The organism is Sphingopyxis sp. sgz302558, from assembly GCF_057220455.1.
The window spans coordinates 1-55410 of the sequence record NZ_JBXPUZ010000001.1 but is presented as its reverse complement, the minus strand read 5'-3'; the positions used below and the strand labels follow the sequence as shown (position 1 = coordinate 55410).

Below are 55410 nucleotides of genomic sequence, written 5' to 3'. Positions count from 1 at the left end.
CCGCCATTTGTTCGCCCGTTGCGCTGTTGGTGATCAGGCCGGCGCAGGCCCCGGCGCGTAACGTGCCGATTATAACCGCGACCTGCGCGGTGCTGTTCAGTCCGGCGATGGCGACGCGCGTCCCGATCGTGACGCCGTCGCGCTGGAGCCGCGCCGCGATGCGGTCGGCCAGCGCGTCGAGTTCGCCCCAAACAAGCCGACCCGCCGCATCGGCAACCGCGGCGGCAGCCTCTCGCTCGTTGGCATGGGCGCGAACGAGATCGGGCAGAGTGGCAAAGTCGCTGGCGAGCAAGGTGGCGGCATCGGTCATGCAGCGGGCATAACCAGCAAGCCGCGGCGTGGCAAATCGCCCGCACTTTCGCTGACGAAACGGTGCAGCATGGCGGTGCGCCCTGCCGCGCGATAGGTTGGCCTGTTGTCGTTGTCCTAGCCGCAGAAGGAAGCTTATGTCCGACCCATGTGTGACGTTTCAGTACATGTCCGGCAAAGCTCAGCTGGCCATTTTTCACCCTTCCGCCGGCGAGCGCGACGCTTTGCTCGCGGCGGTGGAACGGCATGGCTGGCGGGCAGGCGTGCTGCCTGCGCCGGTCACCGGCATGCGGGCGTGGCTTGACGAACCCTATGACGCGCTGCTGATCGCCCCCTTTGGCGGCTGGGAAGAGCCGGTGCATCTGGTGGCGCTGGCGCGGGCCGTGGCGGGGGTGCGTCCGTTGATCGCGCTGACCCAGGGCAATTCGCTTGAACAGCGACTGGCGGCCTTGCAATCGGGGGCCGATGACGCGCTGGCATGGAACGGCGACGCCCGCGAATTGTTGGCGCGTGTTGGCGGCTTGCTGCGGCGGCAACGGCTGACATCGGGGCGGCTGGAATGTGCCGAGCTGCGCATCGACCTGATCGACCGGCGGGTAACGCGGCTTGGTCAGCCCATCGCGCTACCGCTGCGCGAATTTGACCTGCTGACGCGGTTGGCGCGGATGCCCGACCGCATCATTTCCCGCGACGCGCTGTGGCGCGCGGTGTGGAAGATTGATTTTGATCCCGGCACGAACCGCATCGAGGTGCATATGTCGCGGCTGCGCGCCAAAGTGGACCGCGGCTTTGGCTGGCCCATGCTGATGACGGTGCGTGGCCATGGCTATGGCCTGCGCTCCCGCCGCGACGGCGCAGAGCGGTCGGGGCGCGCTTGACGATGAGTTTCCGTCCGCTACTCATTTGCCCCAAGCACAAAAAAGGGCGGAGAGAGACGAATCATGCACCCCAGCGTTCACGCGCGCGCGCACCCGGACAAGGCGGCGATCATCGTTGCCGAAACGGGCGAAACTATCAGCTATTCTGCCATGGACGCGGCGTCGAACCGCGCCGCCCACCTGCTCCGCGCGCACGGCCTGGGCCATGAGGATGTCGTTGCCTTCATGCTCGACAACACGCCGCATTATTACGGGCTGGTGTGGGGCGCGCAGCGTGCGGGGCTGCGCTATGTGTGCATCTCCTCGCGGCTGACGCAGGACGAGACCGACTATATTCTGGAAAATAGCGGCGCAAAGATGCTGGTGGTTTCGGCCAGCCTGGGCAACGCCGCGCTGGCGCTGACCGCAAAGGTCGAACGCTTTTCGCTCGGCGGCGAGATTGCAGGGTTTGTCAGCTGGGAAGATGCGGTTGCGGATATGCCGGCGACTCCCATTGCTGACGAGCGTGCGGGAACGGACATGCTCTATTCGTCAGGTACCACGGGGCGGCCCAAAGGGGTCCGCGTGCCGTTGCCCGCCGAGCCGGCGATCGACGCGCCCAATGCATTGGTTGCGCTCGCCTCGATGGTATTCGGGATCAACAGTGAGAGCATCTACCTATCGCCTGCGCCGCTGTATCATGCTGCGCCGCTGCGCTGGTCGATGACTATCCACCGGCTGGGCGGCACGGTGGTGTTGATGAAGAAGTTTGATCCCGAAGGTGCGCTGGCGGCCATCGAGCGGTATAAATGCAACAGCAGCCAGTTTGTGCCGACACATTTTGTGCGGATGCTGAAGCTGCCCGATGATGTGCGCGCGCGTTATGATGTGTCGTCAATGAAATCGGCGATCCATGCCGCCGCGCCCTGCCCGGTGCCGGTAAAAGCGGCGATGATCGACTGGTGGGGGCCGGTGCTGCTGGAATATTATGCCGGATCCGAGGGCAACGGCATGACCTATGTGAACAGCCATGACTGGCTGACGCATCAGGGCACAGTGGGGCGGCCAATTCTGGGCACGGTCCATATCATGGGTGAGGACAATGAAACCGAAGTGCCGGTCGGGCAGGAAGGTACGGTATTCTTCGAAAGCGACCAGAGCTTCGAATATCATGGTGACCCGGAGAAGACCAAATCGAGCCGCAACTCCAAGGGCTGGTCAACGCTGGGCGATGTCGGGCGGGTCGATGATGAAGGCTTCCTCTATCTGACCGACCGCAAGAGCTTCATGATCATTTCGGGCGGAGTGAATATCTATCCGCAGGAAATCGAGAACCACCTTGTCACACACCCCAAGGTGACGGACGTCGCCGTGGTCGGCGGCCCGCACGAGGAAATGGGCGAGGAAGTAATTGCCGTGATCCAGCCCGCTGACATGGCTGATGCGACCGATGATTTCCGCGCCGAGCTGATCGCTTTTGCCCGCGAAAAGCTGTCGGGCGTGAAAATCCCGCGTCGTATCGATTTTCTGGAAGCGCTGCCGCGGCACGACACCGGCAAACTGTATAAACGGCTGCTGCGCGATCAATATTGGGCGAAGGATCAGGTGGCCGGCTGAGGAGCCGGGAGGGGAGAGGCAGATGACCGAAGCATTGCTGGCCGAGCGGATCGTTTCCGATCCTTTCGACATGACCGATCCGGCGCTTTATGCCGAAGATCGCTGGCAGGAGCCGTTCCGCCGTCACCGTGCCGAGGCGCCGATCCACTTTGTCGCCGACAGCTATTTCGGGCCGCATTGGTCGGTTGCGACCTATAAGCCGATTGTCCAGATTGAGGCGCTGCCCAAGATATTCTCATCAAGCTGGGAATATGGCGGCATATCGGTGGCCTTTGACCCCGATAAGCTGATCGAAGGCGAAATGCGCCTGCCGATGTTCATCGCGCAAGACCCGCCGATCCACACCGGGCAGCGCCGCACGGTCGCACCGGCATTCGGGCCAAGCGAGGTTGCAGCGATGAAGGCCGAGGTCGAGGAACGCACGGCGGCATTGCTCGACACGCTGCCGATTGGCGAGGCGTTTGACTGGGTCGAGCGCGTGTCGATCGAGTTGACGACAGGTATGCTGGCCAAGCTATTCGACTTCCCCTGGGAGGAGCGTCATAAGCTGACTGAATGGTCGGATATCGGCGGCGATGTCGAACTGATCCGGCGCCCCGGCGGCATCCAGATTCGCAACCAGGCGATGACCGAAATGGGCGGCGCCTTTGCCCAATTGTGGCAGCAGCGGTTGCAGGCGCCCGGCAAAGATCTGATCTCGATCATGCTGCAGTCCGATGCAATGAAGGAAATGGACGAGCGCGAGTTCATTGGCAATCTCATCCTTTTGATCGTTGGCGGCAATGACACCACGCGCAACACCATGTCGGGCTTTGCCTATGGCCTGTCGCAATTTCCCGAAGAGCGCGCGAAGCTGGAGGCAGACCCCTCGCTCATTCCCAATGCGGTGAGCGAGATTATCCGCTGGCAAACCCCGCTGGCGCATATGCGCCGCACACTGACCGAGGATGCCGAAGTCGATGGCGCGCGCATGAAGAAAGGACAGAAGGTCGTGCTGTGGTACATCTCGGCCAACCGTGACGAGAGCCTGTTCGACGATGCCGACCGTATTATCGTCGATCGCGACAATGCGCGGCGGCACCTGTCGTTCGGCTATGGCATCCACCGCTGTGTCGGCGCGCGCGTCGCCGAGGTGCAGTTGGTGGTGTTGCTTGAGCAGCTGGCGAAGCGCCGGCTGCGCGTGCAGGCGGTGGGCGAACCCGAACGGGTGCCGGCGTGCTTCGTGCATGGGTACAAATATTTGCCGGTCCAGCTGGAGCGTTATTGATGATTGATCTTTATTACTGGCCTACCCCCAACGGCTGGAAGATCAGCATCGCGCTGGAGGAAATGGGCCTCGCCTATCGCGTCGTTCCGGTGAACATTGGCGCAGGCGACCAGTTCAAGCCTGAATTTCTGGCGATCAGCCCCAACAACCGCATGCCCGCGATTGTCGATGACGATCCGCCCGAGCGCTTTGGGGGCGGCGGTGCGCCGATCAGCGTGTTCGAAACTGGCGCAATCCTACTCTATCTCTCTGACAAGACAGGTAAGTTTATGCCGAGTGACCTGCGCGGCCGGGTGCGCGTGACCGAATGGCTGATGTGGCAGATGGGCGGGCTGGGGCCGATGTTCGGGCAGGACGGCCATTTCAAACTCTATGCGCCCGAGAAGATTGCCTATGCGATCGACCGCTATGACAAGGAATGCAAACGGCTGCTGGGCGTGCTCGACCGTCAGCTGGCCAAGACCGGCGACTGCGTCGCAGGCGAATACAGCATCGCCGATATGGCAATCTTTCCGTGGGTCGCAACGACCAAAGCACGTGACATCGATCGCAGCGAATTTGGCTATGTCGATGCCTGGTTTGAAAAATTGCGCCAGCGCCCCGCCGTGCTGACGGGCATGGAGCTGCACAAGGAGTGGCGCAACCGTGCGCCCGAAGACGAGGCCAAGGCTCGCGAGATTCTGTTCGGGATCAAAAGCTGATGCCAATCCCGCGCATCGAATTTTTCTATGACCTATCGAGTCCCTGGACGTGCCTTGCCTTTCACAATCTGGAGGGGGTGCGGGAGCGGACCGGTTCTGACGCAGTGCTGCGCCCGATTTTGGTGGGCGGCGTGTTCAATGCGGTCAATCCGGCTGTCTATGCCGCGCGCGAGCAAAGCGACAACCGGCGGCTGCAGCACAGCTGGAAGGTGCTAAAGGATTGGGCCGCACTGGCGGGCGTGCCGATGAACTTCCCTTCTATTTATCATCCAGCGAAAAGCGTGGCGGCGATGCGCTTTTGCTGCGCGCTGGAGGAGGATCAGGCGGCGCTGGCGGCCTTCACGCGCGAGGCCTTTGCCGGCTATTTCGACCGGCAGGAAAATCTCGACGACCCCGCGATGCTGGTAGCGGCGGCCAATGCTGTGGGCCTCGACGGCGCGGCGCTGCTGCTGGCCAGCGCCAGCGACCCGGTTAAGGCGCGGCTGCGCGTCAACACCGACGAGCTGATCGCGCGCGGCGGCTATGGTTCGCCGACCATCTTTGTGGGTGGCAATGACATGTATTTTGGGAACGACCAATTGCCGCTGGTCGAGGCGGCACTGATGAGGGGCACAGCATGAGCGAGCGAGTTACCATCACCATGCTGGACGGCGGCATAGCCGATGTGCGCTTCAACCGTCCCGACAAAATGAATGCGCTCGATGCAGCGCAATGGGAGGCGATTGCGGGGGCAGTCGACCAGTTGAAGGCCATGGCCGGGCTGCGCGTGGTTGTGCTGTCCGGTGAAGGCCGCGCCTTTTGCGCGGGGCTTGACCTTGCCAGCATGGCGGGCGATCGCGACCCTGGCACCAGCAGCACCGGGCACAGCCTGGCGGACCGCAGCCGCGGCATCGCCAATCATGCGCAATATGTCGCCTGGGGCTGGCGCGACCTGCCAGTGCCGGTGATCGCGGCGGTGCATGGCGTGGCGTTTGGCGCGGGCAGCCAGATCATGGCGGCCGCCGACATCCGCATCGTCCACCCAGACACGCGCATTGCGATCATGGAAATGAAATGGGGACTGGTGCCCGATGTCGCGGGTATGGCGCTGTGGCGCACGCAGGTCGCCGACGATGTCCTGCGCGAGATGATCTATACCAACCGCGAATTTTCAGGGGCCGAGGCCAAGGCGCTGGGTTTTGCCACGCATGTGTCGGACGATCCGCTGGCCCATGCGATGGAGCTGGCGCGGTTGATCGCCAACAAGAATCCGCACGCGGTGCGCGGTGCCAAGCGGCTGTGCAACATGCTGGCCGATGCAAGCGACGCTGAACTGTTACAGGCCGAAAGCGACGAACAGATCAAGGTCATCCGCAAGCCCAACCAGATCGAAGCGGTGTTGGCGGAAATGCAGAAACGCCCGCCGGTGTTTGTGGATTAGAGCAGGCTCAGAAATTGCGCTGCATTCAGCCAGTCGCGCTCATGCGCGGCGCGCTGCAGGGCAGCCTGGGTGTCATGGCCCCAGCGGCGCTCCTGATAAAGTTGGTCGAGGCAAACCACTGGCCACAGCCCGGCAGCATCGCGCTCGCCGGCTTCGACAGCGAGCGCGGCGACTAGGCTGCCGCCGATTGTCACGAGCGGGGACAGCGCGGCGAGGCGGAAGGGCGGGAGTGCGGTGACAGCAGATTGCATCCGGGCAATTGTCGCAGAAGGCTGGGCGACATGGATAATGCCCTGTGCCAGCATGAATTCAACACCCCAGCGCGCTTCGGCCCATGCCAACAACGGATTCCACGCCGCCGCCTGCTCGGCTGCCAAAACCGCGTCGCGGTCGTCTCGGTAGCATAGCAGATCGGTTTCGGCATAGGGCAGCAGGGTTGCGGCAAAAGCCGCGGGGTCCGGGGCGGCATGGTCGATGGCGGCATTGGCCAGGCCAGTGAGCGGCATGGCGCGCGGGTCCACCGCTTCGCCCTGCGCTGCCCATTCGGCGGCAATGGCTTCGGCCAGCGGCCGTGCGGGCACCACCAGCGGCGCGCGCGCGGGCGTGCGCACGGCGCGGCCATCGAGCTGAACGGCAAAGCCCGCATCGTCAGCGGCGACGCCCGCTTCCTTCCAGAACCGCTTCACCGGTCGTTTTCGCGCTTCCAGTTGCGCGCCAAGAGCATGGGCGCAACGGCAAAGTCAAACGCGCCCACCAGCACGAAAACAATACCGATGTACCGGTCCACATCTGCGCCGGCCAATTCCCATCGGCCCATGATGAGCACAAAGCCGGCCATAATCATCAGCGCACCGAACAGCCGCAGCGCTGCGAGCACAAAATAGCGGCTGCGGGCCTGGGCTTCGCGTTCGTCGGGGGTCATGGCCGGTAATCCTTGAGCGGGGTCAGATGCTGCATCAGTTGCGCCAAGGCACCATGGCCGCGCGCGGCGAGCGCCGTCTGGACGCGGCTTGCCATGTCAGGCGCCTTATTCTGTGACAATTTGAGCGTTGTGCGCCACGCGGTCACGTCAATTTCAAAGCCGATGATCGCGTCGACCATGCGGCTGAACTGCGCCGGGTCCATCTTGGCGCGCGTCCATGGTGGGTCGGCGGCGATGCGGCCCTCGTGCGCCGCTGAAACATCATCAAGCAGGGTGATGAGCGCATCGCGGCTCGTCTGGCGCGCCCGACCTTCCAGCTCGACGGTAACATAATTCCATGTCGGCACTTGGGCATCGTCGCCATAGTCAGCCGGACTGACATAGGCGTCGGGCCCCTGCACCACTGCGAGCGCCGTCGCACCATCCAGATGCTTCGTCAGCGCATTGCCGCGCGCGAGGTGGAAGCGCAACGTCCGGTCGTCGGCAGCGAGCAACACCGGCACATGCGCGACGCGCGGGCCGTCGGGCGTGGTCAGGAATATCGCGGCAAAGCCAATCTCGCGCACCAGCAATGCGGCGATGTCTTCGTCCTTGGGGCGGAAAGCGGGGTTGGGATGCATGTCAGGGCTTCTTGGGTGGTTTCTTCGGTGCCGGCTTGCGCGGCTTGCCGGGGCGGGAAGCCTTCACCTCGGCGCGACCGCGCCGTTCGCCGCGCCGTGCTTTGCGCAGCTGTTTGGCGTGCGCTTTGGCTTTCACCTTGGCGATAGCGCGCGGGGCAACCGCAGCGGCGATCTCGCCGGGGTCGGGAGTGTCACCGAGCACCGGGTCGAAACCAAGCGACGCCATGCTGGCGGCGAAATGGTCAGGCAGCTCGGCAGCAATGTCGAGCTTGCCGCCATCGGGATGGTCGATTCGCAGGCGGCGGGCGTGAAGATGCAATTTGCGGCTGATCGTTCCCGTCAGAAACGCTGCCTTGCCGCCATATTTGCCGTCGCCAACAATGGGATGGCCAATGGCAGCCATATGGACGCGCAGCTGATGGGTGCGCCCGGTGAGCGGATGCAGCTCAACCCACGCCGCTTCATTACCCGCGCGGTCTAGCACGCGGTAGCGGGTGAGTGCGGGCTGCCCCGCCGCCTCGCTCACATGCATCTTCTCGCCGCCGGTACCGGGCTGTTTGGCGAGGGGCAGGTTGATTTCGCCCGCTTCGACCGCTGGCACGCCGACCACAATGGCCCAATAGGTTTTGCGCGCGCTGCGGTTGGAAAAGGCTTTGGAGAAAAAGGCCGCTGCGCGCGGAGTGCGCGCAACCAGCAGCGCGCCCGACGTATCTTTGTCGAGCCGGTGAACCAGTTTGGGCCTTACCGGAGCATCCCCCTTCAAGGCATCGAGCAGACCATCGACATGCTCACTGGTCTTGGTCCCGCCTTGCGTCGCAAGACCCGGCGGCTTGTCGAGCACCAGCGCGCTGGCGTCGCGGTGGATGACCAGCGTTTCGGCAAAGGCGATGTCGGCATCGCTGAGCGGTGCACGCGACGCGCGCGGACGCGGAGCTGCGGGGGCCGGCGGCTGCGGCGCAACCAGCACTTGGCCGGCGGCAATGCGGTCCGACACATCGGCCTTTTTGCCATCGAGGGTGAGCAGCCCCGAACGTGCCCAGCGCGCGAGCAGCGCGTGCGGGGTGCCCTCGCGGTGGCGCTTGAACCAGCGGTCGAGGCGGATGCCGTCGTCTTCGTCGGCAATGATAATCGGGTCCGTCGCGCTCATGTAAGGGCTCTTACCAGCATTAGGCCGAGCGCAAAGGCGGCGAGCGCGCCGATCACAGAAGCGGCGACATAGGCCAGCGCCGCGCCGGTCGCACCGCGTTCCATCAGCATCCACCAATCGAGGCTGAAGGCGGAAAAGGTTGTGAAGCCGCCGAGCATGCCGACGCCGACAAACAGTCGCAGCGCCTCACCCGCTGCGCTACGGGCTAGCCAAGCGGCGAGCATTCCCATGATAAAGCAACCGACAATGTTCACCGCCAGCGTGGCGACAGGAAAGCTGTAGGCAAATCGGGTCGCGACCCATTGGGCAAGCCCGAATCGCGCCCCGGCCCCCACGGCACCGCCAACCATGACGAGAAAGATTTGCTGCATGTCCCGCGCCCTAGCGGGAAAGCGCGGTGCTGGCAAAATTCAATCCGCTTTGCGCGCCTTCAGCAGCGACTGCAGGTGTGCGGCCACCGAGGGGTGCAGCGGCTGAGTGAATTCACAGCCGTGATTATTGCCTTGGGTCCGGCGCACCACCGCTTCCAATGATTGTAGCCCAGGCAGCGTCACCCAAATGCGGGTGCCCGTGCGCGGGCGCGTGTAGCTGATCATGCGAAAGCCGGTGGCCGACAGATCGTCGATTTCCACCTCATAAGGATTGGCCCCGACCTCGCGAAATCGCGCGCGCGCGGTGATCCGCACCCGCTTTGAGCGGCGCGTATCGGATGCGATTGCGGTCTTGTACTTTTGGTCAGGCACGCATGGCTCCCGGTTGACCCGTGCTAATATAGTGCGCCAGCAATGGTTTCCTCCGGGTAAAGATCAAGCGTTAACGGCATAGACGCTCTGGCGTGTCGGCGACCTGCATGAGCTGCGACGGGAAGGGAACGGCCAGCGCCTGTACTTTATTCCATTCGCCGGTTAACCAGTCGTCATAATCCTCAGCATGCAAAATCAACGGCATGGCCTTGGGGTGATAGGCCCCGACGAGTCGGTTGGGCTCGCACGTTAGGAAGGCAAAGCAGGGCCAGTCGTCGGTATGGCGAAAAATCCCAGCAAACGCGAAAATCGGTTGCGAGGGAAGGCCGAACCAGTGCTGGCGCTTTGCCCCTTTCTCACCGGACCATTCCTGAAAGGCGGTGACCGGCACCAGACAGCGCAACTCGGCGTGGCGCAGCGTGCCGATCCAGAACGGGCTGGTGAGGTTGCGGACATTGGTGACCGGGGCGCGGCCCTGCGGCGGGGGCGGAAAACCCCAGAGCATGGGGACCAGTCGCCGCACACCACCGGGTTGGCCATTGCTTACAACAACAGGACCGGGACGTTTTGGTGAGACGTAGCCGCCCGCCCATGGGTCATCGCCCGCTTCCGCACCGAAGTGCGCGGCAATCTGGTTGGCCGGGGCGTCGAGGCGATAAAGGTTGCACATGGACGGCGCAGCATTGCTGGCGCGCGGACGGAGTCAAGCGGCGCGCGGGCCTACTTGTCCCACGGACCTTTTTGGTCGTTCTCGGCTTCGATTTTTTCCGCGCGGTCGATGGCGCGGTCGGCGGCGACGATGGCGCCGGCCCCGAGCATCGAGCAACCGACAAAGCTTAGGATCGACAGGCAGCCGAGACCCATCAGGATGGAACGGAACAAATCGGTCACTGCGGCCCTCCGCGACAAGAAGTATTTCGCGGCCCGCCCTATTCTATTCTGGTTAACAAGGCTTTGCCGCCGACCAAGAATCAGTCGTGCTGAACCCGGCCCCTGCCCGCCTTGATCTGGCTACGCGCCTTTTTGCTTTCGACCCGTTTGGCTTTGGCAGCCTTGCTCGGGCGGGTCTTGATGCGGCGTTCGGGGCGCACATGGGCGGCATCGAGCAGCGCGGCGAGGCGCGTCCGCGCGTCAGCACGGTTCGCCTCTTGTGTGCGGAACCGGCGCGCAGTGATCAGCAACTCGCCGCCTGCGGTCAGCTTGCCCCCAGCCAAGCTCTTGAGCCGCCGAAACACCTCTGGGTCCAACCCCAGCGCATAAACATCGATGCGCAGCTGACAGGCGGTCGCAACCTTGTTGACATTCTGGCCGCCCGGCCCTGACCCCGCCAAGAAGCGCTCGGATATCAGATGTTCGGGGAGCTCAGCCATGGGCTGGCTCGGGCGCGGTAAAGCCAAGCGCGGCGAAATCAGCGGGAAAGGGGGCCGCCGCCACCACCGAAGGCTTCGCTTCGCGGGTCAATTCGATGCGTTCGGCGTGCAGCAGGGTGCGCGCCGCACCCAGCCCATTGCCATAAACGGGGTCGCCGACAATAGCATGGCCCAGCGCCTCAAGCGCATGGACGCGCAGCTGATGCGTGCGGCCGGTTTCGGGGCGAAAACGTACCAGCGCCTGGCCGTCATGCTGCGCGAGCAATTCCCAGTGCGAGATGGCGGACTTTGCGCCGCGCGTGCCATTTCCAGCGCCGACCATTCGCCAGCCCTGCTCGGCGCTGGAAATCTTGCGCAGGGCCAAGTCGATCGTGCCGCCGGTCGCTGTGGGGATGCCAGACAGGATCGCCAAATAGGATTTGGCAACGCCCCGCTCTTCAAAAGCGCGGGTGAAGCGTCCCGCGACCTTGGGATTTCGCGCGAGCAGCAAGCAGCCCGATGTGTCGCGGTCAAGCCGGTGCACAGCCACCGGCCAGCGCTTGAAGCCAAAGGTCAACGACTGCAGATGGTTCTCCAGGCTGATGGAACCATCGCGCGGCGCATCCACTGGCAAGCCGGCGGGTTTGTCGAGCACGATAGCTTCGCCATCGATGAACAATATGCGGTCGGTGAGCATGGGGACGCGCTATAGGCCGCTCACTGTGCTTTGACCAATATTCGTCTCTGTCCCGAAAAAAATGTGTATCGCAAACGCTTTACTTGGCATGAGGCGACGCTAGGTTTGCCATTGCGTTCATGTCCCGACCGCGTTGCGGGCAATGTGACGTAGGGCAAACAGGGGGCACTTGGTGGAGCTCTCGACCGAATGGGTCGCACTGGTCCTGCAATTGGTCCAGCACGAAATCGTGCTGCTGGCCGCCGTTGGCATATTGTTGCTGGGCCTCGAAGATCTGTTGTTCGATCTGTTATGGCTTAGTCGCGACCGGCGCAACCGACGCGCAGCTTCGGCGCCCCCTCTGAAGGGGGTCATTGCCATATTCATTCCAGCCTGGCGCGAATGGGCGGTGCTGCCCGGCACGCTCGACGCCATGCTTGGCGCCTGGTCGGGGCAGGATGTACGCATCTATGTCGGCTGTTATCCGAACGATGCCGAAACAATTTTTGCGGTGAGTGCGCGGGTGGCGAACCACGCTTCGTTGCGGTTGGTGATTGGCGATCAGCCGGGGCCGACCAGCAAGGCCGACAATCTGAACCGTATATGGCGCGCGATGGAGGCCGACGAGCAGGCGGAAGGGTGGCGATTCGCAGCGGTCGTGTTGCACGATGCCGAAGATCGGGTGCACGCCGAGGAAATCGAATTATTCCGGCGCGAATTGCCGGGTGCGGCGATGGTGCAGATCCCCGTTCAGCCGCTGCTTTGGCCCGGTCAAGGGCCGGTGGCTGCGCATTATGCCGATGAATTTGCCGAGGCCCATGGCAAGGAATTGCCGCTGCGCAGCGCGGCCGCTGCGGGCCTGCCGGCGGCAGGTGTCGGCTGTGCCTTTGCGAGGCAGGCGCTGGCGCTGCTGGCGCTTGAGCGAGGGGATGGGCCATTTCATGCCGATAGCTTGACCGAAGATTATGAGCTGGGGTTGATCCTGGCTGCGCGAGGCGAAACCTGTCGCTTTGTTGAGGCGCGCGGCCATGACGGGTCGCGGATTGCCGTGCGCAGCGAATTTCCCGCGACCCTGGAGGCATGCGTCCGGCAAAAGGGCCGCTGGATTGCCGGAATTGCGCTGGCTGGATGGGACCGGTTGGACTGGACGGGCAGTGCCGGCAGGTCGCGCGGGCAAGTCGCGCCGGTAAATGGTCCGCGCTGGATGACGCGCTGGATGCTGTGGCGTGACCGGCGCGCGCCGCTGGTGGCAATCATTATCCTTGCCGGCTATCTGAGCCTGATTTTGGCGGGGATAGTCCGCAGCGGCGAGCTGATGGGCTGGTGGGACAGCAAGCCATTGTCGCCAACGCTTATGACGCTGTTGGGCGGGAATATATTTCTGATGCTGTGGCGGCTGGCGATGCGGCTGATGTTCACCACCGCCGTCTATGGGTGGCAGCAGGGATTGCTGGCCATGCCGCGCGCCTTTTTGGCCAATGTTATCCACATGTTGGCCGCGCGCCGGGCCCTGATTCTGTATCTGCGCCAATTGCGGACGCACGAGTTGGTGTGGGACAAAACTGAGCATCGCGCGGTCATTCACAGCGACCAATGGCAGAAAATCCGATGATGCCGGTGCTGACCTTGCCGTTATGGCGGGCGCGGGGGCCGCGCTTTTTGCTGTTGCTGCTGCTGCTGTGGGTACTGATACGGCTGGCGAGCCAATTCCCCGGCGCCATTGGCCCGGCACCCCAGGTCTCGCCATTCGCGCGTTCGCCGGACTTTGTCCGTCAAGAAGTCATGCCGCTGCCCGAGCAGCCACTTGCTGCGACAACAATGCCACGAGCTCCGCTGCCGGCCACGACCGAGCCGGCGCCGTTCGTGCTCGTCGCGCGGATGGCGGCTCCTCAGACGAGTTTAGCGTCGGGCTTTATGGGGGAGGAGCGCCATGCCTGGCGCTTGGCGCTGTTGCAGCGCTTTGGGACAAGGCCAGCGGCAGCAGTCAGCGCGCTGTCGTTGCCGCCGCGCCGCAGCGATTTTGCGCCCGGGCTCGCGCTGCTGGCACCGCTGCCGCGCTGGCCTGCCGCGACAGCGGACCAGCGCTGGTCGCTGGCGGTGACAAGCTATTGGCGGGGCAATGATGGCACGCCGGCGGTGGGGCCGGATAGCGCGACGCGACTAGGCGGTAGCCAGTCGACAGCGCGATTGACCTATTTGGTTGATCGGTCGCTTCTGCTGCGGGCCTATGTCCGCGCGGCCCATGCGCCGGGGCGGCGCGATGTGCTGGATGTGGCCGTTGGAGTCGCGGTGCGACCGTTCAACAGCCTCCCGCTGGACATTCATGCCGAGCGGCGAACGGTCGTGACCGGGCCGGGCCGTGATACCACGCTGATCTATGCCGCTGGCGGAGTCGACAATCGGGCCCTGCCGCTGGATTTCCGCTTGTCTGCCTATGCTCAGGCCGGGGCGGCCGACTATGGCACGGTCGCGGGATTTGCGGATGGCGCGGTGACGGTGCAGCGCGAGGTGGCGGCGCGCCGGGGCATGCGGCTGTCGCTGGGCACGATGCTGGGCGGGGCAGTTCAGCCCGACGCGCGGCGGATTGATGCCGGGCCACGCGCGACGCTGGTGCTGCCCGATGTGGGTCACGGGGCGCAAATCGCGCTGGATTGGCGCGAACGTGTGGCGGGTAACGCACGGCCGGGCAGCGGACTGGCATTGACGCTGGCGGCGGATTTCTGAACGGCAATGGAAGCGATTCCAACGCGCGCCGAAATGGTCTAGAGCCAAGGCGAAGCGGGCGCTCGTCCGCTATAACTGGCGGAACCGATGGACCTCTATCTTCCTGTAGCCAATCTGTCGGTCAATGTGCTGGTGATCATCCTGCTGGGCGGCGGCGTTGGCTTTTTGTCGGGCATGTTCGGCGTGGGCGGCGGTTTTCTAACCACGCCGCTGCTGATTTTTTACGGTATTCCGCCGACGGTAGCGGCGGCCTCGGCAGCGACGCAGGTGACAGGGGCCAGCGTGTCGGGCGCGCTGGCGCATTATGAACGCGGCGGTGTCGATCTGCAAATGGGCGGGGTGATGATCGCAGGCGGTCTGCTAGGGTCGTTAATCGGCGCCGGGCTGTTTGAGCTGCTGAGCGCGTGGGGGCAAATCGATACGGTCATCGCGCTGCTCTATGTCATTTTGCTGGGCACGGTGGGTACGTTGATGGCGCGCGAGGCGTGGAGCGCGATCCAAGCGCAGAAACTGGGCCTGCCGCCACCTGCGCGCAAGCGGCGGCACCATCCGGTGGTCGCCAACCTGCCGCTGCGTTGGCGCTTTTACCGGTCGGGCCTGTATATCTCGCCGCTGGCACCCTTGTTGCTGGGGGTGGTTACCGGCATTTTGACGATGCTGCTGGGGGTTGGCGGCGGGTTTATCATGGTCCCCGCAATGCTCTATCTGCTCGGCATGGGGACGCAGGTGGTGGTCGGCACCTCGCTGTTCCAGATATTGTTCGTGACAATGGCGACGACGCTCGTGCATTCGGTGACGACGCGCGCGGTCGACATTGTTCTGGCCGCATTGCTGTTGGTCGGCGGGGTCGTTGGCGCGCAGTTCGGTGCGCGCTTCGCCCAGGCCCTCCCACCCGAAAAGCTGCGGCTGGCGCTGGCGGCGATTGTGCTACTGGTGGCGTTTCGCATGGCGCTGGGGCTGGGGTTCCGGCCTGACGAAATCTACACCGTGCAATGAGGGCATTGGCGCTTCTTGGATTGATCTTCGGATTGCTGGCGGGTGCACCTGCACAGGCACAGGACCCGCGACTCGTGCCCGACGTTTCGAGCCGCACCATCGACATCAAATATAGTTTCTCGGGCGAGGAACTGCTGCTGTTCGGCGCGATCCTTTATCCCGGCCAGCGGTTGCCAACCGACCGGGCCGATATCGTCGTGGTGCTGAAGGGGCCGGTGCGGCCGATCATCCTGCGCGAAAAGCAACGCGTCGCGGGAATCTGGCTGAATGCCGACAGTTTGCGGCTACGTTCGGCCCCGGGTTTTTACGCCATCGGGTCGTCGGCTCCGATCGAGCAGTTGATCGACGAGCGTACGGCGGCGATCTACGAGCTGGGTCTTGCCAATCTGCAAATGTCGCCGGTGGGTTTTTCCGCGCCCGACCGGCTAGTGCGATTTGAGACGGGCTTGATCGACCTATACCGGCGGATGGGGCTGTTTTTTGAAAACGGACGGGCGGTTGAGATTAGCGACGGCGTGCTCTATCGCGCGCGCATTCCTGTGCCCGCGCGGGTACCCGAAGGCATGTACCGCGCCGAAACTTATCTGATCTCGCGCGGACGGGTGATTGCGGTGGCGGCGCGCCCGGTCGAAATCCGCAAAACTGGTTTCGAGCGCTTTGTCGCTCTGGCGGCGCAGCGCAACGGGCTGCTGTACGGCATTTGCGCGGTGCTCTTGTCGGTCGGGCTGGGTTATGCGGCGTCGCGCCTGTTCAAGACGCGCTGAAGATATGGTTCAGCAGAGCTGACACCGAGCGGGCCGGTGCCGCTTCCGCTTCGGTGAAACATCGTCAGCGTAAGCCAATTCTTTACCATCCATAGCCTAGTTTCAGCGCGCACATAGCAGCGCGAAGGAACCAGCAGTCGTGGATATGGGACAGGGATTTCACCCAGGAACAGCCGCCGTACCGGCGCAGCAGATCAAGCTGGGCACCACCTCTCCGCCGGTCGAAGCCGTGGCTTATTCGCGCGACGACCTGCTGGTAGGCGAAGTGATCGAAGTATCGGGTTCCTCGTCCAAGCTGCTGCTCGACGCCAAGCAGATCACCAAGCTGGCCGATGCCGGCGATCAGGCGGTGGCGATGGCGGGACAGGTCGGTGCGCAGGTTAAAATTCGCGTCGGCAATGTGTGGCTGCTCGCCTCAATCCGCGAAGAGCAGTTACACCCGCGCGACAGCAGCATGATCATCGCCACGGTCGACTTTCTGGGTGAGGGCGATGAAGAGAAGCTGACCGGGCGCATTTTCAACTTCCGCCGCGGCGTGACGCGCTTTCCCGTGCCGGGTAGCCAAGTCTTTGCCGCGACCACCAGCGACCTTAAGCAAATCTATGCCGCCGACGAGCGGCCGCACGTCGAGATTGGAACCGTCTATCCCACCAAGGATATTCGCGGGTCGCTGTATATCGACCCGATGTTGGGCAAGCATTTCGCGCTGTTGGGGTCGACCGGTACCGGTAAATCAACCAGCGCTGCGCTGATCCTGCATCGCATCTGCGAAGCCGCGCCCGAGGGTCATATTGTGATGATCGACCCGCACGGCGAATATTCCGCCGCGTTCAAGGGCACCGGCGCGCTGTTCGACGTCGATAACATCGCGCTGCCCTATTGGGTCATGAACTTTGCCGAACATTGCGAGGTGTTCATCACGTCCGAAGGCAAGGAACGGCAGGGCGACTGCGACGTGCTGGCCAAATGCCTGCTCGCCGCGCGTGCCAAGAACCGGCTGGCCGAAGGCATGACCAAGCTGACGGTCGATTCGCCGGTGCCCTATCTTCTGTCCGACCTGCTCGCCATCCTGACCACCGAAATGGGCAAGCTCGACAAGGCGACAACCAGCGCGCCCTATATGCGCATCAAGGGCAAGATTGAGGAAATGCGCGCTGACCCGCGCTATAACTTCATGTTCTCGGGCATGCTGGTCGCCGACACCATGGCGACCTTTGTGTCGAAAATTTTCCGCCTGCCCGCCGAGGGCAAACCGATTTCAATCATCGACGTGTCAGGCGTGCCGTCTGACATCACGTCGGTGGTGGTCGCCGTGCTCGCGCGCCTGACCTTTGACTATGCCATCTGGTCGCGCGGCGAGGCGCAGCGCCCGATCCTGCTGGTGTGCGAAGAAGCGCACCGTTACATCCCGTCCAAGGATGTCGGTCAGGGCCAAGCGGTGCGCAAGATCCTGGAACGCATCGCCAAGGAAGGCCGTAAATATGGCGTCTCGTTGGGCCTGATTACGCAGCGCCCGTCCGACTTGGCCGAAGGCGTGCTGTCGCAGTGCGGCACCATCATCGCCATGCGCCTGAACAACGAACGCGACCAGCATTTCGTGAAAGCGGCGATGCCTGAAGGCGCGCGCGGCTTCATCGACAGCATCCCCGCGCTGCGCAACCGCGAATGCATCATTTGCGGCGAAGGTGTGTCGATCCCCATCCGCGTCTACCTCGATACGCTGGAAGAAGAGAAACGCCCGGCATCGAGCGACCCGCTGTTCAGCCAGCTGTGGAAAGAAACCGGCGGCGAGATGGAAATCCTGGACCGCGTAGTCAAACGTTGGCGCAGCCAGGGGCGGTAGTTGTCGTAGCGGCCCGGCTGCGTTAAGTTCCGATCATGCGCATCCCCTTGCTCGCCGCCGCTTTGCTCCTGCCGACAACGCTGGCCGCCGAAACGCTGTGGACGCCGCCGAACTCGGAAATCGAACGGCTGCTGCGCGGCTATGATACGACCAGCAGCTGGTACGCCCAGCGCAGCAAGGTGCGCGGCATCCCCGTGCTGGGCAGCGCGCAGGTGGCCCCTGCAACGCTGCGCAAGGCGCGGGTGACGCTCAGCCGCTTCCTAGCCAAGCTGCCGCCGTCGGCGGTGCGCGATTTGCGGCGCAGCGGCTTTGCCGTGGTGGTCATAGCGCGCGGCGAGCAGGTGAGCGATGTGCCCGCGGTGGGCGACCGTTTTGGGCCCGATGGTGACCGGCTTTATTGGGGCGGCTTTGGCGCGACGCCCGAATTGCCGATCGCGGTCGCGACTGAGGCCAATCTGACCGACGGTACGGGCGACGAGAATCTGCTCATCTATGCGCTCGCGGGCTCGCTGGCGGAGCTGGTGCTGAAACCGCAGCAGCCCGCGTTCCAACGCGATTTGCAGGCGGCCTATGACGGCGCGCTGGTGGCGGGGCGGTGGCGGCAAACCTATGCCCGCGCCACGCCCGAAACCTATTGGGCCGAAGGGGTGCAGAGCTGGTTCGGCGTCAACCGCCCCGGCCCGCGCGGCGGCGATGGGGTGCATGGGCGGGTGAATTCCGCGCGCGCGCTGCAAGCGCATGACCGGGCGCTTTACCGGCTGATCGACCGCACCTTTGGCGGCGTCACTTAATCCACTCGCCGCTTTTCTGATATTCCTCGCGCACCTGGCCCGATTGGCTGAGGCGCGGGTCGGTGTAAGCGCCGCGCGGTTCCGCGGCGGGCGCGGATGGCAGCACGGCGGGGCTGAACCCCGGCGCGGGTGCGGTCGCAGCGACCGGCGGGGTCATCGGCGCGGCGTCGGCGCCGGCAAGCGCGCCCGCGCCGCCCTTACCCAAAATCGCCACTTGCTGTGCCACGGGCAGATAGGGCCCCGGCACCGGCTCGCGCGCGGCATAGGGCGCGCGGAAGGCGTCAGGGGTGCCCCAGCGGCCGCGCCAGCGGTGGAAGATGTGCGCGCCGACAATGTTGGTCATGACGAGGGACTTGCCCCAGCGCGGCCAGATAGCCTGCGTGTGATAGTGCGTTGCCAGGCCGACCGAGGGGAAGACTTTGCCCGCCAGCGCTTCGGCGGCAATGCGGCTGGCCCGCGCCCAGCCGCTGGCCGAGGGCGCGCGCGCCATCGCGCCGTCGCAGGCAAAGGTGAACTGGCACACGCCGGCGCGCTGCGACCCCTGAAACACCACGCCGCACACCGTATTGGGAAAGCTGGGGTGGCGCACGCGGTTGAGCACCGTCTGCGCGACGCCGCGCATGCCATTGTCGGTCTCGCTGGCGGCCTCGTAATAGATGGCGGCGGTCAGGCAATATTGCGCGCGGCTGGCGTCGAGCGGCGTTGCGCCCTTGAACACATAGGGCCGCGCGGCGGGGCCGACATAGGCCGCCTCCTGCAATTGCAGCGACGTCGGCGTGGCGGCGGCCCCGGCGAGCGTGATGGCATCGGGGCGCGGAAGGGTGGGATCGAGCGCCAGCGCGGCTTCAGTGCTCGCGGCGTCGAACACCGCCCATTGCGCGGGGTCATAGGGCGTGAGGCGCACGGGCACCGTCACCGCATAGGGCGCGGCCTGTCCCGCGCCCGAGCCGAGCACCAGCGCGGCGCTGCCGATCACCACGGCGGCGGTGAGCCCCAGCCAGAAGCGGCGTCCGGGCGCAGCCGCGGCGGGTGCATCGGCATCAACGCCGGGCAGCGCGGCGGCGAGCGGGGTCGCGGGGGAAAAGCGATGCTCGGGAATCATGATGACAGCATTATGCCGCCAAAGACGAACAAAGCGTTGCCGCGCAAACGCGCTGTGCCGGGGTGGGACAAGGTGGCGGGCGGGGGTGTTACGGATACAAAAGACACCGCCGGTGCGCGCGAAACTGTATCCTTTGTATCTTTTGTGAAGATAGGCGGCGGTCGGGCGGATCGCCGGGACGGGCAGGGGCGAGGCGAAGTGCAGGCGCATCGCCGAGGTTAAGACAGATTTGGCGCGTGTAGGACAGGGGAAAGTGGGGGAGCGCATTAGGGCGCGCGCCGCCGGGGTGCTACACCGCCGCATCATGGTGGGGGGACAGATGCGATGAACGCGAACAAGGCCTTATGGGAAAAGGGCGATTTCACCCGACTCGCGGCGTGCATGCGGGCGAGCGGCGCGGCGCTGGTCGCCGACATCGGCGTCGCGCCGGGGATGGACGTGCTGGACCTGGGCTGCGGCGATGGCACCACCGCGATCCCGGCGGCGCAGGCGGGGGCCAATGTGCTGGGCGTCGATATCGCCAGCAATCTGGTCGCGGCGGGCAATGCGCGCGCGGCGGCGCTGGGCCTGAACAATATCCGCTTTCAGGAGGGCGATGCGTCGGCGCTGACCGATCTGGCCGATGATCGGTTTGACCTGGTGGTCAGCATTTTCGGCGCAATGTTCGCGCCGCGACCCGACGATGTTGCGCGCGAAATGGTGCGCGTGACGCGGCCCGGCGGGCGCATCGTCATGGGCAACTGGATCCCCGGCGACCCGACGCTGATCGCCCAGGTGCTGAAAATCAGTGCGTCCTATTCACCGCCGCCGCCCGAGGGCTTTGTCAGCCCGGTGCTGTGGGGCAAGGAAGAGGTCGCGCGCGAACGCTTTGCCGCGGCGGGGGTGGCGGACGAGCGCCTCAGATGTCGCCGCGTGATGTGGACTTTTGCCTTTGACGGCCCGCCGCGCGAATTTCTGAACATCTTCCGCGATTGGTACGGCCCGACGATGAACGCCTATGACGCGGCGGCGGAGGACGGGCGCGAGGGCGCGCTGGACGCCGAACTGCTGGAGTTGTTTGAGGCGCAGAATGTGAGTGGGGATAACGGGCGGACGGAGATTCCGGCGGCGTTTTTGCGGGTTGAGGTGGGGGTGTAGCAGCATCATATAGTATTACAAGATTAGCTTGATTTCAAATTCACTGCTTAGCTTGCGTTGAATTAGCTATGCCGAGATATCGTCTAGGGAATCTATCACACTTTGAATGTCATTCGGCTGTATTGCCCATCGATATGCCGGATGAATCTCCCACATATATCCGAAATCAACAGCATCATTAGATAGAAAGCGTCGTTGATCAAAATAGGTCCAAACTGCTTTTCCACTCTCTTCGCTTCGTGCTATAATAAAGTCGATTTTGTATAAAAATGAAAGCACTGACCTGTCAGTAACAGCGGTCTTAGATTTGAAGGAAACCCTAACCTGTTGTCGAATATCCTTAATCTTCGTTATCAGCTGATCCGTGGTAAATCTGTAGTTAATTGAAGCTTGCTTCTGTCGCTTTGATGGCTTAAATTTTAACAATAGATTCTTTATTTCAGGCATTTCACTTTTGAACTCGTTCACCAAATCTTGCAAGCGTTCGTCAGAATAGCTTTCGAATGCTGTGGTTAGGTCTTTTGAGCTTATTAAGTTGTTCTTCGAGCGGGCGGCTTCTCGCGCCGCTGCATGCAAAAGTTTTACAAGGTCACGAGGCCTCTTTCGGCAAAGTGACATAAGCGGAACAGAAACTGGAACGTTCTCCCATAGGCCCCGTCCCTGGTATATAGGTTCCATGACATCTGACAGAATTTCCTTGGAAATTCGAGCTTGAGAGAGGCCTGATAAGTCATTGTAGTTAGTCTTGTGGAAGTATGTCATAATACGAACGGCAATCATCCTTAGTATTTCATCATTACTCCATTGTAATCTAATTACATCCTGTTCAATTTTATCAGTTGATTCATCTGAAGTTCGCACAAGGAAATAGACATCTGTGCGCAGCGCAATTCTGCACTGTAGACCTTTATCAGAATTACAAAGATCACGGACAGCATTTATTAGAGCTGATATATTTGAAATGTCATCGTCACTAGCAGACCAGCCACGATCTACATCATCGATGTAGATTCTAACAATGTTATCTTTTAAGAACGATTCGGCAACTATAGAGTTTATTCCATCGTTTAGATTTGGCTTGATTAACTCGACGCATCGACGGATGAACGCCGTTGTTCTCTGTCCCAAATTTATTTGACCCAAAGCGGTGATGCTATCGACAGGATTGGCGATTAGTGAATCAACAGCTTTCTGTGCAACAATGCGCTTTATGCCAGATTTCCATCGCTCAATTTTCTGAATGAACGACTCATGGCCCTTCGTTGCCATCAATTCAGATATATCGTTTGGCTGAATTTCAACGGCCAACACATTACGGTCTAAGTCATCTAAGTAAGCGCGTCTCAATAGCGCTGACTTTCCGACGCCCTTGTGGCCAGTAACTATGCGAAGCGGTAGATCAGCTGTTAAATCGTCATATGCTCCGTTCTTGAGAAAATACTCTTTGAGGCGTTCCGGGTCTTCACTTTCGGCTGCTTCTGACCCGAATATTTTTCGAACTGTCGCATCGTCGAATGATATCGCCATATCATGCTAACCCCAAATTGAGAAAGGCAGGCTTCCTTAGTTTTGATAGTCAATTCGGGAAGCCCTTTGGCCTTTGAGTCCTCAAACCCGAAACCCGCCCATGTTCCGCTTGTTGGACTGCACCGACAGCAATTTCTTCCCCGCCGGCGTCAGCACCCATTTGGGGCCCTTTTTCTCGATCAGCGTCAGCGCGGCCAGCTCGTCGCGAACGGGGTCGTTCGGGAGTTGCGGGCCGCGGTTGCTGAGGCCCTCCAGGCATTTGCGCTGGGGGGCGGTCAGGATCAGGTTGGTGGTGGGGGCGGTGGTCACTCCGCCGCTACCCCTGCCGCCGCGAACATATCCGCTTCGCCCGCGCTGTCGTTGACGGCGACGGTTTCGCCGGGCTTGGCGCGTTTGCGCTTGTCGAAGCTGGACCACACTTCGCCCCAATTGCCGCGCGTCGAGGCTTTGGAATATTCGGTGGCGCGGGTTTCGAAGAAATTGGCGTGCTCCACCCCGTTGAGTAGCGGCGCGAGCCAGGGCAGCGGGTGTTCCTCGATCATATAGATGGGCTGAAGGCCCAGCTGGCCAAGGCGCCAGTCGGCGATGTAGCGGATGTAGCGTTTGATTTCCTTCGCCGTCATCCCCGGCACCGGACCCATTTCGAAGGCGAGGTCGATGAAGCCGTCCTCCAGCCGCACGACCTTTTGACAACAATCGATAATGTCTTCCTTGACCGATTTGGTCAGGCAGTCGCGTTCCTTGGTAAAGGCGTGGAACAGCTTGGTGATGCCTTCGCAGTGCAGGCTTTCGTCGCGCACCGACCAGCTGACGATCTGGCCCATGCCCTTCATCTTGTTGAAGCGCGGGAAGTTCATCAGCATGGCGAAGCTGGCGAACAGCTGGACGCCTTCGGTAAAGCCGCCGAACATGGCGAGCGTGCGCGCAATATCCTCGTCATTGTCGACGCTGAACTGGTGCATATAATCGCACTTATCCGCCATTTCCTGATAATCGAGGAAGGCCGAATATTCGGTTTCGGGCATGCCGATGGTGTCGAGCAGGTGGCTGTAGGCGGCGATGTGCACCGTTTCCATGTTGCTGAACGCGGTCAGCATCATCTTGATTTCGGTGGGCTTGAAGATGCGGCCATATTTGTCGTGGTAGCAATTTTGCACCTCGACATCGGCCTGCGTGAAAAAGCGGAAGATTTGCGTGAGCAGATTGCGTTCATGCTCCGAAATCTTCTGCGCCCAGTCGCGGCAATCTTCGCCCAGCGGCACTTCTTCGGGCAGCCAGTGGATCTGCTGCTGGCGCTTCCAGAAATCATAGGCCCAGGGATATTCGAACGGCTTATACTGGGTGCGGGCTTCGAGCAGGGGCATGGTTTACTCCAACAAAAAATCTATTTCCGACCATTGGGGTCGAAGTGGGGTGCGGCAGGTTCAGGACAAGAGCGAAAACAGCAGTAACAGGATGCTGACGGCGATGGCCGCCGTCGCAACGCCGCCCGCCGCGGTGGCGGCACGCCGCTTGCCGGGGTCGGCCGAGCGGCGCAGGCCGAGCGTCAGCGCAACCAGCGCGGCGGCGTTCAGCAGCAGCACGACGCCCAGCACCGGGACCATCCCACCGCTCACAGCGACCGCCTTACAACGCCGAAGATAGTCAGCGCGGCGAGGATGAGCACGGCGCCCGTCAGCCGCTGCGCCTGCGGGGTGCGGCGGCGCAGCGACGCGGGATCAACGCCTTCGGGCAGCGGTTCGCGGATGCCGGTGCGGTCGCCGCGCTGGCCCGGCTGGCGCACCAGCAGGTCGAGCCCGATGAAGGCGATGATCGCCAGCGCGCCGAAGAAAGCAATCTGGCCGATTACTGACACGCCAGGCACTCGTCATAGTCGGTGGTTTCGGCCGACAGCTCGATCTTGGGCGCGTCGGGGGTGTTGTCAGCCTCGACCCCGCCGGCGAACCCTGCACGCTGGATGGATTTCGAGCGCAGATAATAGAGCGATTTGATGCCCAGTTCCCACGCGCGGTAGTGGAGCATGAGCAGGTCCCATTTCTCGACATCCGCCGGGATGAACAGATTGAGCGAGGCAGCCTGATCGATATAGGGCGTGCGGTCGGCGGAAAGTTCGAGCAGCCAGCGCTGGTCGATTTCAAAGCTGGTCTTGAAGCAATCCTTTTCGTCCTGCGTCAGGAAGTCGAGGTGCTGGACGCTGCCGCCCTTTTCCAGGATCGAGTTCCACACCGCGTCGCTGTTCTTCGCCTTGTCGACGAGCAACGATTCGAGGTGCGGGTTCTTGACGATGAAGCTGCCCGACAGCGTCTTGTGGGTGTAGATATTTGCCGGGATCGGTTCGATGCACGCGCTGGTGCCGCCGCAGATGATCGAAATCGACGCGGTCGGCGCGATCGCCATCTTGCAGCTGAACCGCTCCATCACCCCCATGTCGGCGGCGTCGGGGCAAGGGCCGCGCTCGTTGGCGAGCAGCATCGAGGCCTGATCGACCTGCGCGCGGATGTGCTTGAAGATTTTCAGGTTCCACGATTTGGCCATCGCGCCTTCGAACGGCAGGCCGCGCGCCTGCAGGAAGCTGTGGAAACCCATGACGCCAAGGCCGACGCTGCGTTCACGGCTGGCGCTATATTTGGCGCGCGCCATCTCATCGGGCGCCCGGTCGATATAATCCTGGAGCACATTGTCGAGGAAGCGCATGACATCCTCGATAAATTGCTTGTCGCCCTGCCATTCGTCCCAGGTTTCAAGGTTCAGTGACGAGAGGCAGCACACCGCCGTACGGTCATTGCCCAGATGGTCGCGGCCCGTGGGCAGGGTGATTTCGCTGCACAGGTTCGAGGTCGAGACTTTGAGGCCCAGGTCGCGGTGATGCTTGGGCATCATCCGGTTCACCTGATCGATGAAGATGATGTACGGCTCGCCCGTGGCCAGGCGGGTTTCGACGACCTTCTGGAACAGGCTGCGCGCATCGACCGTGCCGCGAACGCTGCCGTCCTTGGGGCTCTTGAGGTTGAATTCGGCCCCGTCGCGCACCGCTTCCATAAATTCGTCGGTCAAGAGCACGCCGTGATGCAGGTTCAAGGCCTTGCGGTTGAAATCGCCGCTGGGTTTGCGGATTTCGAGGAACTCTTCAATTTCGGGGTGCGAAATGTCGAGATAGCAGGCCGCCGAGCCGCGGCGCAGCGAGCCCTGGCTGATCGCGAGGGTCAAGCTGTCCATCACGCGCACGAAGGGGATGATGCCGCTGGTCTTGCCGTTGAGGCCAACGGGCTCGCCGATGCCGCGCACGCTGCCCCAATAGGTGCCGATGCCGCCGCCGCGCGAGGCGAGCCAGACATTTTCGTTCCACGTGTTGACGATGCCCTCCAGGCTGTCGTCGACCGAATTGAGATAGCAAGAAATGGGAAGACCGCGACCGGTGCCGCCGTTAGACAAAACGGGCGTCGCCGGCATGAACCACAGGCGGCTGATATAATCGTAGATGCGCTGGGCGTGTTCGGCATCGTCGGCATAAGCAGCGGCAACGCGGGCGAACAGGTCCTGATAGGATTCGCCGGGGAGGAGATAGCGGTCCTCCAGCGTTTCCTTGCCGAACGCGGTGAGCAGCGCGTCGCGCGACGAATCGGTGGTGACCGCGAATCGGGGCGCGTGGACGGAAGCCGACTCGCTGGGCGCGTTCAGCTTGGCCTTGGGCGTTGATTCGGCGCCCTTTGCCGCATCCGTCTTTTCCAGTTCCACCGTTGCCACGTCGTTTGCCTCCACCCGGTCCGTATCGCGAAAATCCATCTCTTCTTGCCCCTGTTGCCGCCCCCTTTGCAAGGGCGATGTTCACATCTTGTTCGACTCGGGACGAACGTCCCGTTTAGCATTCTTAACCTCGCCGCGCCCGTTTTTTTGCCGGAACAAACGGCGCGAAAATCCCCCTCAGCGCGAGTCGCTTGACTGCGCGCCGCAGAAAACCGCCAAAAGCGGCCTGATACTATCTCTTGGGTATCCTCCCCCGGCGACCCACCATCCATAGTGCCATCACTGCGCGACGATGCAAGACGGTAAATGACAATTAAGCGACTCAATTCGTCGCCATTTTGATTCGCTTCGTCGCCAAAATCGCTTTGTGACAGCGGTGAAACGAAAGCGTCACGCGGCGGGGCGTTGGGCGATCAGGGGGTTGCACGGCAAAACCAAGCTGTTAGCTTGCCGAGAGCTCAAAGAGCGGGGCCATACCCGCCGGATGGAACAGGGAGAGGGGGCGCAATGAAGCGGCGCGGCGTGCGTCTGATCATCCTTGCGGTGCTGGCAGCGCTTGCCGTTTATGGCTGGCGCGCGGGCTGGTTTGGCGGCGATGAGGCGCGCCAGACGATCAACGGCAATGTCGAGGTGCGCGAGGTCGACCTTGCCTTTCGCGTGGGCGGGCGGATCGCGGCCATCGTGGTGGACGAGGGCGACGCTGTGAAGCCGGGGCAGCTGGTGGCGCGGCTTGAGGAAGCGCCCTTTGCCGATGCGTTGGCAAGCGCGCGCGCCGAAATCGACGTGGCCGATGCCGCGCTGACGCGCCAGCGCAACGGCAATCGCCCGCAGGAAATTGCCGAGGCCGAAGCGGCGCTGCGCGCGGCGCAAGCGGTGGCGGCCAACGCCGATAAGGAATTTGCGCGCGTCAATGATCTGGCGGCAAAGGGTTTTGTCTCGGCAGCGCGCGTCGACGCCGCGCGCGCGGCCAAGGACAGCGCGCGCGCCGAGATTGACGAGGTGCGCGCGCGGCTGTCGCTGCTACGCGAAGGAACGCGCGCCGACGCCATCGCCGAAAGCGCGGCAAGCCGGGATGCGGCACAGGCGCGCCAGCGGCGTGTCGCCACCGACATGGCCGACACGCAATTGTTCGCGCCCTCTGCCGGGGTGGTGCAGACGCGCGTAACCGAACCCGGCGCGATTGTTGCGGCGGGCGAACCGGTGCTGACGCTGGCGATCACCCAACCCGTGCGCGTGCGCGCTTATGTTCCCGAGCCATTGCTGGGCCAGATCAAGCCCGGGCAGCAGGTGCATGTGGTGGCGAGCGGCGGCAAGCGCTGGCCGGGACGGATCGGCAATATCTCGCCAACGGCCGAATTCACCCCGCGCACGGTGGAAACAGAAAGCCAGCGCGCCGACCTGGTTTACCGCATCCGCATCATCGTCGACGATCCCAAAGGCGAGTTGCGGCAGGGCCAGCCGATTACCGTGGATCTTGGTAAAGCCCGATGAGCTCCGTGCTCGCCAGCGTGACCGCGCTGGCCAAGCGCTTTGGCGAGGTCATCGCGCTCGACGGCGTTAATCTGCAGGTTTTTCCCGGCGAGACGCTGGGGCTGGTCGGGCCGGATGGCGCGGGCAAATCGACGCTGCTCAAATTGCTCGCGGGGATCGGCAGCGCCGATGCCGGAACCATTATATTGTCGCCCGTGGCGCAGGCGGCGCGCGCCTATATGCCCCAGTCGGCCGGGCTGTATGACGATTTGTCGGTGGCCGAGAATCTGGCGCTCTACGCCGATTTGCGCGGCGGGGCCGACGCGGACGCCCGTGCCAAGGTGCTGGCGGCGGCGGGGCTGAACCAATTCTCGGGGCGGCAGGCGGGGCAATTGTCGGGCGGGATGCGGCAGAAACTGGGACTCGCCTGCGCGCTGGTAACGCAGCCCAAACTGGTGCTGCTCGATGAACCCAGCGTCGGCGTCGATCCGGTTTCGCGCGCCGAGCTGTGGGCGCTGGTGCGGAGCCTGGCGGGCGAAGGCACGGGCATTGTCTGGGCGACCAGCAATTTGGACGAGGCCGACCACTGTGACCGCATTGTCATGTTGCACGAGGGACGCGTCCTGGCCGAAGGACCGCCCGCGCAGATTTCCGCCGCGATGACGGGGCGAGTGTGGCGGCTGGCGCTGGAAGGCACGCGCGCGCGGCGCGTGCTGGCGGCGGCGCTGGCCGCGCCCGATGTTATCGATGCGACCGTGCAAGGCGCTTCGGTGCGCGTCGTGGTGACGCCAGAGGCCAAGCCGCCGTTCGAAGGCGCGCTGGCGCAGATCAATGTCCAGCCGCTGTCAACGGCACCACCGCGGCTGGAGGATGCCTTTATCGATGCGCTGGGCGGCGCGCGTCTTGCCCCCAGCCCGTTGACCACAGCCTATCGCGACATTCCGCCTGCGACCGCGCCCGTGATCCTGGCCGAGGGGCTGGTGCGGCGGTTCGGTGACTTCACGGCGGTTCAGGGTATCGACTTGTCGGTGGCGCGCGGCGAGATTTTCGGGCTGCTGGGGCCCAATGGCGCAGGCAAGACAACATGTTTTCGCATGCTGTGCGGACTCATCAACCCGTCGGGTGGCACAGCGCGGGTGGCGGGGTTTGACATGGCGCGCGAGCGCGCGGCGGCGCACCAACAGCTGGGCTATATGGCGCAGCGCTTTTCGCTCTATGCCGCGCTGACGGCGACGCAGAATTTGCGTTTTTTTGCCGGGGCCTATGGCTTGCAGGGTGCGGCGCGCGACGCGGCGGTGGCGGGCGCGCTGGAGACATTCGGGCTGGGGGGCGTTGCCGACACGGGCGCGGGCGATCTGCTGCCCGGACTGCGTCAGCGCTTGAGCCTGGCCTGCGCGATCATGCACCAGCCACCGGTCCTGTTCCTTGACGAACCGACATCGGGGGTCGATCCGCTGACGCGGCGCGAATTCTGGTCGCACATCAACGCCATGGCCGAGCGCGGCGTCACGATATTTGTGACCACCCATTTCATGGACGAAGCCGAATATTGCGACCGGATCGCGCTGGTACACGGCGGACAGATGATCGCGAGCGGGCCGCCCGATGCGGTAAAGACGGGCGCGGGGGCCGACACGTTGGAGGCGGCTTTCTTTGCACTGCTCGACCAGCAACGGGTGGCGGCATGAGCGCGCGGCTGCAGCGCATGGGCGCGGTTATGCGCAAGGAATGGGGACAGATTCGCCGCGACCCTTCGACCTTTGGCATTGCGGGACTGCTGCCGCTGCTGCTGCTGTTCCTGTTTGGCTATGCCGTATCGCTCGACACGGCGGCGACGCGCACGGCTCTGGTGGTGAGGGACAATGGCGGCGCAGCGCAGCGGCTGGCGGGCGCTTTCGCGGCGAGCCCGTCGTTCCGCATCGCGCCGATGACCTCGGTCGATGATGCGCGCGGCGAACTGGTGGCCGGCAGGCTGCGCGCGATCATTGTGATCCCAGAGGATTTTTCGCGGACGGTAGCGCGCCGTGCGCCGGCGACGGTGCAGCTGATCACCGATGGGTCGGTGCCCAACACCGCCGCCTTCGCCGACGGCCATGCGCGCGCTTTGGTGCGGGCATGGTCGGCGGCCGAAGCCAACGAACGTGGTTCGGCGCGGCCGGGTTCAGGCGCTCAGGCGCTGCGCGTCGTGCCGCATTATGTGTATAATGCGACGCTGAAGAGCCGCTATTTTCTGGTGCCGGGCGCGATTGCCATTGTGATGGCGATGATCGGTTCGATGCTGACCGCGCTGGTCGTCGCGCGCGAATGGGAACGCGCGACAATGGAGGCGCTGCTTGCCACCGACCTTTCCGTGACCGAGATGATCATTGCCAAGGTGACGCCCTATTTCCTGCTCGGGCTGGGGTCGATGAGCCTGTGCGTGGCGGTCGCGGTGGGGTGGTATGAACTGCCGCTGCGCGGGTCCTTTCTGGCGCTGGTCGGGCTGTCGGCGGCGTTCCTGTTTGCAACGCTGGGGCAAGGCTTGCTGATTTCGGCCGCGGCGAAGAGCCAATTTGTGTCGACGCAATATGCGCTGCTATCGGGCTTTCTGCCGTCGCTGCTCTTGTCGGGCTTTCTGTTCGAAATCAGCTCGATGCCCGTCGCCATTCAATGGCTGACCTGGCTGGTCCCCGCGCGCTACCTGATTCCACCGCTGGAATCGCTGTTTCTGGCCGGCGATATCTGGGGGCTGATCTGGCCAAGCATGGCGGCGCTAATGGCGTTCGGGGTCTTCTTTTTCTGGCGCGCAATTTCCGCCACGCAGCGGAGCATTTCATGAGCCGGCGCGGGGCAGCGATCACCCGGCTGTGGGCGCTGATGGTCAAGGAATTGCAGGTCGTGCTGCGCGACAAAAAGGCGCGCACGACTTTGCTCATCTCGCCCGTGGTACAATTGCTGCTGTTTGGCCTTGCAACCACGCTGGAGGTGCGCGGCGTCGATATCGGGGTGGTCGCGCGCGACAATGGTGCGGCGACACAAAGCCTGGTCGCCGCCATTGATGCCAGCCCCTGGTTCGACGAGGTCAAACGCTATCCTGATGCCGATGCGCTGCGCGATGCCATCGATGTGCAAGCGGTGATGGGCGGGGTGCTGGTAGGCGATTCGCTCGACGACCGGCTGGCGAGCCATGAGGGAGCCGAGCTGCTGGTGCTGCTGGACGGGCGGCGCGCCAATGCGGCGCAGATCGTCGCTGCCTATCTGGACGAAATTGCGCGGCAACAAGGGGCGCGGCGAGGGGGCGATGCGCCGATCGCGGTGGTGACGACGCACTGGTTCAACCCCAACCTGATCTATCTGTGGTTCACCCTGCCCAGCCTGATCGTGGTCATCGGCGCGGTGCAGGTGATGTCGGTGTCGTGCCAGTCGGTGGCGCGCGAGCGCGAGTTCGGCACCATCGAGCAACTGGTGGTGCTGCCTTTGTCGGCATGGCAGGTATTGGTTGGCAAGCTGACCCCGGCGTTCCTGGTCGGGATGGCGACCGCGACCTTTTTCGTGGTCTTCATCCCGCTCGTCTATGCCGTGCCTTTGACCGGATCGCTGCTGCTGCTTTATGCTGCGCTGGCGCTTTATTTCATCGCGCTAGCGGCGCTGGGGGTGGCGATCTCGCTGCTGGCGCGCAACCAGCAACAGGCGTTTCTGGGCATGTTTCTGGCGACCATCCCGATCATCCTGCTGTCGGGCTATGCCGCGCCGGTGGACAATATGCCCGGCTGGCTCCAGCAAATCGCCTGGTTCGACCCCGCCAGCCACATATTGACGGTGGTCGAAGGATTGTTCCTGAAAGCCATGCCGGCGGGCGCAGTATGGCCGCAGCTGTGGCCGGTTGCGCTGGTGGGCGCAGGCGCCGCCGTGTTGGCCTGGTGGCTGATTGACCGGCGGCTGCGCCACGGCGATTGAGGTTCGTTGCGCGCAAGTGGCTGATAATTGTCCGGTTTCAGGGCATATTGTAGTAAACGCGCCACTATGGCGGACAAATGAACCCATTTCGCCGCAGAATCACAATAAAAGCGATTGCCAATCGGCAAGTGTCTGTCATCCTTACCAAGACATTAAGCATGTCCAGCGTGGGGGACAGTGAATGACGGCACAGCCGATCAATCTGGGCATCGGGTCGCACCGTGAAATGTCCGGGTTGGAACTGGATCAGGCGGCAATTGATGCCGCGCGGCAACGGCTGGCTCTGCCCGAGCGGCTGTTCAATTTGGGCCAGCTCGATTGCCTGTATGACGAAGGCGCGGCGACGCTGTGGACTTTTATGCGGCCCAAGGGCCGTCCGAGTTTCAACCCGGCGATGCTGGCCGATTTCACTATGTGGCAGGAAGATATCGCGACGGCCTTTGGCCCGACCGGCGTGCCGCTCGACTTTCTGGTGCTCGGGTCGCGGGTGCCGGGCGTTTTCTGTTATGGCGGTGACCTTGACCTGTTCGGATCGCTGATCCGCGCAGGCGACCGCGCCGGACTGATCCGCTATGGCCGCGCCTGTGTCGAAATTCTCCACCGCAATATGGCCTGCCTCGACCTGCCGCTGGTGACCATCGGGCTGGTGCAGGGCGAGGCGCTGGGCGGCGGCTGGGAAGCGCTGATGTCGTTCAACGTTGTGATCGCCGAGCGCGGGGTGAAGTTCGGTTTGCCCGAGATTAAGTTCAACCTGTTCCCCGGCATGGGCGCGCACGCCATCCTGTCGCGCAAGGTCGGTGCCGCCACTGCCGAGCGCATGATCCATTCAGGCGAGGATTACACCGCCGAGCAATTGTTCGAGTTGGGGTTGGTCCAGGTGCTGGCCGACCCGGGCCAGGGCGTCGCGGCCGTGCGCGACTATATCGCCAAGCAGCGCAAACGGCTGGCCGGGCATGTCGGTTCGCACCGCGCCATGCGTATTGCCAAACCGATTACGCTTGATGAGCTGGCGGCGGTGGTGACCGAATGGGCCGACACGGCGCTAAAGCTGTCCGACGCAGACCTTAAAATGATGCGCTGGATCGTCAACCGGCAGCGCCAATATGTGCTGCCCGACGATGCCGATCAGGCAACGCGGCGCTCGGCCGCTGGCTGATCGAGCAAGGCGGCGAGTTCGCTGGCCGGGACGCCGCGGCTGAACAAATAGCCCTGGCCATGGGTGCAGCCCAGTTTGCGCACGCGCGCGGCCTCAATCTCTGTTTCGATCCCTTCGGCGACGACGGGCATGGCGAGCCGTTCGGCAAGGTAGGCCACCGCCGATACGATGGCGCTGGCGCGGTCACCGTCGGTAAGGCCGCTGACAAAGCTGCGGTCGATCTTGATCTTCGAAAAGTCGAACTCGCGGATGTAGGATAGCGAGGAATAGCCGGTGCCGAAATCATCAAGCGTCAGGCCGATGCCCGCATCGCGGATCAGGCGAACAAATTCCACGACATGCTCGGTCTTGGCAGCGAAAACATTTTCGGTGATTTCAAGATCGAGCCGCGAGGCCGGGAGGCCCGATAGCTTGAGCGCATTCAGGAAGCCGAGCGCCGCGCCGGGGGCCTGCATCTGGACCGGCGAGACATTGACCGAAACCTTGATGTCGGCGGGCCACTGCATCGCCGTGCGGCAGGCTTCCAGCACGATCCAGTTGCCCATGGTGATGATGAGACCGGTGGCTTCAGCAATGGCAATGAATTCGTCGGGGCTGAGCATGCCGCGCTCGGGATGCTGCCAGCGCACCAGCGCCTCGAACGACGAAATGCGACCGGTCTTGAGATCGACAATCGGCTGGTAATGCAGCTGGAGCTGGCCGCCGCGGATCGCGCTGCGCAGTTCGGCTTCAAGCTCGCGGCGGCGGGTGAGTTCCTGATCCATAGCCGGATCGAAAAAGCTTTGCTGCGCGCGCCCGCCAACCTTGGACGCGTAAAGCGCCATATCGGCCTGCTGCATGATGACCGAGGCGGATTGGCCATCCTCTGGGTAAAGCGCGATCCCGAGCGAAGCGCTGATCGCGATATTGTGGCCATCAACCTGAATCGGCTGGCCGATGACGGTCAGGATCAAGCGGCCGAAACTGTCGGCGGCGACGCGGTTCATATGCGGTGCGACGACCACAAATTCGTCGCCGCCGAAGCGCGAAATCAGCATGTCGGGATCGCATACCGCGCGCAGCCGGTTGGCGACTTCGACCAGCACCCTATCCCCCACAGGGTGGCCCAGCGTGTCGTTGACTTCCTTGAACCGGTCGAGGTCGAACCAGAACAGCGCGAAATCGACGGGATCGTCTTCTTTGAAATTGCGCGCCATCCAGTCGTCGAGACCAGCGCGGTTTGCGAGCGAGGTGACGGGGTCGGTGGTGGCAAAGGTGCGCATCTCGGCTGCCAGCACAGCATTGCGATGGGCCGAGGCAAAGCTGGCGTGCACAATGTCGAAGGTACGCATGGTGATGCCGATGACGGCCACGATGAACAAGATCTGCGAAATAGCGAGCAACAGATAGCCGGTCGACCCTTGCACCATCAGCCCGATCGCCAGCGGGACCGAGGCAAGGAGATTCTGGCCAATGGCGATCTGTGGGCGGCCAGCGTTGCGCGCCGACACACCCGCGGCATAGCCGATGGCGTTGGCGGCGGCGAGCACGTGCAATTCGGCATCGGCGGCGATGGCGACCGTCAGCCCGCCGATCGCGCCGAGCACCGAAGCATAGGCCCAGGCCCCTGCCTCGTACACCAGCTCCAAAATCCGCGTCTGGCTTTCATTTTCCTGCGTGGTGCGGTGGAAGGCATAGGCCGAAATGATGCGGCCGATAACCACGGCGGTGAGCAGCATCGCGGCGTAAATGAGGATGGCATGGCCATCGCGCCAGGCGATGTAGAGCGAGCCAATGAGGCCGCACAATGCGCCGAGTGCCAGGCTGGCAGGTGACGAATAGAGAGTGGCGACGAGCGCTGCCCGCACCTTGGCATCGATCACCGCGCCTTCGCGCGTCCCGATCAACCGTTTCTTGATGAGCCTGACCAAGGGTGTCGCCTGTCGCCTTTCTACTTTCCGCGATGGCAGAAAAGGCTGGAGGAACGGTTAACGCCGCGCTTGGGATGGCCCGTGGCGCCGCAGAAATTCGGGAAGTCAGCTGTTAACAGGCGCTTGTCGAATGGTCGACGCAGCTTGCGGATTGGCGATCGGGTGCAGGCGGCTGCCGCCGGCCACCAACGCACGGTCAAGCATGCGGCCGACGCTGTTCCACCAGCGGCAGGCATCCATACGCCCTTGCCAAAAGGCCGACTGGGCGCGGCTGGCCGCAACGAAAATCGCGTCAATTTGATGGTCGCGCCACAAACGGCGCGCCGCGTCGTGGATCGCGCGATACGGCGCCTCGCCGATGTCATTCGCGGCGAACAGCGGCGCCGCGATGTGGGGCAGCGCGGGGGCGCTGCGGCTGTGCCAGCTGACCGTCCGGGTCGATCCTTGTGCTGCGCTGGCCATTGCCGCCCTCCGACTCCCAAGGTGGGGTGACGAGCGCTATGGCGCAGAAATAGCTAAGAGCCGGTTCAGAGAAATGGTTAGCGAGGGGTTGCGGCAGCGCGTTTCGTCGTTCCGAACTTGTTTCAGGGTGACAGGCCGCCGCTTTTCGTCCTGAAACAAGTTCAGGACGAGGAGAATTTATTTGGTGCGGGGGTCTTACGCCACCATGGGTACAGGCGGCAGCGCAGCGTCACCCGCGGTCACCGCGGCCGCAAGGCCGACAGCCGCCGGGACAATCTGGTCGCAATAAAAACGCGCGGTTGTTTGTTTGGCCGCCAGGAAATCCGCGTCGCCTTCGCCGCGCGCGAGCAGGTCGGCGGCGGCACGCGCCTGGATTTGCAACAGCCAGCCGCAGGTCGCGACCGACAGCATGGTGAGATAGGGGTAACTGCCCGCCAGCCGGTCGGGCACGCTGGCGCTTTCCAGCCAGTCGGTAAGCGCGCCGAGGCGAGCGGCGAGGTCGGCGAGGGCGGGGCTGCTCCCTGCACCCGCCGTGATGTCGGCGATGAGAGTTCGCACACCGTCGCCGCCTGCCATACCGAGCTTGCGCCCGACGAGGTCGGCAGCCTGAATGCCGTTGGTCCCTTCATAAATCGGGGCGATGCGCGCGTCGCGATAATGCTGCGCGGCGCCGGTTTCCTCGACGAAACCCATGCCGCCATGCACCTGAATGCCGATGCTGGCCACCTCGCAGCCGATGTCGGTGGCGTGTGCCTTGGCCAGCGGGGTCAATATTTCGGCGCGCAGCGCGGCGGCTTCATCGCCCAATTTGCCGAAGTCCACCTGCGACGCGGCGTAATAGACAAGCGCGCGTGCGGCTTCGGTCTGCGCGCGCATCGTCCACAGCATGCGGCGGACGTCGGGGTGCTGGTCGATCGCGACCGGGGCCTTGTCGGGCGATCCGGCGAGCGCCGATTGCACGCGGTCGGCGGCATAACGACGCGCCTGTTGGGTGGCGCGCTCGGCGATTTGGACGCCCTGGCAGCCAACCATCAGCCGCGCGTTGTTCATCATTGTGAACATGGCGCGCATGCCGCCCATTTCGGGGCCGACCAGCTCGCCCAGACAATCGCCATCATCGCCATAAGCCATTACGCAAGTGGGCGAGGCGTGGATGCCCAGCTTATGTTCGATCGACACGCAGCGCACGCCATTGTCGATGGTCGGCTGGCCATCGGCATCGAGGCGGTATTTGGGGACGAGGAACAGCGAAATGCCGCGCGTCCCCTCTGGTGCGCCGGGGGTGCGGGCGAGCACGAGGTGAACGATATTGTCGGTGAGGTCATGGTCGCCGAAGGTGATGTAGATTTTCTGCCCCTTGATGCGGAACAGGCCTGATCCGTCGTTCAGCGGTTCGGCGGTCGAACGCAGCGCGCCGACATCGCTGCCGGCCTGCGGTTCGGTCAGGTTCATGGTGCCGTTCCACGCACCGCTGACAAGCTTGGGGAGCCAGCGGTCGCGCTGTTCGGGGCTGCCATGTCCCATCAGCGCGTGGATTGCGCCGGGGGTGAGGATGGAGATGAGCCCAAAGCCCATGTCGGCGGTGCCCAGCGCCTCGGTCACCAAAGTCGCCATGGTGAAGGGCAGGCCCATCCCGCCATATTCGGCCGGGCCGTCGATGCTGCCCCAACCCGCCTCGACAAATGCCTGATACGCCTCTTTGAACCCCGGCGGCATGATGACCTGGCCATTGGTCCAGCGTGGCGGCTGCGTGTCGCCGACGCGGTTGAGGGGCGCATAGATGTCGGCGGCAAATTCGCCGACGCCGTTGGCGATGGCTTCGACCAGATCGGGTGTGGCAGCGGCAAAGCGGTCGTGCGCGGCCAGGGCGTCGATGCGGGCGATGTGCCGCAGGACGAAAAGCTGCTCGGCGGTGGGCGGGGTATAGGTCATGGGGTTTCCGGCTGGGTCTGGCGTTTGCGTATCGAGCGCGCCTATAGCGCGGCATGACCCCGCCGACAAACGCCACTGACCTGCCGATTGTGCGTCCTTGCGGCGAAGCCGCGACGGCCGCAGGTGCGGCGCTGATTCTGGCGGGCCAGCCGGTCGCGGTGCCGACCGAGACGGTTTATGGCCTGGCCGCCGATGCGACCGATTCGGACGCGGTGGCGCGGATTTACGCGGCGAAGGGGCGACCTTCGTTCAACCCGCTAATCGTGCATGTGGCGGATATGACGATGGCGGAATTGTTGGGCACCTTTGGTGATGCCGAGCGGCGGCTGGCGGCGGTGCTGTGGCCGGGGCCGCTGACGCTGGTGGTGCCGCGCCGCGCCGATTGCCCGGTGGCGAGCCTGGCAACGGCTGGGTTGGATACGATTGCACTGCGCGTGCCTGCGCACCGGGCGATGCAGGCGCTGATTGCGGCAAGCGGGCGTCCGTTGGCGGCACCTTCGGCGAATGCCAGCGGCGCGATCAGCCCGACGCGCGCGGCGCATGTTGCGGCCAGTCTGGCGGGGCGCATCGCGCTGGTGATTGATGACGGGCCCTGCGCAGCGGGGCTGGAATCGACGATTGCCCGCGTGGTGGATGGCCGGATCGTGGTGCTCCGCCCGGGGCCGGTGACGCCGGAGCAGCTTGCCGAGGTCAGCGGCTTGACGGTGGTCGCAGCGGGTGAAGGGCCAGTCATCGCGCCGGGCCAGCTCGCCAGCCATTACGCGCCGACCAAGCCGTTACGGCTGGAGGCAGTGGATTTCACACCTGATGAATGGGGAATCGGCTTTGGCGCGGTGGACGGCGACGATAATCTAAGCCCCAGCGGCAATGTGGTGGAGGCGGCAGCGCGGCTGTTCGACGCGCTGCATCGGGCGGATGCAAGCGCCAAGCCAAGGATTGCGGCGGCGGCGGTGCCCGACGAAGGGCTGGGCGCCGCCATCAACGATCGGCTGCGCCGCGCCGCGGCACCGCGCGGGGTTTAGCCAGTCAGAGGAAAAACAGCGCCGCGCCGGTCCACATCGCCGGAACAATCGCGGTCAGCAGCCACAGGCGGCGCACGTCGCTGCGGAACCGGTCCATCAATGCAGGCGAAGGCAGCGCCTGCTGGCCCAGCCGTTGCCAGCGCCGTTCGATGATGCGGGCATAGGGTAGCGCGGCGGCGAGTAGCACAAGCATGGCGACAACGCTGATCCCGCGCGGTGCGCCCGCTTCAATTGCGGCGCTGACCAACCAGATTTGCATGACGGCGAAGGTTATCACCGCGACCGCGGCGTGCCGCGACATTTGATTGCCGAGGTGCCGCGCGCGCGGCAACATATTGGCGCTGCGCGTCCATTCACGCGAAGAAAAACTGGTAGCCATAAGCAGCCTCTATCGGGCTAGTGCGATCCCCATGACCCTTGGAGTTTCATCGCCGCGCCCTCGAGTCAAGGAGGGTGCGATGCAAATGGTTAAGAAAAGTGACAATATCCGGCGAATTGATGCATTTTTCCGGTCAGATTGGCATTTTTCGTAGCGGAAACGCCACTTTCTTGTCCGGATCGGCGTGCGACCGCCATTTCATGCGGATGATTCGTGGGGAATTGCCAAGCCGGTTGTGTCGGCTCGCGCGCTTCTGCATGGTGCAATCAAATCAATCAGGGAGGACAGAATGCGCCATCGACTGACCCTTTTGGCCGCTGTGGCGGGATGCGCCATGATGGTGCCGCAGCTGACTGCAGCGCCTGCGCGGGCGAGCGATACAGCTGCCGCGCCGGTGATAGCCGACACCATGCTTGCCAAGCTGGTCGATGACTATTGGGCGATGGTGATGAAAGAAGCGCCGCTGTTTGCCTCGTCGCTGGGGATCGACACCTATGCGCGCGAGGTTGGCGACTATTCGCTCGCCGGGGCGGATCGGCAGGCGGCCTTTGCCGCCGAAATGCTGAAGCGGCTCGATGCCATTCCGCTCGCCGGGCTGTCTGCCAGCGACCGCGTCAATCACGGCATCTTGCGGCGAACGCTGGTCGAGACGGTGGAGGGCAACAAATTCGGTCAGCGCACGATGAATTTCACCAACCGGTCGGGCTGGCATCAGGATTTCGCCGGGATGGGCGACAATCTGCCGTTCAAGACCAAGGCGGACTTTGAAAGCTATAATGCGCGGCTCGCGCAATTCCCGCGCGTCAATGCACAGGCGATCGCGGTGGCGAACGAAGCGATCAAGGGCGGCTATACGCTGCCCTGCGATTCGCTGGGCGGTTATGAAGGCAGCATCAGCGGGCTGATTGCCGATGATCCGCGCAAGACGCGTTTCTTCAATCCCTACGCCGCCAAGCGGCCCGACGCGGTAAGCGCGGCCGAGCATCAGGCGCTGGCCGATGCGGCGGCGGCGACGATCCGCGATGTCATCTATCCCGAGCTCAAGAAGCAGGCCGACTGGTATAGCAAAAACTATAAGCCCGCTTGCGCACGCGACCCTGGCATTTCAGCACAGCCGGGCGGCGCAGCCTATTATGACTATCGTATCCGCCAGATGACCACGACCAATATGGGCGCGGAAGAAATCCATCAGCTGGGTCTGAGCGAAGTGGCGCGGATCCGCAAGGAAATGGAGGCGGTGGCCGCGAAAGCGGGCTTCCCCACGCGCGAGGCGTTCATCCAGCATCTGCGCACCGACCCGCAATTTTATGCGAAGACCCCCGAGGAGCTGATGCGCGAGGTCGCCCGGGTGACCAAGATCATCGACGGGAAGATGCCGTCGCTGTTCCACAAACTTCCGCGCCTGCCCTATGGCATCAAAGAGATTCCGGCGGAGATCGCCGAGGGGACGACGACGGCCTATTATAACCCCGGCTCGCCCGATATTGGCCTTGCGGGCTTTTATTTCGTCAACACATCAAAGCTGGACCAGCGGCCCTTGTGGGAGGTGCCCGCGCTGAGCGTGCACGAAGCCGTGCCGGGGCATCACCACCAGATCGCGCTGCAACAGGAATTGCCGCTGCACGATTTCCGCAAGCACGGCACTTTCTTCACCGCCTTTGTCGAAGGCTGGGGGCTCTATTCAGAGCGGCTGGGGATCGAGATGGGGCTGTATGACACCCCCGCCAAGGACATGGGCCGCTTGTCCTATGAAATGTGGCGTGCGTGCCGGCTGGTGGTCGACACCGGCATCCACGCCAAGGGGTGGACCAAGGGGCAGGCGATTGCGTTCATGACCGATAATAGCGCGCTGTCGGCGGCGAATATCGAGGCCGAGGTTAACCGCTATATCGCCTGGCCGGGGCAGGCGCTGGCCTACAAGATTGGCGAGCTGAAGATCCGCGAGCTGCGGACGCTGGGCGAGAAGGAATTGGGCGCGAAGTTTGACCTCGCCGCCTTCCATGATGTCGTGCTGGGGCAAGGCGCGGTGCCGCTGGATGTGCTGGAGGCGCAGGTGAAGGATTGGATCGCGGGGGAGCGGGGGAAGTGACTTTAGCCCCTCCCCTGAAGGGGAGGGGAGATTGATCGACCCCCACCCGCCGTTCGTCGAAGCGGGGCATTGCGCGCGCTCGCGCCTTCGCGTTTAACCCTCGCATCAATTCATCAACCGGGGATGTCTGCCATGCGTTATCTGACTTTGATTGCTGCCCTTGCCTTGCCGCTCGCGCCGGTGCTGGCGCAGGAGGCGAAGCCTGCTGCGGCGCCGGCCGCGCCCAAGCCTGCCGCGCTGGTCGCCGACGGCATGCCCGAAGTTCCCGCCGAGCTCGCGGCCGCCACGCGCCCCTATATGGAAAATCGGGGCGCAGGCTTTTCGGGCTGGCACCCGACCGACAAATCGATTCTGATCGGGACACGTTTTGGCAATACAACGCAGCTGCACCGGGTCGCCGCGCCGATGGGCGCGCGCAAGCAGCTGACTTTTGAGGCCGAGCCGGTTGGCGGCGGCAGCTGGGCACCCAAGCGCGGCGACGTGCTGCTGGTGCAGAAGGATATTGGCGGCAACGAATTTTACCAGATCTTCGCGCTGAAGAACGGCAAGCTGGAACTGCTGACCGATGGCAAGAGCCGCAACGGGCTGAACGCGTGGAGCGATGATGGCGAGCTGGTCGCTTACACCTCCACCCGCCGCAACGGACGCGACAGCGACATTTATGTGATGGATCCGCGCAACCCCGCGTCGAACCGTATGGTCGCCGAAGTCGTCGGCGGCGGCTGGGGCGTCGCAGCCTTCGCGCCCGACAAGACATGGGCGCTGGTCGGCCAATATGTGTCGGTGACCAAGACCAATTTGTTCAAGCTCGACCTCGGGGGTGGCGGCATGACGCCAATTGGCGATCACGCTGCGCCGATCAGCTATCAGGGCGCACAGATCGCCCCCGACGGCACCATCTGGGTGACGAGCGACGAAGGCAGCGAATTTCAGCGGCTGGGCATTATGGACCCGGCGACGGGCAAATTCACGCCCAAGGGTCCGGCGGAACAATGGGACGTCGATACCTTCGACATCAGCGACGATGGCAGCTTTATCGCCTATGTCACCAACGAAGCGGGCATGAGCAAGCTGAAGCTGATGGACGTGAAGTCGCAGCGGGTTCGCGTCGTCGACACGCTGCCCGCCGGGATCATCGGCGGCATCGACATTGCGCCGTGGGGCGAGATTGGCCTGACCTTTACTTCGGCACGCAGCGCGGCCGATGTGTGGAGCGTCGATCCCAAGACGCTGAAACTGACGCGCTGGACCGAGAGCGAAACCGGCGGGCTGGACGTGACGCAGAATGTCGAGCCCGAGCTTATCAAGGTGAAGAGCTTTGACGGGCTGGAAGTATCGGGCTTCCTTTATCGCCCCGACCCCAAGAAATTCCCTGGCAAACGCCCGATGATCATGAATGTTCACGGCGGCCCCGAAGCGCAGTCGCGTCCGGGCTTTCAGGGGCGCAACAACTTCCTGCTGAACGAGGAAGGCGTGGCGATTTTCTATCCCAACGTCCGCGGCTCGACGGGCTATGGCAAGACGTTCGTCAGCCTGGATAATGGCCCGTTCAAGCGCGAGGACAGCGTCAAGGATATGGGCGCGTTTCTGGACGTGCTGGCCAAGGACCCCGCGCTCGATGCCAGCCGCTTCGGCCTGACCGGCGGCAGCTATGGCGGCTATATGTGCTATGCGGCGGCGATCCAGTACGCCGACAAGCTCAAGTCCAACCTGTGCGTGGTGGCGATTTCCAACTTTGTGACGTTTCTGGAAAATACCGAAAGCTATCGCCGCGACCTGCGCCGCGTTGAATATGGCGACGAGCGCGATCCGGCGCAGCGCGCCAAGCTGATGGAAATCTCGCCGCTGACGCGCGTGAAGGAAATCAGGAAACCGTTGTTCGTGGTGACGGGGGCCAACGACCCGCGCGTGCCCAAGTCAGAGGCCGACCAGCTGGTCGCGGCGGTGCGCGCCAATGGCGGCACGGCGTGGCACCTCGTCGGCATGAACGAGGGCCATGGTTTCGCGAAGAAGGAAAACGCCGATTACAACTTCTGGGCCGGGCTGATGTTCTGGCGCGAGACGTTGTTGAAATAGCCCCCATTAACACTGTCTCGTCATCCCGGACTTGATCCGGGATAACAGGCCCATGTCGTTCGTCATCCCGGATCAAGTCCGGGATGACGTTGGCATTGATCAGCGAGGCTGCGGTTCCGGCAGCGGTTCGCTCTCGGGATCCCCCTCGGCCGGGGCGCCGCCGCGCTCCTCAATCTCGGCATCGCGGCGGCGGCGTTCTTCCATCGCCTTTTCCTCGGCGGCAACGGCGGCATCAACCTCGGCGGCGGCGGCGTCAATACCCGCCATCCGCTTGGCGCGCTCGTCGGCGATCAGCGCTTCCCAGTTGGTCTTGTCGGTGGCGACACGTTCGGCCTTGGCCCCGGCGAGCAGACTTTGCGTGCAGCCGGTAAAGCCGCCAAGACCGACCGGCGAGCAGCTGTCGGTGCCAAAGCGGCCGACACGTTCGAGGGCGACAACCTTGTTGGCCCAGGCTTCATTCTTGGGGCTGAGCAAATCGCCACCACGAAAAATTTCGGGGACGCGGTAACGCTCGCGCTCGGGGAGGCGTGCACAGACAATGATTTCATCGCCGGTCGCAGTCGGGCAGGCATCCTCGCCATAAACGATCGCCTGGCTCACCTTCTCGCCGCTATTGTCAGGGCCTTGCTGGGCCAAAGCGGGCAGGGTCGCGGTGGTAGCGATCAGGGCGGCGGAGAGGAGCAGGCGGGTCATAATGAGTCCTAGATAATCGGGCGACATGGCCCCGTGATGAACACGCGCACGGCGGGCTTAGATGCGTTTCGCTAGTGCGATGGCCGCACGGCAACCCGCGCGGATGGTCGCCGACAGCAAGGGATAGGCGGGCGCGCTTTCGGCGCCAGCAGCAATAGCGGCGTCCTTATGCTCCAGCTCTTCGGCGCGAAATTCGGCGATGGCGGCGCTAAGCTCGGGGTCGTCGTCGCCCAATTCGTCAAGCTGTTCGCGGTAATGCGCGTCAATTTCGGTCTCTACCGCGGCGGTGCAGGCCATGGCGGCACGCGGCCCCATCGCGGCAGTAGCAGCCCCAAGCGCGAAGCCCGCGACATTCCAGAAGGGAGAGAGGATCGTCGGACGCACACGCCGCTCGGCGATCATGCGGTCGAAAAAGATACGGTGGCGTGCTTCCTGCTCGGCCATGTGCGCGATATCGCGCGCAATCGGGTGGCGGTTGCCCAGCACCGCGAGCTGGCCGGCATAAATGCGGGTTGCGCCAAATTCGCCCGCCTGGTCGACGCGGATCATGCTGGCGATTTTGGCGCGGCGGGCGGGGCTGGCGTTCATGGCGTGACCTTCCTGCGAAACAGCATGGCCAATATGGCAATGCCGCCCGCAAAGGAAAAGAGTGCGTTGAAGCCTGCGAGCGAAATTCCGGCCATTGTCCATTGCGGCTTGTCGCAGGCGATGACCGGGCCCGCCATGATGTCGTCGATGGTAACGGGGCCGGTGCTGGCGGCGCTGCAAGCGGGGCCGGGCCAGAAGCCATATTCGACGCCCGCATGGAACACACCAATCGCACCGCTGGTAAGAATCGCGAGCACGGCGAATAAGGTGAGGGTGCGCATGGCAGTCGCGTTTTTGCCCAGCATCAGGGCCAGCGCGGCGAGCACAATCGCCGCCTGGTGCGGCCAGCGCTGCCAATAGCACATTTCGCACGGGAAGAGGCCAAAGCCATATTGCGAGACGAGCGCGCCGCCATAGAGGGCGAGCGGGACGAAGAGGGCGAGGAGGGCGGGGCGGGGCAACATGGTTTTGTGCAAGTCAAATCTCTGTTGGTCATTGCGAGCGTAGCGAAGCAATCCAGGGCGGTTTACGCCACTCCGGATTGCTTCGCTACGCTCGCAATGACGCGTTTATACAATCAATTCCGCCGCGCCGTGCCCTCTGGCTTCGCTGCCGCCATTTTCGCCTGCGCCGGGCCGATGCGGCCGATCATTTCCAGCGCATAGTGGAGCTGGAAATCCTCGATCCCCTTGGCTTTCAGCTCCTCGGGCGTCGCGGTGAAGCGCGGGTCGGGCTTTTCATCCTTTTCCAGGATCGTGTTGTCGACGCGCTTTTCGTTGACCAGATGGCGGCGCAGGTCAGATTCGCGGAATTTGGGGCGCGTTGCATAATCGGGGTCGGTCAGCTGCGGCACGCGGATGTCGGGGTCGATCCCGCCTTCCTGCACCGAGCGGCCCGACGGCGTATAATAGCGCGCCGTGGTCAGGCGCAGCGCGGTGGTGTCAGTGAGGGTGAGCACGGTTTGAACGCTGCCCTTGCCGAAGCTGCGCTCGCCCAGCACAACGGCGCGCCGCTGGTCCTGCAGCGCGCCTGCGACAATTTCGGAGGCCGAGGCCGAACCCGCGTCGATCAAGACGATGACGGGCAGCCCCTTGGCAAGGTCGCCGGGTTCGGCGAAATAGCGCTCGATATCGCCCTTGCGGCGGCCGCGCTGCGACACGATTTCGCCGCGCTCGAGGAACAGGTCGCTGATGCCCACCGCTTCGTCGAGCAGTCCGCCGGGGTTCGAGCGCATGTCGAGGATATAGCCGCGCGGCTTGCCGCCGAGCGATTTTTCCACCGCGAGGATGCCGGCCTTCACATCGGCGGTGGCGTCGGTCGAGAAGCTGTTGACGGTGATGACGCCGACGCCCTGCTTCACCTCCCATTTCACGGGTTTAAGGTCGATAATCTCGCGCGTCAGTTTGAGTTCGATGGGCTTGTCGCGGCCTTCGCGTACAACGCGCAGGTCGATGGTCGTGCCCGGCGCGCCGCGCATCAGATCAACCGCCTCGTCAAGCGGCAAGCCAACGATCAGTTCGTTGTTGATGTGGGTGATATAATCGCCCGCCTTCATGCCCGCGCGGTCGGCCGGGGTGTCGGCTTGCGGCGCGATGACCTTAACGACGCCATCCTCCAACGTGACCGACAGGCCGAGCCCGCCATATTCACCGTCGGTTTGCGTGCGCAGCTGTTTGAAATTGCGCGCGTCGAGATAGCCCGAGTGCGGGTCCAGGCTGGCCAGCATGCCTGTGATGGCGCCTTCGATCAGCTTGTCATCGCTGACCGGTTCGACATAATTCTGGCGCACTTCAAGAAAGACGTCGAGGAAGCGCTGTACCTCGTCCTGGGTCGAGGCTTCGACGGTGGCCATCGCCCCGTTGGCGAGCGGGATGAGGGCCAAGGTGCTCATCGCGGCAGCGCCTTGCCACAAAGCCCAGCGGCGGTTGCGGCGGGCGGCGGGGGTGCTGGTATCGGCCATCGGACTCACTTCCTTGGTGCGTTGGATCGCCGAGTATAGGCATGACGCGGCGGCTGTCCAACAAAGTTGCACCGCTTTGCATGAACCTTCCCGAAACGGGGCAATGCTTCGGCGGGCGGTAAATTTCAGCCGACGAGCGCCGCGATATCGACGGGCCTGCCATCCTGACGAAGCTCCACCATGATGCGCGGACGGTTTGCTCCGGCGCGGCCTAGCGGACTGCCCGCATCCACCGTTTCGCCGACGCTGGTCGACAGACCGATCAATCCGGTGACCAGCGAGGTCCAGCCATCGCCATGGTCAAGGATGACAATTTTGCCATAGCCGCGATAGTCGCCGGCAAAAACCACGCGCCCGTCGGCCGGAGCGATAATCTGACCGCCGGGGCGGGCCGCGATAGTCAGCCCGCGCGACCGTGCGCCGCTCGACCCCAGCTCTCCCAATCCCACCAACAGCGGACCGACGGCGGGCAGTCGGTAGGGCGGCGGCCTGCCGCGCACCGCCGCCGCAGTGTCCGCGGGCAAGGGGCGGGGACGCAGCGGATTGGCGGGGCGCGGCAACGCCCCCGACAGCGTGGCCAGCCGTTCGCGTGTGGCTGCATCGCCCTCCAGCCGGATCATCAGCTCGGACAGGTCGCGCGCCTGTTCGCCGAACCCCAGCGCGCGGTCCGCCTCCAGCCGGGCGCTGCCCCGCAACGCGCGGGCGCGGATGCGACGTTCATTTTCCAGGCGGCTGAGCTCGTTACGACGCCCCGCTAGGGTGGCGCGGCTGGCGGTGAGGGCATTGAGGGCGAGCTGTGCCTGACCCTGCAGGCGGCGCAGGCTGGCGAGTTCGCGGCGCACACCGTCGGTGCGGGCTTCGATTACCGGCAGCGCGCTATCGAGCACGGCGCGCGCATGAACAATGTCGGATAGCGAGCCGGGCTGGGCCAGCACGGCAATTGGCGGCTGACGCGACAGTTGTTGCAGCGCGGCGGTGAGGGTGAGCAGCGGGCCGCGCGCTTCGGCAAAGCGCAGTTCCTGCGCCCGGAGGCGGCGACCCGCGAGCGCGACGCGCGCTTCGCCGGCGCTGATATCGGCCTCGGCGGCCTGAATGCGCGCGGCGAGCGCCGCGATGCGTTTGCGCAAGGCCGCCGCATCATCGGCGGCGCTGGCGGCCTGGGCATCGAGCGCGCGGCTGCGCGCCATGGCCTGTGCCGACTGGCGCTGGGCGGCGACCAGCTGGCGGCGTTCGGCCTCGGCGCGCGCGGCAGGATCAAAACCGTCGGTTTGCGCGGCCGCCAGCGCGGCAATGCCCAACAGCGGGAGGAGGAACAGCGCGCGCATCATCACCGGCTGCCTTCGCGGTGATAGGGGTGGCCTGCAATGATGCTGGTGGCGCGATAGAGTTGTTCGGCGAGCATCGCGCGCGCCATCAGATGCGGCCAGGTGGCGCGGCCAAAGGCGATGCTTTTGTCCGCTCCGGCGCGTTCGTCCGGGGCGAAGCCGTCGGCTGCCCCCAGACAGAAGCGCGCCTCGCGCACGCCGTCGTCGCGCCAGCGTTCGAGCAGCGCGGCGAACTCACCCGATGTCAGCTGGTCGCCGGTTTCATCGAGCAGGATGGTCCGCGCCGGCGTTAGGGTGGTCGCGGGTATTCTGCCGCCAGTATCGGGCAGTTCGGTGAGTTTAACGGGCCAGGTCAGCCGCTTCACATAGCGTTCCACCAACTTGGCCTCGGGCGAGCGGGCAATGCGCCCGCGCGCGATGATATGCAGCAGCATGGCTGCGGCGCGGTTAGTTTGCCGCCGCTGCCGGGGGCGCGTCGCCGAACGACCACATACGTTCCAGGTTATAGAAGCCGCGCACTTCGGGCCGGAACAGGTGGACGACGACATCGCCTGCGTCGATCAGCACCCAATCGGCATTGGGCAGCCCCTCGATCCGCACATTGCGGCCGAGTTCCTGCTTGATGCGCTGGGCAAGCTTGTCGGCCATGGCGGCGACGTGGCGCGTCGAACGGCCGCTGGCGATGACCATATGGTCGGCAATGCTGCTCTTGCCGGCGAGGGGGATGGTGACGGGTTCCTGCGCCTGATCTTCGTCAAGCTGGTGCATCACGAGCGCGTGGAGCGCGTCGGGACCGTCGGGGAGGGCGGAGCCGCGCGCGGCGGCGACCGATGATGCTGGGGTCAAGTTTGCTCCTTCTTGGCTTTAATGCCGACACGGCGGCGCGTTAACGGATCACGCAGGGCGTGGCCGGGGATGCGTTCATGCCAGCGGGGGTCGGCCTGCCGTATCGTCGTTGCGGATCGCACATCGGGCGGAAAACGCAGGAACACGAGGGCAGGCGGTCTCCAGTCCGTCCAGAGACGTTTATGGTCCGCGGGCCGGACGAAGCGCCGCAGCCAGCCCATGGCGCGTGTCGCCCGGGCGCGACCATTATAGCCCGGCCGCGCGATAACCGCAATCGGCATCAATCGCGCAATGTTCCGCCAGTCGCGCCATTGGGGCAACTGGCCCAGATTGTCGGCGCCCATCAGCCAGATGAAGCGGTGCTGCGGATAACGCCTTACCAATATGCGCAGCGTGTCGATGGTGTAACGCGTGCCCAATTGTGCCTCGATTGCGGTGGCGCGGATGCGGCTGCGGCGCGCGGCGCGCCGGGCCGAGGCAAGGCGCGCGGGAAGCGGGGCCATACCCTTTTTGGGCTTGAGCGGATTGCCGGGGGACACCAGCCACCATAACTCGTCGAGCCCCAGCGCCGCCATCGCGTGCAAACTGATCGCGCGGTGACCGCCATGCGCCGGATTGAAGCTGCCGCCGAGAAGGCCGGTGGGGGTCATGCGAGGCTGAGCCAGTCGGACCGGTTGTGAACGAGGCGTACGACCAACAGCTGCGTGCTGGTCAATTCGTACAGCATTACAAACGGATAATCTTTGATGGCCAATTTGCGTAGCCCGCTGGGCAGAGGACTGCCAATGGCGGGGAAGTCGTCAAGCCGAGCGACCTGATCGCGGATTGCTCGCAGCGCAGCGATAGCTTCGTGTGGCGGTCGTTCGTGCGTTAACCAGTCATTGAGCGAAACCAGATCGGCAACCGCCAATTCTGACCAGACTACCCTTGGCATCGGGCCTCATGCGCGGCAATCATCTCGTCGAGCATGGTCAGGACTATGTTGTTGTCCACCACGCGCCCTGCAGCGATGTCGGCACGTCCCGCTTCAACAAATGCTGCAAAGCGGCTTTCTTGCTCAGCGACCTGTTTGACGGCGTTCGCAACAAACCATGCCCGGCTGCGACCTTGTTCGGCTGCGATCCGATCGACGGTGGCCAGCGTTTCAGGGTCAATGCGCGCCGAAATGACTGCATGTTTGCTCATGCAACAATTGTATCACTTGTATACAAATGATGCAAAGTGAAACTCAAGGCCGCGCCTGTCCGCTGCCGAACACCTGCCATTTGTAAGTCGTCAGCCCTTCCAGCGCCACCGGTCCGCGCGCGTGCAGGCGTCCGGTGGAAATGCCAATCTCTGCGCCGAGCCCAAATTCGCCGCCGTCGGCGAACTGGGTGCTGGCGTTCCAGATGGTAATGGCGCTGTCGACCTCATTCAGGAAGCGCGCAGCGGTAGCGGCGTCTTCGGTGATGATGGCGTCGGTGTGATGGCTGCCGTGGCGCGCGATATGCGCCATCGCGGCGTCAATGTCGGCAACCATCGCGACCGAGACGATGGCGTCGAGATATTCGGTGTCCCAATCGTTGGCGGCGGCGGGTTCAACGCGCGCGTCTAGCGCGGCGATAGCCCGATCGCCGCGCACTTCGCAGCCCGCGTCGAGCAAGGCGCGAACGATGTGCGCGGGGTCGGCAAAGCCTTTGTCGATCAGCACCGTCTCGGTCGCGCCGCAAATGCCGGTGCGGCGCATCTTGGCGTTGACCACCAGCGTCCCGGCCATAGCGGCGTCGGCCGCGGCGTGGATATAGGTGTGGCAAATGCCGTCAAGGTGCGCGAGTACGGGCACGCGCGCCTCGTCCTGCACGCGCGCGACCAGGCTTTTGCCGCCGCGCGGAATGATGATGTCGATAAGCCCGCTGGCGGTCAGCATCGCGCCCACGGCGGCGCGGTCCTGCGTCGGCACCAGCTGCACTGCGTCGGCCGGAAGCCCACTGGCGGTGATTCCTGCAAGCATCGCGGTGTGGATGGCGCGGTTCGAGTGCACCGCCTCGCTGCCGCCGCGCAGGATGACGGCATTGCCCGCCATCAGTCCGAGAGCGGCGGCGTCGGCGGTGACATTGGGGCGGCTTTCATAAATGATGCCAACCACACCCAGCGGCACGCGCACGCGTTTGAGCAGCAGGCCGTTGGGCGGACGGCGCTCGTCGATGATTTCGCCAACCGGATCGGCCAGCGCGGCGACGGCGGCGACCGCATCGGCGACGCCGTGCAGGCGTTGCTCGTTCAGTTTCAGCCGGTCGAGCATGGCAGACGACAGGCCGCGTTCGGCGCCGGCGGCCATGTCCAGCGCATTGGCGGCGAGGATGTCGCTCGCATGATCGCGCAGCGAATTGGCTGCAGCGATGAGCGCGGCGGCCTTGGCGGCGGTCGGCGTCGCGGCCAGTATGGCAGCGGCGCTGCGCGCGCGCGCGCCCATGTCGGCAATCAGGGCGACGGGATCGCGCGTCGCGGCGGGGGCGAGTTCGGTGACGGACATAATCACCATGGCATATCATGTGCGCGGCGCGGCGCGAAGCCCCGTTGCGCGGGCGCACGGCGCTGCTAAGCATGGTGCATGGCAGGGGACATCGAAAGCATTGGCGAGGCGGTGACGGCGGGGCTGGCGGGCGCGGCGGTCGAGCCGGGGCATGGCGGCATGGCGCGGACCGATTCGGCGCGCTGCCTGAATTGCGGGACGTCGCTGGCCGGCAGCCATTGCCATCATTGCGGACAGAAAAGCCACGTCCACCGCAGTTTTGTCGGTATCGGGCATGACCTGCTGCACGCGGTGCTGCATTTTGATGGCAAATTCTGGAACACACTGCCGCTGCTGGTGTGGCGGCCGGGCGATCTGACGCGGCGCTATATCCATGGCGAGCGCGCCTCGTTTATCTCGCCGTTGGCGCTGTTCCTGTTCTCAGTGTTCCTGACCTACGCTGTGCTGGCAAGTGTCGGCATGGGGGGCGACGGCGAATTTGATCCGGTCGCCGCGGCCAACACGCAGCAGAATATCAACGGCGCACGCACGGCGATGCGTGAGGAACTGGCTGAGATTGACGCACGCTTGGCCAAAGCAGCGGCGAGCGGCGAACCAGTGGCCCCAATTCTGGGCGAGCGCACCGCCCTGATTGCGGCAGCGCGCACGATGGGGCTGGTCGAAGAAAAGGATGGCAAGGCACAAATCAGCGACACGGCGAAACGCAACTTCACCATTGCCAACATCACCACTGGGGTGCCGTTCATCGATGCTGGCATCAAGAAAGCGAACGATAATCCGGGTCTCTTGCTCTATAAGCTGCAGGCCAACGCCTATAAATTCGCTTGGGCGCTAATCCCGTTGTCGATGCCGTTTCTTTGGCTGCTTTACCCCTTCAGCCGCCGTTTCCACATGTTCGACCATTTCGTGTTTGTGACCTATTCGATCTCGTTCATGCTGCTGTGGTTCGTGGCGCTGCGGTTGGCGGGTTATTTGCCCGAACCGATCGTTGGCATGCTGACCGCCATCGGGATCCCCTATGTGGCGTTTCATATGTATCGGCAACTGCGCGGGGCCTATCGTTCGTCGCGCCTTGGTGCGGCGGTGCGAACCTTCCTCTTGCTCACCTTCTGTATTTTCACGGTCACATTGTTCCTGCTTTTGCTGCTCGCGATGGGAATCATGGGCTGACCGGCAGGAAGGAACAGATGATGCATTATGATTGGGCGCGGATTGACCGGCGGCTGCTGATCCAGCTGGGTACCGCGGGGCTGGCGGCGGCAGCGCTGCCAGGGGCGGCGCGCGCGATGATGGCGCAGGGCTTTACCCACGGCGTGGCGAGCGGCGAACCGACCGCCACTTCGGTGCTGCTGTGGACGCGCTATGCCAGCGCCAATGACAGCGACCTGACCGTTGAACTGTCCGACAGCGCCGATTTCGCGCGCGTCACGGGTGGCGGCACAGTCACCGCGCGCGGCGAGGCCGACCATTGTGCCAAATTTACCGCAACCGGGCTGGAGCCGGGGCGCGCCTATTATTACCGCTTCATCGCGCCCGACGGGGCCACGTCACAGGTCGGGCGCACACGGACCTTGCCTGCGGGTGCGACCAGCAATTTCACGCTGGCGCTGTTTTCCTGTTCGAACCTGCCGTTCGGGCATTTCAACGCCTATGGCCATGCCGCCGCGCGCGGGGACATCGATCTGGTCGTGCATGTTGGCGATTACCTCTATGAATATCCGATCGGTGATTATCCCAGCGTGCGCCAGATGGTGCCGGGACGGCTGATCCAGCCCGACCATGAGATTGTTTCGCTGGCCGATTACCGGCTGCGTTACGCGGCCTATCGCAGCGATCCCGATCTGCAGCGGTTGCACCAGCTGTTTCCGATGATCAGCCAGTGGGACGACCATGAACTGACCAACGACGCCTGGGAAGGCGGCGCGCAAAACCATCAGAGCGACAAGGAGGGCGAATGGAGCGTGCGCAAAGCGGTGGCCGAACGCGTCTATCGCGAATGGATGCCGGTCAGCGACAAACGTTGGCGCCAATATCAGATTGGCGATCTGGCGACCATTTTCCTGCCCGAAACGCGCATCAGCGGGCGCGCCGAACCTTTCGACCTGAACATGGTTGCTGCCGGGGCGAGCAATCCAGCGGCAGCGCTGAAGCTGTTCGCCGAAACCGGCTGGCGCGATCCGGCGCGGCAATTGCTGGGGGCAGAGCAGGAGGCGTGGCTGACCGGCGGCATTGCGGCGTCGGCAAAGAGCGGAACGCGCTGGCAGCTGTGCGCGCAGCAGATTGTCATGGGGTCCAATTTCTTCCCGCCTGAGGCTTCGGGCTGGTTCCCGCCCGAAGTGCCCGACTTTGTCCGCCGCCGCGTTGCCACCGCCCAATTGGCTGCCGAGGCCGGGCTGCCGCTGAATATGGACGCGTGGGATGGCTATCCGGCGGCGCGCGAGCGCTTGCTGCGCAGTGTGGCCGAGGCCGACGGCAATTTCGTCGTGCTGACGGGCGATACGCACAATGGCTGGGCCTATAATCTGGACCATGGCGGCGTGCCGGTGGGGGTCGAGATTGCCGGGCAAAGCGTCACCTCGCCGGGGTTCGAGAGCAATACGCAGGCGGCTGAAAGCGTGCGGGTTGCGGCGCTCAAGAAATCATCGCCGCAGCTCGCCTGGGCGAACACCGAAGCGCGCGGCTATGTCAGCGTGCGGTTGACGCCCGAAAGCGTGACCGGCGAGTGGCATTTGCTCGAAACCATCCGCGAAAAGTCGCTGGCGTTGAAGGGCAGTCACAGCATGACGGTGAAGCGCGGCGCGCGGAAGTTTGAGGCGGCTTAGCGCAACGCGGCAAATCCTGATGTTTCGTCATCCCGGACTTGATCCGGGATAACAGGCCCCGACAGCTTGTTGTCCCGGATCAAGTCCGGGACGACGATAATAATGGCTTGAAGCATGCTACCCTAACTATAGCCCGGCCCGTCCTCGAATTCGTCGAAACGCGGATAGTCATTGGCCACGCTGGCAGTGAAATTGGGTGCGCGCTTTTCCAGGAAACTGACCACGCCTTCCTGCGCGTCGGGGCTGCGGCCGCGCGCAAATACCGCGCGGCTGTCCCAGCGGTGCGCGGCCATCGGGTGCGGCGCGCCGAGCATGCGCCAGAGCATTGCGCGGGTCAGCGCAACCGACACCGGTGCGCTGTCGGCGGTCATCGCCCGCGCCTTGGCGATGGCGGCGTCGATCAGCTCGCCGGGCGCATGGACCGATTGGGCAAGGCCCGCGCTGAGCGCTTCCTCGGCCCCGATCAGGCGGCCAGAATAGCACCAGTCGGCAGCATGCGCGATGCCGACGAGGCGCGGCAGGAACCAGCTGGACGCCGCTTCGGGCACGATCCCGCGGCGGGCAAAGACAAAGCCGTAACGTGCCGTGTCGCTCAGCAGTCGCGCGTCCATCGGCAGGGTCATGGTCGCACCGATTCCGACGGCTGCCCCGTTGATCGCGCCAATAACGGGTTTGCGGCTTTCAAAAATACGCAAGGAAACGCGCCCGCCGGTGTCACGGATCAGCGGGTGTGACCAATCGATGCTGCCGTCATCGGCTACCGGGCTGGTCTCGGTCGGGCCGGTGACGACCGACTTGCGCCCGCTTTTTTCATAATCGAATGTCGCCGCGCCCGCCGACAGGTCGGCCCCCGCGCAATAGGCGCGCTCGCCTGCGCCCGTGAAGATGACCGCGCGCACGCTATCGTCGGCGTCGCATTCGTCGAGCGCGGCGACCAGCTCCATCGCCATTTGCGCGGTGAAGGCGTTCATTCGGTCGGGGCGGTGAAGAGTGACGAGGGCAATGCCTTCGTGGCGGTCGAGGCGCGTCTGCGCGGATGCTGGGTCGGTCATGATGCGCATAGTGCGCAAAGCCGGGGACGCTGGCAAGCAGCTGCTTCGCCGCGGCGTGAATGGGACTTACCCCTAGGGATTATCCGGAGGCCGGTCTTGGTGCGATAGCAAGCACGAGGACGGCATCGTCGTCTTGCCAGCGCGGAGCCATTTTTTGAGCGGCGGGTCACTGGCACAACCGGACTATGCTGGTCCCAGAGGACGGTTGAATGAAGATGCCCCGGCTCCCCACGGCCGGGGCATCATTCTTTCCCCTGACTGCGTGCCGCGATTTTGTCGCTTTTTGCGCAAATGCTCTTCGATGCCATCACATGAATTCGGCCAGGCGCCCAGCGAAGGCGCCGCGGGCGAATGATTTTTCCATTGGCAGCAACAGGAGACCATTATGAAGATCCAGCGTAGCGCATCGGTGCATTGGGAAGGCGGACTTCGCGAAGGCAAAGGCGCGATTTCAACGGCGAGCGGCGCTCTTTCTGCTTATCCTTATGGTTTTGCCAGCCGGTTTGAAGGCGTCGCTGGCTCTAATCCCGAAGAATTGCTGGGCGCGGCGCACGCCGCCTGTTTCACCATGGCGCTGACGCTGGTATTGTCGCAGGCCGGACTGACGGCGGAGGCGCTGGATACCAAGGCTGTCGTGACGCTTGAACAGGTCGAGGGCGGCTTTCATATCCCGCTGGTTGAACTGACGCTGCGTGCGGCTATCCCCGGCGCGGACGAAGCGGCGTTCCAGGCAGCAGCTGCCGCGGCGAAGGCCAATTGCCCACTGTCGAAAGTGATCAACGCTGAAATCAAGCTGGACGCGCAGCTGGTCTAGCGCGGAGCGACGCGCCCTTGCCGGCACGCGGCAAAACATCATGGTGCGCCACGCAGTCCGTGGCGCACGGGTCTCTGTGTGCCATTTCCCTGTTGTACAGGGATTCTGCA

The 55410-nt window shown here is 63.8% G+C and carries 58 protein-coding genes (1 of these 58 only partly in view); 24 read left to right on the top strand and 34 right to left on the bottom strand.

The features are described 5' to 3' along the window. Window positions 1-310, bottom strand: partial view of a class I adenylate-forming enzyme family protein gene (locus AC2TC0_RS00290; RefSeq protein WP_484715491.1) — the 5' end (the start) only. It extends 1226 nt beyond the left edge of the window; 310 of the gene's 1536 nt are visible here — the first part of the coding sequence; the start codon lies at window positions 308-310; its stop codon lies off the left edge, out of view. Between the two features lie 166 nt (window positions 311-476). Here AC2TC0_RS00290 and AC2TC0_RS00285 point away from each other — a divergent pair, with 166 nt between their 5' ends. The 6 genes from AC2TC0_RS00285 to AC2TC0_RS00260 all read left to right on the top strand — a co-directional run bounded on the left by AC2TC0_RS00285 (window position 477) and on the right by AC2TC0_RS00260 (window position 6171). Beyond that, a complete protein-coding gene (locus AC2TC0_RS00285; protein WP_484715490.1) occupies window positions 477-1187 on the top strand; it encodes a winged helix-turn-helix domain-containing protein in 711 nt (236 codons plus the stop codon). A 63-nt stretch (window positions 1188-1250) separates the two neighbouring features. Continuing rightward, window positions 1251-2783, top strand: coding sequence for an acyl-CoA synthetase (locus AC2TC0_RS00280; protein ID WP_484715489.1), 1533 nt, complete (start codon window positions 1251-1253; stop codon window positions 2781-2783). A gap of 22 nt (window positions 2784-2805) precedes the next feature. Further along, window positions 2806-4050, top strand: coding sequence for a cytochrome P450 (locus AC2TC0_RS00275; RefSeq protein WP_484715488.1), 1245 nt, complete (start codon window positions 2806-2808; stop codon window positions 4048-4050). After that, a complete protein-coding gene (locus AC2TC0_RS00270; protein ID WP_484715487.1) occupies window positions 4050-4751 on the top strand; it encodes a glutathione S-transferase N-terminal domain-containing protein in 702 nt (233 codons plus the stop codon). The genes AC2TC0_RS00275 and AC2TC0_RS00270 overlap by 1 nt, the downstream gene beginning before the upstream one ends. Then, window positions 4751-5371 (top strand): DsbA family protein, encoded by a 621-nt coding sequence (locus tag AC2TC0_RS00265; RefSeq protein WP_484715486.1) that lies wholly within the window; start codon window positions 4751-4753, stop codon window positions 5369-5371. The genes AC2TC0_RS00270 and AC2TC0_RS00265 overlap by 1 nt, the downstream gene beginning before the upstream one ends. Further along, entirely contained in the window at window positions 5368-6171 is an 804-nt protein-coding gene (locus AC2TC0_RS00260; RefSeq protein ID WP_484715485.1) for a crotonase/enoyl-CoA hydratase family protein, read from the top strand. The genes AC2TC0_RS00265 and AC2TC0_RS00260 overlap by 4 nt, the downstream gene beginning before the upstream one ends. Here the strand turns inward: AC2TC0_RS00260 and AC2TC0_RS00255 are convergent. The 10 genes from AC2TC0_RS00255 to AC2TC0_RS00210 form a co-directional block, all read right to left on the bottom strand. Further along, window positions 6168-6857: an ATP12 family chaperone protein gene (locus tag AC2TC0_RS00255; RefSeq protein WP_484715484.1), complete on the bottom strand. Its 690-nt coding sequence runs from the start codon at window positions 6855-6857 to the stop codon at window positions 6168-6170. The two genes, AC2TC0_RS00260 and AC2TC0_RS00255, sit on opposite strands and share 4 nt — an antisense overlap. Continuing rightward, window positions 6854-7093 (bottom strand): hypothetical protein, encoded by a 240-nt coding sequence (locus AC2TC0_RS00250; RefSeq protein ID WP_484715483.1) that lies wholly within the window; start codon window positions 7091-7093, stop codon window positions 6854-6856. The genes AC2TC0_RS00255 and AC2TC0_RS00250 overlap by 4 nt, the downstream gene beginning before the upstream one ends. Next, window positions 7090-7713: an FMN-binding negative transcriptional regulator gene (locus AC2TC0_RS00245; protein WP_484715482.1), complete on the bottom strand. Its 624-nt coding sequence runs from the start codon at window positions 7711-7713 to the stop codon at window positions 7090-7092. The genes AC2TC0_RS00250 and AC2TC0_RS00245 overlap by 4 nt, the downstream gene beginning before the upstream one ends. A gap of 1 nt (window position 7714) precedes the next feature. Next, the gene (locus AC2TC0_RS00240) at window positions 7715-8860 is read right to left on the bottom strand and encodes an RluA family pseudouridine synthase (RefSeq protein ID WP_484715481.1); all 1146 of its coding nucleotides are present in this window, start codon (window positions 8858-8860) and stop codon (window positions 7715-7717) included. After that, entirely contained in the window at window positions 8857-9231 is a 375-nt protein-coding gene (crcB, locus tag AC2TC0_RS00235) for a fluoride efflux transporter CrcB (protein ID WP_484715480.1), read from the bottom strand. The genes AC2TC0_RS00240 and crcB overlap by 4 nt, the downstream gene beginning before the upstream one ends. A gap of 39 nt (window positions 9232-9270) precedes the next feature. After that, a complete protein-coding gene (locus AC2TC0_RS00230; protein ID WP_484715479.1) occupies window positions 9271-9603 on the bottom strand; it encodes a PilZ domain-containing protein in 333 nt (110 codons plus the stop codon). 70 nt (window positions 9604-9673) lie between these two features. Beyond that, window positions 9674-10273, bottom strand: a complete 600-nt coding sequence (locus AC2TC0_RS00225; RefSeq protein WP_484715478.1) for an SOS response-associated peptidase — start codon at window positions 10271-10273, stop codon at window positions 9674-9676. A gap of 50 nt (window positions 10274-10323) precedes the next feature. Continuing rightward, window positions 10324-10494, bottom strand: coding sequence for a hypothetical protein (locus AC2TC0_RS00220; RefSeq protein ID WP_484715477.1), 171 nt, complete (start codon window positions 10492-10494; stop codon window positions 10324-10326). 80 nt (window positions 10495-10574) lie between these two features. Continuing rightward, entirely contained in the window at window positions 10575-10973 is a 399-nt protein-coding gene (gene arfB, locus AC2TC0_RS00215) for an alternative ribosome rescue aminoacyl-tRNA hydrolase ArfB (protein ID WP_484715476.1), read from the bottom strand. Next, window positions 10966-11649 carry an RluA family pseudouridine synthase gene (locus AC2TC0_RS00210; protein ID WP_484715475.1) on the bottom strand — a complete coding sequence of 228 codons (684 nt, stop codon included), beginning with the start codon at window positions 11647-11649 and terminating at the stop codon, window positions 10966-10968. Before AC2TC0_RS00210 ends, arfB begins: the two co-directional genes overlap by 8 nt. A 172-nt stretch (window positions 11650-11821) precedes the next feature. On the opposite strand from AC2TC0_RS00210, the gene AC2TC0_RS00205 reads away from it, so the two are divergent. From AC2TC0_RS00205 to AC2TC0_RS00180, 6 genes are all read left to right on the top strand, one after another. Then, a complete protein-coding gene (locus AC2TC0_RS00205) occupies window positions 11822-13240 on the top strand; it encodes a glycosyl transferase family protein (RefSeq protein ID WP_484715474.1) in 1419 nt (472 codons plus the stop codon). After that, window positions 13222-14352, top strand: a complete 1131-nt coding sequence (locus AC2TC0_RS00200) for a hypothetical protein (protein WP_484715473.1) — start codon at window positions 13222-13224, stop codon at window positions 14350-14352. Before AC2TC0_RS00205 ends, AC2TC0_RS00200 begins: the two co-directional genes overlap by 19 nt. Before the next feature lie 87 nt (window positions 14353-14439). Further along, window positions 14440-15348 (top strand): sulfite exporter TauE/SafE family protein, encoded by a 909-nt coding sequence (locus AC2TC0_RS00195; RefSeq protein WP_484715472.1) that lies wholly within the window; start codon window positions 14440-14442, stop codon window positions 15346-15348. Next, a complete protein-coding gene (locus AC2TC0_RS00190; RefSeq protein ID WP_484715471.1) occupies window positions 15345-16112 on the top strand; it encodes a TIGR02186 family protein in 768 nt (255 codons plus the stop codon). Before AC2TC0_RS00195 ends, AC2TC0_RS00190 begins: the two co-directional genes overlap by 4 nt. Window positions 16113-16251: 139 nt before the next feature. Continuing rightward, window positions 16252-17955, top strand: coding sequence for an ATP-binding protein (locus AC2TC0_RS00185; RefSeq protein WP_484715470.1), 1704 nt, complete (start codon window positions 16252-16254; stop codon window positions 17953-17955). A gap of 35 nt (window positions 17956-17990) precedes the next feature. Next, a complete protein-coding gene (locus AC2TC0_RS00180; RefSeq protein ID WP_484715469.1) occupies window positions 17991-18746 on the top strand; it encodes a hypothetical protein in 756 nt (251 codons plus the stop codon). Here the strand turns inward: AC2TC0_RS00180 and AC2TC0_RS00175 are convergent. Then, window positions 18739-19848, bottom strand: coding sequence for a cell wall hydrolase (locus AC2TC0_RS00175; protein ID WP_484715468.1), 1110 nt, complete (start codon window positions 19846-19848; stop codon window positions 18739-18741). The genes AC2TC0_RS00180 and AC2TC0_RS00175 overlap by 8 nt on opposite strands. Window positions 19849-20172: 324 nt before the next feature. Here AC2TC0_RS00175 and AC2TC0_RS00170 point away from each other — a divergent pair, with 324 nt between their 5' ends. Beyond that, complete coding sequence (locus tag AC2TC0_RS00170) at window positions 20173-20985, top strand: class I SAM-dependent methyltransferase (RefSeq protein ID WP_484715467.1); 813 nt, start codon at window positions 20173-20175, stop codon at window positions 20983-20985. Between the two features lie 66 nt (window positions 20986-21051). Here the strand turns inward: AC2TC0_RS00170 and AC2TC0_RS00165 are convergent, their stop codons facing one another. The 6 genes from AC2TC0_RS00165 to AC2TC0_RS00140 form a co-directional block, all read right to left on the bottom strand. Further along, window positions 21052-22512: a P-loop ATPase, Sll1717 family gene (locus AC2TC0_RS00165; RefSeq protein ID WP_484715466.1), complete on the bottom strand. Its 1461-nt coding sequence runs from the start codon at window positions 22510-22512 to the stop codon at window positions 21052-21054. Between the two features lie 81 nt (window positions 22513-22593). Continuing rightward, entirely contained in the window at window positions 22594-22821 is a 228-nt protein-coding gene (locus tag AC2TC0_RS00160; protein ID WP_484715465.1) for a hypothetical protein, read from the bottom strand. Beyond that, window positions 22818-23876 carry a ribonucleotide-diphosphate reductase subunit beta gene (locus AC2TC0_RS00155; RefSeq protein ID WP_484715464.1) on the bottom strand — a complete coding sequence of 353 codons (1059 nt, stop codon included), beginning with the start codon at window positions 23874-23876 and terminating at the stop codon, window positions 22818-22820. The genes AC2TC0_RS00160 and AC2TC0_RS00155 overlap by 4 nt, the downstream gene beginning before the upstream one ends. 60 nt (window positions 23877-23936) lie before the next feature. Then, window positions 23937-24128 carry a hypothetical protein gene (locus AC2TC0_RS00150; RefSeq protein WP_484715463.1) on the bottom strand — a complete coding sequence of 64 codons (192 nt, stop codon included), beginning with the start codon at window positions 24126-24128 and terminating at the stop codon, window positions 23937-23939. After that, the gene (locus tag AC2TC0_RS00145; protein ID WP_484715462.1) at window positions 24125-24367 is read right to left on the bottom strand and encodes a hypothetical protein; all 243 of its coding nucleotides are present in this window, start codon (window positions 24365-24367) and stop codon (window positions 24125-24127) included. Before AC2TC0_RS00145 ends, AC2TC0_RS00150 begins: the two co-directional genes overlap by 4 nt. Beyond that, window positions 24358-26295 (bottom strand): ribonucleoside-diphosphate reductase subunit alpha, encoded by a 1938-nt coding sequence (locus tag AC2TC0_RS00140; RefSeq protein ID WP_484715461.1) that lies wholly within the window; start codon window positions 26293-26295, stop codon window positions 24358-24360. Before AC2TC0_RS00140 ends, AC2TC0_RS00145 begins: the two co-directional genes overlap by 10 nt. 468 nt (window positions 26296-26763) lie before the next feature. Here AC2TC0_RS00140 and AC2TC0_RS00135 point away from each other — a divergent pair, with 468 nt between their 5' ends. The 5 genes from AC2TC0_RS00135 to AC2TC0_RS00115 all read left to right on the top strand — a co-directional run bounded on the left by AC2TC0_RS00135 (window position 26764) and on the right by AC2TC0_RS00115 (window position 32818). After that, window positions 26764-27747 carry an HlyD family secretion protein gene (locus AC2TC0_RS00135; RefSeq protein WP_484715460.1) on the top strand — a complete coding sequence of 328 codons (984 nt, stop codon included), beginning with the start codon at window positions 26764-26766 and terminating at the stop codon, window positions 27745-27747. Continuing rightward, window positions 27744-29414, top strand: coding sequence for an ATP-binding cassette domain-containing protein (locus AC2TC0_RS00130; protein ID WP_484715459.1), 1671 nt, complete (start codon window positions 27744-27746; stop codon window positions 29412-29414). Before AC2TC0_RS00135 ends, AC2TC0_RS00130 begins: the two co-directional genes overlap by 4 nt. After that, window positions 29411-30544 (top strand): ABC transporter permease, encoded by a 1134-nt coding sequence (locus AC2TC0_RS00125; protein ID WP_484715458.1) that lies wholly within the window; start codon window positions 29411-29413, stop codon window positions 30542-30544. The genes AC2TC0_RS00130 and AC2TC0_RS00125 overlap by 4 nt, the downstream gene beginning before the upstream one ends. After that, on the top strand, window positions 30541-31662 hold the full coding sequence (locus tag AC2TC0_RS00120) for an ABC transporter permease (protein ID WP_484715457.1): 1122 nt from the start codon (window positions 30541-30543) through the stop codon (window positions 31660-31662). Before AC2TC0_RS00125 ends, AC2TC0_RS00120 begins: the two co-directional genes overlap by 4 nt. Window positions 31663-31843: 181 nt before the next feature. Beyond that, window positions 31844-32818: a crotonase/enoyl-CoA hydratase family protein gene (locus tag AC2TC0_RS00115; RefSeq protein WP_484715456.1), complete on the top strand. Its 975-nt coding sequence runs from the start codon at window positions 31844-31846 to the stop codon at window positions 32816-32818. On the opposite strand, the gene AC2TC0_RS00110 is transcribed toward AC2TC0_RS00115, so the two are convergent. From AC2TC0_RS00110 to AC2TC0_RS00100, 3 genes are all read right to left on the bottom strand, one after another. After that, window positions 32788-34728: a putative bifunctional diguanylate cyclase/phosphodiesterase gene (locus AC2TC0_RS00110; RefSeq protein ID WP_484715455.1), complete on the bottom strand. Its 1941-nt coding sequence runs from the start codon at window positions 34726-34728 to the stop codon at window positions 32788-32790. The two genes, AC2TC0_RS00115 and AC2TC0_RS00110, sit on opposite strands and share 31 nt — an antisense overlap. A 105-nt stretch (window positions 34729-34833) precedes the next feature. After that, window positions 34834-35190, bottom strand: coding sequence for a hypothetical protein (locus AC2TC0_RS00105; protein ID WP_484715454.1), 357 nt, complete (start codon window positions 35188-35190; stop codon window positions 34834-34836). Window positions 35191-35385: 195 nt separating this feature from the next. After that, window positions 35386-37122 carry an acyl-CoA dehydrogenase family protein gene (locus AC2TC0_RS00100; RefSeq protein WP_484715453.1) on the bottom strand — a complete coding sequence of 579 codons (1737 nt, stop codon included), beginning with the start codon at window positions 37120-37122 and terminating at the stop codon, window positions 35386-35388. A 53-nt stretch (window positions 37123-37175) separates the two neighbouring features. Between AC2TC0_RS00100 and AC2TC0_RS00095 the strand changes: the two genes are divergently transcribed. Continuing rightward, window positions 37176-38144 carry an L-threonylcarbamoyladenylate synthase gene (locus AC2TC0_RS00095; RefSeq protein ID WP_484715452.1) on the top strand — a complete coding sequence of 323 codons (969 nt, stop codon included), beginning with the start codon at window positions 37176-37178 and terminating at the stop codon, window positions 38142-38144. Window positions 38145-38148: 4 nt separating this feature from the next. Here AC2TC0_RS00095 and AC2TC0_RS00090 read toward each other — a convergent pair whose 3' ends face one another. After that, window positions 38149-38523: a hypothetical protein gene (locus AC2TC0_RS00090; RefSeq protein WP_484715451.1), complete on the bottom strand. Its 375-nt coding sequence runs from the start codon at window positions 38521-38523 to the stop codon at window positions 38149-38151. A 289-nt stretch (window positions 38524-38812) separates the two neighbouring features. Between AC2TC0_RS00090 and AC2TC0_RS00085 the strand changes: the two genes are divergently transcribed. Further along, window positions 38813-40612, top strand: coding sequence for a DUF885 domain-containing protein (locus AC2TC0_RS00085; RefSeq protein ID WP_484715450.1), 1800 nt, complete (start codon window positions 38813-38815; stop codon window positions 40610-40612). Window positions 40613-40744: 132 nt separating this feature from the next. Continuing rightward, the gene (locus AC2TC0_RS00080) at window positions 40745-42688 is read left to right on the top strand and encodes a S9 family peptidase (RefSeq protein WP_484715449.1); all 1944 of its coding nucleotides are present in this window, start codon (window positions 40745-40747) and stop codon (window positions 42686-42688) included. 99 nt (window positions 42689-42787) lie between these two features. On the opposite strand, the gene AC2TC0_RS00075 is transcribed toward AC2TC0_RS00080, so the two are convergent. From AC2TC0_RS00075 to AC2TC0_RS00025, 11 genes are all read right to left on the bottom strand, one after another. Continuing rightward, window positions 42788-43381, bottom strand: coding sequence for a hypothetical protein (locus AC2TC0_RS00075; protein WP_484715448.1), 594 nt, complete (start codon window positions 43379-43381; stop codon window positions 42788-42790). A gap of 57 nt (window positions 43382-43438) precedes the next feature. Beyond that, window positions 43439-43969 carry a demethoxyubiquinone hydroxylase family protein gene (locus tag AC2TC0_RS00070; RefSeq protein WP_484715447.1) on the bottom strand — a complete coding sequence of 177 codons (531 nt, stop codon included), beginning with the start codon at window positions 43967-43969 and terminating at the stop codon, window positions 43439-43441. Beyond that, window positions 43966-44433, bottom strand: a complete 468-nt coding sequence (locus tag AC2TC0_RS00065) for a disulfide bond formation protein B (protein ID WP_484715446.1) — start codon at window positions 44431-44433, stop codon at window positions 43966-43968. The genes AC2TC0_RS00070 and AC2TC0_RS00065 overlap by 4 nt, the downstream gene beginning before the upstream one ends. Before the next feature lie 113 nt (window positions 44434-44546). Continuing rightward, entirely contained in the window at window positions 44547-45929 is a 1383-nt protein-coding gene (locus AC2TC0_RS00060) for a S41 family peptidase (protein ID WP_484715445.1), read from the bottom strand. A 125-nt stretch (window positions 45930-46054) separates the two neighbouring features. Beyond that, window positions 46055-47257: a murein hydrolase activator EnvC family protein gene (locus AC2TC0_RS00055; RefSeq protein WP_484715444.1), complete on the bottom strand. Its 1203-nt coding sequence runs from the start codon at window positions 47255-47257 to the stop codon at window positions 46055-46057. Then, the gene (locus AC2TC0_RS00050) at window positions 47257-47688 is read right to left on the bottom strand and encodes a 23S rRNA (pseudouridine(1915)-N(3))-methyltransferase RlmH (protein ID WP_484715443.1); all 432 of its coding nucleotides are present in this window, start codon (window positions 47686-47688) and stop codon (window positions 47257-47259) included. Before AC2TC0_RS00050 ends, AC2TC0_RS00055 begins: the two co-directional genes overlap by 1 nt. A gap of 13 nt (window positions 47689-47701) precedes the next feature. Continuing rightward, window positions 47702-48022 (bottom strand): ribosome silencing factor, encoded by a 321-nt coding sequence (gene rsfS / locus AC2TC0_RS00045; RefSeq protein WP_484716444.1) that lies wholly within the window; start codon window positions 48020-48022, stop codon window positions 47702-47704. Window positions 48023-48096: 74 nt separating this feature from the next. Beyond that, entirely contained in the window at window positions 48097-48750 is a 654-nt protein-coding gene (locus AC2TC0_RS00040; protein ID WP_484715442.1) for a nicotinate-nucleotide adenylyltransferase, read from the bottom strand. Continuing rightward, window positions 48747-49034 carry a type II toxin-antitoxin system RelE/ParE family toxin gene (locus AC2TC0_RS00035; RefSeq protein WP_484715441.1) on the bottom strand — a complete coding sequence of 96 codons (288 nt, stop codon included), beginning with the start codon at window positions 49032-49034 and terminating at the stop codon, window positions 48747-48749. The genes AC2TC0_RS00040 and AC2TC0_RS00035 overlap by 4 nt, the downstream gene beginning before the upstream one ends. Then, window positions 49022-49285, bottom strand: a complete 264-nt coding sequence (locus tag AC2TC0_RS00030) for a CopG family ribbon-helix-helix protein (protein ID WP_484715440.1) — start codon at window positions 49283-49285, stop codon at window positions 49022-49024. Before AC2TC0_RS00030 ends, AC2TC0_RS00035 begins: the two co-directional genes overlap by 13 nt. A gap of 43 nt (window positions 49286-49328) precedes the next feature. After that, window positions 49329-50612: a glutamate-5-semialdehyde dehydrogenase gene (locus tag AC2TC0_RS00025; RefSeq protein WP_484715439.1), complete on the bottom strand. Its 1284-nt coding sequence runs from the start codon at window positions 50610-50612 to the stop codon at window positions 49329-49331. A 78-nt stretch (window positions 50613-50690) separates the two neighbouring features. On the opposite strand from AC2TC0_RS00025, the gene AC2TC0_RS00020 reads away from it, so the two are divergent. Together AC2TC0_RS00020 and AC2TC0_RS00015 are read left to right on the top strand one after the other, a co-directional pair. Further along, window positions 50691-51782, top strand: coding sequence for a DUF3667 domain-containing protein (locus AC2TC0_RS00020; RefSeq protein ID WP_484715438.1), 1092 nt, complete (start codon window positions 50691-50693; stop codon window positions 51780-51782). A gap of 17 nt (window positions 51783-51799) precedes the next feature. Next, window positions 51800-53434 (top strand): alkaline phosphatase D family protein, encoded by a 1635-nt coding sequence (locus AC2TC0_RS00015; protein ID WP_484715437.1) that lies wholly within the window; start codon window positions 51800-51802, stop codon window positions 53432-53434. Window positions 53435-53556: 122 nt separating this feature from the next. On the opposite strand, the gene AC2TC0_RS00010 is transcribed toward AC2TC0_RS00015, so the two are convergent. Further along, window positions 53557-54486, bottom strand: a complete 930-nt coding sequence (locus tag AC2TC0_RS00010) for a crotonase/enoyl-CoA hydratase family protein (protein ID WP_484715436.1) — start codon at window positions 54484-54486, stop codon at window positions 53557-53559. 385 nt (window positions 54487-54871) lie between these two features. Between AC2TC0_RS00010 and AC2TC0_RS00005 the strand changes: the two genes are divergently transcribed. Then, on the top strand, window positions 54872-55300 hold the full coding sequence (locus AC2TC0_RS00005; RefSeq protein ID WP_484715435.1) for an OsmC family protein: 429 nt from the start codon (window positions 54872-54874) through the stop codon (window positions 55298-55300). The last annotated feature ends 110 nt before the right edge of the window (window positions 55301-55410 follow it).

Coding starts and splice junctions, on each gene's coding strand:
- AC2TC0_RS00285 (WP_484715490.1), top strand. CDS start 477: ATGTCCGGCAAAGCTCAGCTGGCCATTTTTCACCCTTCCGCCGGCGAG.
- AC2TC0_RS00280 (WP_484715489.1), top strand. CDS start 1,251: ATGCACCCCAGCGTTCACGCGCGCGCGCACCCGGACAAGGCGGCGATC.
- AC2TC0_RS00275 (WP_484715488.1), top strand. CDS start 2,806: ATGACCGAAGCATTGCTGGCCGAGCGGATCGTTTCCGATCCTTTCGAC.
- AC2TC0_RS00270 (WP_484715487.1), top strand. CDS start 4,050: ATGATTGATCTTTATTACTGGCCTACCCCCAACGGCTGGAAGATCAGC.
- AC2TC0_RS00265 (WP_484715486.1), top strand. CDS start 4,751: ATGCCAATCCCGCGCATCGAATTTTTCTATGACCTATCGAGTCCCTGG.
- AC2TC0_RS00260 (WP_484715485.1), top strand. CDS start 5,368: ATGAGCGAGCGAGTTACCATCACCATGCTGGACGGCGGCATAGCCGAT.
- AC2TC0_RS00250 (WP_484715483.1), bottom strand. CDS start 7,093: ATGACCCCCGACGAACGCGAAGCCCAGGCCCGCAGCCGCTATTTTGTG.
- AC2TC0_RS00245 (WP_484715482.1), bottom strand. CDS start 7,713: ATGCATCCCAACCCCGCTTTCCGCCCCAAGGACGAAGACATCGCCGCA.
- AC2TC0_RS00240 (WP_484715481.1), bottom strand. CDS start 8,860: ATGAGCGCGACGGACCCGATTATCATTGCCGACGAAGACGACGGCATC.
- crcB (WP_484715480.1), bottom strand. CDS start 9,231: ATGCAGCAAATCTTTCTCGTCATGGTTGGCGGTGCCGTGGGGGCCGGG.
- AC2TC0_RS00225 (WP_484715478.1), bottom strand. CDS start 10,273: ATGTGCAACCTTTATCGCCTCGACGCCCCGGCCAACCAGATTGCCGCG.
- arfB (WP_484715476.1), bottom strand. CDS start 10,973: ATGGCTGAGCTCCCCGAACATCTGATATCCGAGCGCTTCTTGGCGGGG.
- AC2TC0_RS00210 (WP_484715475.1), bottom strand. CDS start 11,649: ATGCTCACCGACCGCATATTGTTCATCGATGGCGAAGCTATCGTGCTC.
- AC2TC0_RS00200 (WP_484715473.1), top strand. CDS start 13,222: ATGGCAGAAAATCCGATGATGCCGGTGCTGACCTTGCCGTTATGGCGG.
- AC2TC0_RS00195 (WP_484715472.1), top strand. CDS start 14,440: ATGGACCTCTATCTTCCTGTAGCCAATCTGTCGGTCAATGTGCTGGTG.
- AC2TC0_RS00190 (WP_484715471.1), top strand. CDS start 15,345: ATGAGGGCATTGGCGCTTCTTGGATTGATCTTCGGATTGCTGGCGGGT.
- AC2TC0_RS00180 (WP_484715469.1), top strand. CDS start 17,991: ATGCGCATCCCCTTGCTCGCCGCCGCTTTGCTCCTGCCGACAACGCTG.
- AC2TC0_RS00175 (WP_484715468.1), bottom strand. CDS start 19,848: ATGATTCCCGAGCATCGCTTTTCCCCCGCGACCCCGCTCGCCGCCGCG.
- AC2TC0_RS00170 (WP_484715467.1), top strand. CDS start 20,173: ATGAACGCGAACAAGGCCTTATGGGAAAAGGGCGATTTCACCCGACTC.
- AC2TC0_RS00165 (WP_484715466.1), bottom strand. CDS start 22,512: ATGGCGATATCATTCGACGATGCGACAGTTCGAAAAATATTCGGGTCA.
- AC2TC0_RS00155 (WP_484715464.1), bottom strand. CDS start 23,876: ATGCCCCTGCTCGAAGCCCGCACCCAGTATAAGCCGTTCGAATATCCC.
- AC2TC0_RS00140 (WP_484715461.1), bottom strand. CDS start 26,295: ATGGATTTTCGCGATACGGACCGGGTGGAGGCAAACGACGTGGCAACG.
- AC2TC0_RS00135 (WP_484715460.1), top strand. CDS start 26,764: ATGAAGCGGCGCGGCGTGCGTCTGATCATCCTTGCGGTGCTGGCAGCG.
- AC2TC0_RS00130 (WP_484715459.1), top strand. CDS start 27,744: ATGAGCTCCGTGCTCGCCAGCGTGACCGCGCTGGCCAAGCGCTTTGGC.
- AC2TC0_RS00125 (WP_484715458.1), top strand. CDS start 29,411: ATGAGCGCGCGGCTGCAGCGCATGGGCGCGGTTATGCGCAAGGAATGG.
- AC2TC0_RS00120 (WP_484715457.1), top strand. CDS start 30,541: ATGAGCCGGCGCGGGGCAGCGATCACCCGGCTGTGGGCGCTGATGGTC.
- AC2TC0_RS00115 (WP_484715456.1), top strand. CDS start 31,844: ATGACGGCACAGCCGATCAATCTGGGCATCGGGTCGCACCGTGAAATG.
- AC2TC0_RS00105 (WP_484715454.1), bottom strand. CDS start 35,190: ATGGCCAGCGCAGCACAAGGATCGACCCGGACGGTCAGCTGGCACAGC.
- AC2TC0_RS00100 (WP_484715453.1), bottom strand. CDS start 37,122: ATGACCTATACCCCGCCCACCGCCGAGCAGCTTTTCGTCCTGCGGCAC.
- AC2TC0_RS00095 (WP_484715452.1), top strand. CDS start 37,176: ATGACCCCGCCGACAAACGCCACTGACCTGCCGATTGTGCGTCCTTGC.
- AC2TC0_RS00090 (WP_484715451.1), bottom strand. CDS start 38,523: ATGGCTACCAGTTTTTCTTCGCGTGAATGGACGCGCAGCGCCAATATG.
- AC2TC0_RS00085 (WP_484715450.1), top strand. CDS start 38,813: ATGCGCCATCGACTGACCCTTTTGGCCGCTGTGGCGGGATGCGCCATG.
- AC2TC0_RS00080 (WP_484715449.1), top strand. CDS start 40,745: ATGCGTTATCTGACTTTGATTGCTGCCCTTGCCTTGCCGCTCGCGCCG.
- AC2TC0_RS00075 (WP_484715448.1), bottom strand. CDS start 43,381: ATGACCCGCCTGCTCCTCTCCGCCGCCCTGATCGCTACCACCGCGACC.
- AC2TC0_RS00070 (WP_484715447.1), bottom strand. CDS start 43,969: ATGAACGCCAGCCCCGCCCGCCGCGCCAAAATCGCCAGCATGATCCGC.
- AC2TC0_RS00065 (WP_484715446.1), bottom strand. CDS start 44,433: ATGTTGCCCCGCCCCGCCCTCCTCGCCCTCTTCGTCCCGCTCGCCCTC.
- AC2TC0_RS00060 (WP_484715445.1), bottom strand. CDS start 45,929: ATGGCCGATACCAGCACCCCCGCCGCCCGCCGCAACCGCCGCTGGGCT.
- AC2TC0_RS00055 (WP_484715444.1), bottom strand. CDS start 47,257: ATGATGCGCGCGCTGTTCCTCCTCCCGCTGTTGGGCATTGCCGCGCTG.
- AC2TC0_RS00050 (WP_484715443.1), bottom strand. CDS start 47,688: ATGCTGCTGCATATCATCGCGCGCGGGCGCATTGCCCGCTCGCCCGAG.
- rsfS (WP_484716444.1), bottom strand. CDS start 48,022: ATGCACCAGCTTGACGAAGATCAGGCGCAGGAACCCGTCACCATCCCC.
- AC2TC0_RS00040 (WP_484715442.1), bottom strand. CDS start 48,750: ATGACCCCCACCGGCCTTCTCGGCGGCAGCTTCAATCCGGCGCATGGC.
- AC2TC0_RS00035 (WP_484715441.1), bottom strand. CDS start 49,034: ATGCCAAGGGTAGTCTGGTCAGAATTGGCGGTTGCCGATCTGGTTTCG.
- AC2TC0_RS00030 (WP_484715440.1), bottom strand. CDS start 49,285: ATGAGCAAACATGCAGTCATTTCGGCGCGCATTGACCCTGAAACGCTG.
- AC2TC0_RS00025 (WP_484715439.1), bottom strand. CDS start 50,612: ATGTCCGTCACCGAACTCGCCCCCGCCGCGACGCGCGATCCCGTCGCC.
- AC2TC0_RS00020 (WP_484715438.1), top strand. CDS start 50,691: ATGGCAGGGGACATCGAAAGCATTGGCGAGGCGGTGACGGCGGGGCTG.
- AC2TC0_RS00015 (WP_484715437.1), top strand. CDS start 51,800: ATGATGCATTATGATTGGGCGCGGATTGACCGGCGGCTGCTGATCCAG.
- AC2TC0_RS00010 (WP_484715436.1), bottom strand. CDS start 54,486: ATGACCGACCCAGCATCCGCGCAGACGCGCCTCGACCGCCACGAAGGC.
- AC2TC0_RS00005 (WP_484715435.1), top strand. CDS start 54,872: ATGAAGATCCAGCGTAGCGCATCGGTGCATTGGGAAGGCGGACTTCGC.